Origin of the sequence: Streptomyces sp. NPDC101151 (assembly GCF_044768335.1) — a bacterium.
In the GTDB taxonomy this organism is placed as follows: domain Bacteria; phylum Actinomycetota; class Actinomycetes; order Streptomycetales; family Streptomycetaceae; genus Streptomyces.
On the sequence record NZ_JBIWPP010000017.1, the window covers coordinates 54,670 to 111,599 of the forward strand.

The 56,930-nt window shown below is 72.8% G+C and carries 48 protein-coding genes and 2 pseudogenes (2 of these 50 only partly in view); 27 read left to right on the forward strand and 23 right to left on the reverse strand.

Annotated features, from left to right (window positions below; translation table 11 throughout):
• Positions 1-5, reverse strand: partial view of a nuclear transport factor 2 family protein gene (locus tag ACIRU3_RS27675; protein ID WP_404061429.1) — the start only. 478 nt of this gene lie to the left of the window's left edge; the window shows 5 of its 483 coding nt (coding positions 1-5); its start codon is at positions 3-5; the stop codon falls past the left edge of the window.
• Between the two features lie 317 nt (positions 6-322).
• On the opposite strand from ACIRU3_RS27675, the gene ACIRU3_RS27680 reads away from it, so the two are divergent.
• Positions 323-967, forward strand: coding sequence for a hypothetical protein (locus ACIRU3_RS27680; RefSeq protein WP_404061432.1), 645 nt, complete (start codon positions 323-325; stop codon positions 965-967).
• A 137-nt stretch (positions 968-1,104) separates the two neighbouring features.
• Here ACIRU3_RS27680 and ACIRU3_RS27685 read toward each other — a convergent pair whose 3' ends face one another.
• On the reverse strand, positions 1,105-1,284 hold the full coding sequence (locus ACIRU3_RS27685; RefSeq protein WP_404061434.1) for a hypothetical protein: 180 nt from the start codon (positions 1,282-1,284) through the stop codon (positions 1,105-1,107).
• Positions 1,285-1,655: 371 nt separating this feature from the next.
• Positions 1,656-2,531 carry an undecaprenyl-diphosphate phosphatase gene (locus ACIRU3_RS27690; RefSeq protein WP_404061437.1) on the reverse strand — a complete coding sequence of 292 codons (876 nt, stop codon included), beginning with the start codon at positions 2,529-2,531 and terminating at the stop codon, positions 1,656-1,658.
• Between the two features lie 224 nt (positions 2,532-2,755).
• Here ACIRU3_RS27690 and ACIRU3_RS27695 point away from each other — a divergent pair.
• Positions 2,756-3,165 (forward strand): annotated as a pseudogene (locus ACIRU3_RS27695) (Gfo/Idh/MocA family protein); the annotation flags it as partial.
• Positions 3,166-3,484: 319 nt separating this feature from the next.
• On the opposite strand, the gene ACIRU3_RS27700 reads toward ACIRU3_RS27695, so the two are convergent.
• Positions 3,485-3,979 (reverse strand): winged helix-turn-helix transcriptional regulator, encoded by a 495-nt coding sequence (locus ACIRU3_RS27700; RefSeq protein ID WP_404061438.1) that lies wholly within the window; start codon positions 3,977-3,979, stop codon positions 3,485-3,487.
• Between the two features lie 107 nt (positions 3,980-4,086).
• Between ACIRU3_RS27700 and ACIRU3_RS27705 the strand changes: the two genes are divergently transcribed.
• On the forward strand, positions 4,087-5,256 hold the full coding sequence (locus ACIRU3_RS27705) for a thiolase family protein (RefSeq protein WP_404061441.1): 1,170 nt from the start codon (positions 4,087-4,089) through the stop codon (positions 5,254-5,256).
• 74 nt (positions 5,257-5,330) lie between these two features.
• Here the strand turns inward: ACIRU3_RS27705 and ACIRU3_RS27710 are convergent, their stop codons facing one another.
• The 3 genes from ACIRU3_RS27710 to ACIRU3_RS27720 all read right to left on the reverse strand — a co-directional run bounded on the left by ACIRU3_RS27710 (position 5,331) and on the right by ACIRU3_RS27720 (position 7,526).
• Positions 5,331-6,116 (reverse strand): TVP38/TMEM64 family protein, encoded by a 786-nt coding sequence (locus tag ACIRU3_RS27710; protein WP_404061443.1) that lies wholly within the window; start codon positions 6,114-6,116, stop codon positions 5,331-5,333.
• A gap of 56 nt (positions 6,117-6,172) precedes the next feature.
• Complete coding sequence (locus tag ACIRU3_RS27715) at positions 6,173-6,394, reverse strand: hypothetical protein (protein ID WP_404061445.1); 222 nt, start codon at positions 6,392-6,394, stop codon at positions 6,173-6,175.
• A 193-nt stretch (positions 6,395-6,587) separates the two neighbouring features.
• A complete protein-coding gene (locus tag ACIRU3_RS27720) occupies positions 6,588-7,526 on the reverse strand; it encodes an NAD-dependent epimerase/dehydratase family protein (protein WP_404061447.1) in 939 nt (312 codons plus the stop codon).
• A 167-nt stretch (positions 7,527-7,693) separates the two neighbouring features.
• Here ACIRU3_RS27720 and ACIRU3_RS27725 point away from each other — a divergent pair, with 167 nt between their 5' ends.
• The 3 genes from ACIRU3_RS27725 (at position 7,694) to ACIRU3_RS27735 (ending at position 10,780) form a co-directional block, all read left to right on the forward strand.
• Positions 7,694-8,416 (forward strand): DNA alkylation repair protein, encoded by a 723-nt coding sequence (locus ACIRU3_RS27725; protein ID WP_404061449.1) that lies wholly within the window; start codon positions 7,694-7,696, stop codon positions 8,414-8,416.
• 284 nt (positions 8,417-8,700) lie between these two features.
• The gene (gene tuf / locus ACIRU3_RS27730; RefSeq protein WP_404061452.1) at positions 8,701-9,873 is read left to right on the forward strand and encodes an elongation factor Tu; all 1,173 of its coding nucleotides are present in this window, start codon (positions 8,701-8,703) and stop codon (positions 9,871-9,873) included.
• A 61-nt stretch (positions 9,874-9,934) separates the two neighbouring features.
• Positions 9,935-10,780, forward strand: a complete 846-nt coding sequence (locus tag ACIRU3_RS27735; RefSeq protein ID WP_404061454.1) for a spermidine synthase — start codon at positions 9,935-9,937, stop codon at positions 10,778-10,780.
• On the opposite strand, the gene ACIRU3_RS27740 is transcribed toward ACIRU3_RS27735, so the two are convergent.
• The gene (locus tag ACIRU3_RS27740) at positions 10,742-12,037 is read right to left on the reverse strand and encodes an MFS transporter (protein WP_404061457.1); all 1,296 of its coding nucleotides are present in this window, start codon (positions 12,035-12,037) and stop codon (positions 10,742-10,744) included. The genes ACIRU3_RS27735 and ACIRU3_RS27740 overlap by 39 nt on opposite strands.
• Before the next feature lie 181 nt (positions 12,038-12,218).
• Between ACIRU3_RS27740 and ACIRU3_RS27745 the strand changes: the two genes are divergently transcribed.
• Positions 12,219-12,545: a hypothetical protein gene (locus ACIRU3_RS27745; protein ID WP_404061460.1), complete on the forward strand. Its 327-nt coding sequence runs from the start codon at positions 12,219-12,221 to the stop codon at positions 12,543-12,545.
• Positions 12,546-12,603: 58 nt separating this feature from the next.
• Here ACIRU3_RS27745 and ACIRU3_RS27750 read toward each other — a convergent pair whose 3' ends face one another.
• Positions 12,604-13,638: a hypothetical protein gene (locus ACIRU3_RS27750; RefSeq protein WP_404061463.1), complete on the reverse strand. Its 1,035-nt coding sequence runs from the start codon at positions 13,636-13,638 to the stop codon at positions 12,604-12,606.
• A 66-nt stretch (positions 13,639-13,704) separates the two neighbouring features.
• On the reverse strand, positions 13,705-14,703 hold the full coding sequence (locus tag ACIRU3_RS27755; RefSeq protein WP_404061465.1) for a hypothetical protein: 999 nt from the start codon (positions 14,701-14,703) through the stop codon (positions 13,705-13,707).
• A 70-nt stretch (positions 14,704-14,773) separates the two neighbouring features.
• Here ACIRU3_RS27755 and ACIRU3_RS27760 point away from each other — a divergent pair, with 70 nt between their 5' ends.
• Positions 14,774-15,226, forward strand: coding sequence for a DUF4442 domain-containing protein (locus ACIRU3_RS27760; protein ID WP_404061468.1), 453 nt, complete (start codon positions 14,774-14,776; stop codon positions 15,224-15,226).
• A gap of 64 nt (positions 15,227-15,290) precedes the next feature.
• Here ACIRU3_RS27760 and galU read toward each other — a convergent pair whose 3' ends face one another.
• Positions 15,291-16,244 (reverse strand): UTP--glucose-1-phosphate uridylyltransferase GalU, encoded by a 954-nt coding sequence (gene galU / locus ACIRU3_RS27765; RefSeq protein ID WP_404061471.1) that lies wholly within the window; start codon positions 16,242-16,244, stop codon positions 15,291-15,293.
• A gap of 393 nt (positions 16,245-16,637) precedes the next feature.
• Here galU and ACIRU3_RS27770 point away from each other — a divergent pair, with 393 nt between their 5' ends.
• The 7 genes from ACIRU3_RS27770 to ACIRU3_RS27800 all read left to right on the forward strand — a co-directional run bounded on the left by ACIRU3_RS27770 (position 16,638) and on the right by ACIRU3_RS27800 (position 34,456).
• Positions 16,638-18,467, forward strand: coding sequence for an RICIN domain-containing protein (locus ACIRU3_RS27770; protein WP_404061474.1), 1,830 nt, complete (start codon positions 16,638-16,640; stop codon positions 18,465-18,467).
• 430 nt (positions 18,468-18,897) lie between these two features.
• Positions 18,898-26,067, forward strand: a complete 7,170-nt coding sequence (locus ACIRU3_RS27775) for an SDR family oxidoreductase (RefSeq protein ID WP_404061476.1) — start codon at positions 18,898-18,900, stop codon at positions 26,065-26,067.
• Between the two features lies 1 nt (position 26,068).
• Positions 26,069-31,048, forward strand: coding sequence for a beta-ketoacyl synthase N-terminal-like domain-containing protein (locus tag ACIRU3_RS27780; RefSeq protein ID WP_404061478.1), 4,980 nt, complete (start codon positions 26,069-26,071; stop codon positions 31,046-31,048).
• The gene (locus tag ACIRU3_RS27785; protein ID WP_404061480.1) at positions 31,045-31,365 is read left to right on the forward strand and encodes an acyl carrier protein; all 321 of its coding nucleotides are present in this window, start codon (positions 31,045-31,047) and stop codon (positions 31,363-31,365) included. Before ACIRU3_RS27780 ends, ACIRU3_RS27785 begins: the two co-directional genes overlap by 4 nt.
• A gap of 3 nt (positions 31,366-31,368) precedes the next feature.
• On the forward strand, positions 31,369-32,181 hold the full coding sequence (locus ACIRU3_RS27790) for an alpha/beta fold hydrolase (RefSeq protein WP_404061483.1): 813 nt from the start codon (positions 31,369-31,371) through the stop codon (positions 32,179-32,181).
• Positions 32,178-33,362, forward strand: coding sequence for a glycosyltransferase (locus ACIRU3_RS27795; RefSeq protein WP_404061486.1), 1,185 nt, complete (start codon positions 32,178-32,180; stop codon positions 33,360-33,362). The genes ACIRU3_RS27790 and ACIRU3_RS27795 overlap by 4 nt, the downstream gene beginning before the upstream one ends.
• Before the next feature lie 26 nt (positions 33,363-33,388).
• The gene (locus tag ACIRU3_RS27800; RefSeq protein ID WP_404061488.1) at positions 33,389-34,456 is read left to right on the forward strand and encodes a class I SAM-dependent methyltransferase; all 1,068 of its coding nucleotides are present in this window, start codon (positions 33,389-33,391) and stop codon (positions 34,454-34,456) included.
• A 7-nt stretch (positions 34,457-34,463) separates the two neighbouring features.
• Here the strand turns inward: ACIRU3_RS27800 and ACIRU3_RS27805 are convergent, their stop codons facing one another.
• The gene (locus ACIRU3_RS27805) at positions 34,464-35,486 is read right to left on the reverse strand and encodes a YbhN family protein (RefSeq protein ID WP_404061786.1); all 1,023 of its coding nucleotides are present in this window, start codon (positions 35,484-35,486) and stop codon (positions 34,464-34,466) included.
• A 259-nt stretch (positions 35,487-35,745) separates the two neighbouring features.
• On the opposite strand from ACIRU3_RS27805, the gene ACIRU3_RS27810 reads away from it, so the two are divergent.
• A complete protein-coding gene (locus ACIRU3_RS27810) occupies positions 35,746-36,390 on the forward strand; it encodes a DedA family protein (protein ID WP_404061490.1) in 645 nt (214 codons plus the stop codon).
• Between the two features lie 96 nt (positions 36,391-36,486).
• Here the strand turns inward: ACIRU3_RS27810 and ACIRU3_RS27815 are convergent, their stop codons facing one another.
• Complete coding sequence (locus ACIRU3_RS27815) at positions 36,487-37,014, reverse strand: gamma carbonic anhydrase family protein (RefSeq protein WP_404061493.1); 528 nt, start codon at positions 37,012-37,014, stop codon at positions 36,487-36,489.
• A 107-nt stretch (positions 37,015-37,121) separates the two neighbouring features.
• On the opposite strand from ACIRU3_RS27815, the gene ACIRU3_RS27820 reads away from it, so the two are divergent.
• A complete protein-coding gene (locus tag ACIRU3_RS27820) occupies positions 37,122-37,886 on the forward strand; it encodes an acyltransferase (protein WP_404061495.1) in 765 nt (254 codons plus the stop codon).
• Between the two features lies 1 nt (position 37,887).
• Here the strand turns inward: ACIRU3_RS27820 and ACIRU3_RS27825 are convergent, their stop codons facing one another.
• Complete coding sequence (locus ACIRU3_RS27825) at positions 37,888-38,745, reverse strand: EamA family transporter (protein WP_404061498.1); 858 nt, start codon at positions 38,743-38,745, stop codon at positions 37,888-37,890.
• Between the two features lie 114 nt (positions 38,746-38,859).
• Here ACIRU3_RS27825 and ACIRU3_RS27830 point away from each other — a divergent pair, with 114 nt between their 5' ends.
• The gene (locus ACIRU3_RS27830; protein ID WP_404061788.1) at positions 38,860-39,432 is read left to right on the forward strand and encodes a helix-turn-helix domain-containing protein; all 573 of its coding nucleotides are present in this window, start codon (positions 38,860-38,862) and stop codon (positions 39,430-39,432) included.
• Between the two features lie 44 nt (positions 39,433-39,476).
• Positions 39,477-40,034, forward strand: a complete 558-nt coding sequence (locus tag ACIRU3_RS27835; RefSeq protein ID WP_404061501.1) for a YbaK/EbsC family protein — start codon at positions 39,477-39,479, stop codon at positions 40,032-40,034.
• Between the two features lie 2 nt (positions 40,035-40,036).
• Here ACIRU3_RS27835 and ACIRU3_RS27840 read toward each other — a convergent pair whose 3' ends face one another.
• A complete protein-coding gene (locus ACIRU3_RS27840) occupies positions 40,037-41,092 on the reverse strand; it encodes a cation diffusion facilitator family transporter (RefSeq protein WP_404061504.1) in 1,056 nt (351 codons plus the stop codon).
• Between the two features lie 61 nt (positions 41,093-41,153).
• Between ACIRU3_RS27840 and ACIRU3_RS27845 the strand changes: the two genes are divergently transcribed.
• A complete protein-coding gene (locus ACIRU3_RS27845) occupies positions 41,154-41,519 on the forward strand; it encodes an ArsR/SmtB family transcription factor (protein WP_404061506.1) in 366 nt (121 codons plus the stop codon).
• Between the two features lie 90 nt (positions 41,520-41,609).
• Here the strand turns inward: ACIRU3_RS27845 and ACIRU3_RS27850 are convergent, their stop codons facing one another.
• The 3 genes from ACIRU3_RS27850 to ACIRU3_RS27860 all read right to left on the reverse strand — a co-directional run bounded on the left by ACIRU3_RS27850 (position 41,610) and on the right by ACIRU3_RS27860 (position 45,156).
• Positions 41,610-42,833, reverse strand: a complete 1,224-nt coding sequence (locus ACIRU3_RS27850) for a 4-hydroxybenzoate 3-monooxygenase (RefSeq protein WP_404061509.1) — start codon at positions 42,831-42,833, stop codon at positions 41,610-41,612.
• Positions 42,834-42,908: 75 nt separating this feature from the next.
• Positions 42,909-44,546, reverse strand: a complete 1,638-nt coding sequence (locus ACIRU3_RS27855; protein WP_404061511.1) for an APC family permease — start codon at positions 44,544-44,546, stop codon at positions 42,909-42,911.
• Positions 44,547-44,748: 202 nt separating this feature from the next.
• Entirely contained in the window at positions 44,749-45,156 is a 408-nt protein-coding gene (locus tag ACIRU3_RS27860; RefSeq protein ID WP_404061513.1) for a CoA-binding protein, read from the reverse strand.
• Positions 45,157-45,299: 143 nt separating this feature from the next.
• Between ACIRU3_RS27860 and ACIRU3_RS27865 the strand changes: the two are divergent.
• The 5 genes and pseudogenes from ACIRU3_RS27865 to ACIRU3_RS27885 all read left to right on the forward strand — a co-directional run.
• Positions 45,300-45,659, forward strand: a pseudogene (locus ACIRU3_RS27865) (hypothetical protein); the annotation flags it as partial.
• A gap of 677 nt (positions 45,660-46,336) precedes the next feature.
• Positions 46,337-46,885 (forward strand): SixA phosphatase family protein, encoded by a 549-nt coding sequence (locus ACIRU3_RS27870; RefSeq protein WP_404061516.1) that lies wholly within the window; start codon positions 46,337-46,339, stop codon positions 46,883-46,885.
• A 64-nt stretch (positions 46,886-46,949) separates the two neighbouring features.
• Positions 46,950-47,576, forward strand: a complete 627-nt coding sequence (locus tag ACIRU3_RS27875) for a YigZ family protein (RefSeq protein WP_404061518.1) — start codon at positions 46,950-46,952, stop codon at positions 47,574-47,576.
• A gap of 347 nt (positions 47,577-47,923) precedes the next feature.
• Positions 47,924-49,087 carry an exonuclease SbcCD subunit D gene (locus ACIRU3_RS27880; RefSeq protein ID WP_404061520.1) on the forward strand — a complete coding sequence of 388 codons (1,164 nt, stop codon included), beginning with the start codon at positions 47,924-47,926 and terminating at the stop codon, positions 49,085-49,087.
• Positions 49,084-52,074, forward strand: a complete 2,991-nt coding sequence (locus tag ACIRU3_RS27885; RefSeq protein WP_404061523.1) for an AAA family ATPase — start codon at positions 49,084-49,086, stop codon at positions 52,072-52,074. The genes ACIRU3_RS27880 and ACIRU3_RS27885 overlap by 4 nt, the downstream gene beginning before the upstream one ends.
• 3 nt (positions 52,075-52,077) lie before the next feature.
• On the opposite strand, the gene ACIRU3_RS27890 is transcribed toward ACIRU3_RS27885, so the two are convergent.
• Positions 52,078-52,524 carry an Lrp/AsnC family transcriptional regulator gene (locus ACIRU3_RS27890; RefSeq protein ID WP_404061526.1) on the reverse strand — a complete coding sequence of 149 codons (447 nt, stop codon included), beginning with the start codon at positions 52,522-52,524 and terminating at the stop codon, positions 52,078-52,080.
• A gap of 94 nt (positions 52,525-52,618) precedes the next feature.
• Between ACIRU3_RS27890 and ACIRU3_RS27895 the strand changes: the two genes are divergently transcribed.
• Together ACIRU3_RS27895 and ACIRU3_RS27900 are read left to right on the forward strand one after the other, a co-directional pair.
• Positions 52,619-53,092, forward strand: a complete 474-nt coding sequence (locus tag ACIRU3_RS27895) for a rhodanese-like domain-containing protein (protein WP_404061529.1) — start codon at positions 52,619-52,621, stop codon at positions 53,090-53,092.
• A 46-nt stretch (positions 53,093-53,138) separates the two neighbouring features.
• Positions 53,139-53,654: an immunity 21 family protein gene (locus ACIRU3_RS27900; protein ID WP_404061532.1), complete on the forward strand. Its 516-nt coding sequence runs from the start codon at positions 53,139-53,141 to the stop codon at positions 53,652-53,654.
• Between the two features lie 21 nt (positions 53,655-53,675).
• On the opposite strand, the gene ACIRU3_RS27905 is transcribed toward ACIRU3_RS27900, so the two are convergent.
• The 4 genes from ACIRU3_RS27905 to ACIRU3_RS27920 all read right to left on the reverse strand — a co-directional run.
• Positions 53,676-54,905 (reverse strand): cytochrome P450, encoded by a 1,230-nt coding sequence (locus ACIRU3_RS27905; RefSeq protein WP_404061535.1) that lies wholly within the window; start codon positions 54,903-54,905, stop codon positions 53,676-53,678.
• Positions 54,906-54,939: 34 nt separating this feature from the next.
• Positions 54,940-56,331, reverse strand: a complete 1,392-nt coding sequence (locus ACIRU3_RS27910) for an NAD(P)/FAD-dependent oxidoreductase (protein ID WP_404061538.1) — start codon at positions 56,329-56,331, stop codon at positions 54,940-54,942.
• On the reverse strand, positions 56,321-56,566 hold the full coding sequence (locus tag ACIRU3_RS27915) for a ferredoxin (RefSeq protein ID WP_404061540.1): 246 nt from the start codon (positions 56,564-56,566) through the stop codon (positions 56,321-56,323). Before ACIRU3_RS27915 ends, ACIRU3_RS27910 begins: the two co-directional genes overlap by 11 nt.
• Before the next feature lie 179 nt (positions 56,567-56,745).
• Positions 56,746-56,930 carry the 3' end of a hypothetical protein gene (locus tag ACIRU3_RS27920; protein ID WP_404061542.1) on the reverse strand. It continues 493 nt past the right edge of the window, so only the last 185 of its 678 coding nucleotides appear in the window; its start codon lies beyond the right edge, outside the window; its stop codon occupies positions 56,746-56,748.

The following is a 56,930-nucleotide window of genomic DNA, read 5'->3' on the forward strand; positions in this document are numbered from 1 at the left end:
GTCATCGGCACAGTCTTGGTCACCGGGAGCGAGGTGCCAAGAGGCGTGCCGAACATTCGCTGGTGCGGGCCATGACAGACGGCCGAACCCGGCCACGTGAACGATCAGTCGGTCGAACAACCGGTTGGACCCGAGCCGAAGTTCCGTATCCGGAACCGCCACATGGAGTCCATCGTCCCCGCCCACCAGGCGTACCGCCGGGAGATCTGCGGCCCCGGCGACCCAGCACCGGCTGCTGTCATCTCTGTCCGTCCCGCTCGGGCACCGCCAAAGGCCGGCCGGCTGCACGGCACGGGGTCGCAGCGTGGATCATGGTGAGGTGATGAAGTGGACCGACAAGGCGGCGCCGGCCGAGCCGCCGGGGCACGAACCGGGGCTCTCCGCCTACCAACGCGCTCTGCGGGACCGGCTTCTCGCGGCCCCTGTGGTTTCCGCGCCCGAGCCCTGGCAGCCCGTCTTCGAGCACTGCGTCCCTGTCGGGGGACTTCTCGGGATCGGTTTCGCGACGCATCCCGGCAGCGGCCACGACCTGGTGATGGTCGTCTCGAACGATGGCCATGGCCTCTTCGACGCCGACACGGGGGAGAAGATCGCCCGGGACCGCGACCCCGACCCCGAGGACAGCACTCCTGACTCGGTCGCCGATCTGTCGTGCCCTGGGCTGGGACCGGTCGCCGGAAGCAGAGTGCGCATGGCCGGACTCTTCGGGGGAGGGCTTCACACGACCACCGCGGACGGCTGGACTCTGGAGGTCGTCAGCCCGGCCTGGCCCAACGAGCGTGTCCTGCTCTCCGCTGACGGCGGACTGCCCCATTCCGGTCCGCACGGAGAGCAGTGGTGGCACATCTTCCACTCCTCTTACTCTGAGCTCCGAGCCGTCGGTTTCTCGCCTTCCGGGCAGACCCTGGCCGTCGCGACGAGCAGCGATCTGTCCCTGTGGACGCGCGGGACGGGCCATGGGGCTTGACCGTCGGGTGTGTCAGCGCGGGATGCCGGAGGAGCGGCCGTATCCCGTGGCCGACGAGGTGCCGGCGCACCTGCGGGTGTGGTCGAGGAGCCCAGGAGTCGCGGAGCCGCGGGCCTTCCCGGTCCAGAACTCCGGGCTCAGGCCGCCTTGATGATTTTCCCGCGGATGGCCTTCGCCCACTCGACCACCAGCAGCTCGTACTCCGCGCGTTCCTGGGCCGACAGGGTGCCGCCCGCACGCAGCCACAGCGCCCGGATCTGCTCGTTCACCTCGGCGGCAGACCGCACGGAACCAGGGGGCATGGAATCGGGGGACATGCGGACAAGCCTAGGGGCAAGCACTGACACTGCGCTACCGAATGGCTACGCAGAACGTATGGGGTTGGTCACCGCCGATGCCGGCCGGGTCGTCGGTCGACCCGGACCAGGAGCCCGTATGCCCTGCTGGGCGGCCGCTCGGCAGAAGGCGCGGGTCGCGGTGAAGTTCCGGGCGGACGAGCCCGGATGTCCCCAGGGGAGCCGTCGAATCCGCAGGCCGCGGCCGCTTCGGAGGGGTCCGCGGGTAGTTCGGAGTGGTGCCGTCCGGACGGGCACCGTCCAGCGCGCGGGAGTTGTCCGAAACGACGGCGGAGGCCAGGAGCCGGGACGGGCCGTCGTGTTGATCACCCGCCCCAGCGGTGCGTTCGGGCTCAGCTCGCCGATTCCGCCGCGTGCGGGCTCAGGACGCCCGCCATCACCAGCGCGATGATGACGATGCCGAGGGCTATGCGGTACCAGACGAACGGCATGAAGCTCTTGTTGGAGATCCACTTCATGAACCACGCGATCACCGCGTATCCCGACGCGAACGCGATCACTGTCGCGAACAGGGTCGGGCCCCAGGCGACGTCACCGCTGCCCATGGAGTCCTTCACCTCGAACACCCCGGACGCCAGCACCGCCGGGATGGCCAGCAGGAAGGAGTAACGGGCCGCCGCCTCGCGCTTGTAGCCCATGAACAGGCCACCACTGATGGTGGCGCCGGAACGGGAGACACCGGGGATGAGAGCGCAGGCCTGGCATAGGCCGAAGATCAGGCCGTCCTTCACGCCGAGGTCCTCGAGCGCCTTGCGCTGCTTGGGTGCCCGGTGCCGGCCGCCGGTCTCGTCGCGGGCCGCGAGCCGGTCGGCGATGCCGATCACCAGGCCGACGACGATGAGCATCGTCGCGGTGATCCGCAGATCGCGGAACGGCCCCTCGATCTGGTCCTTGAGCGTCACGCCGAGCACGCCGATCGGGATCGAGCCGACGATCACCAGCCAGCCCATCTGGGCGTCGTGGTTCTGCCGCATCCCCTTGTCGAACAGGGATCGGAACCAGGCCGAGATGATCCGCCCGATGTCCTTGCGGAAGTAGATCAGGACCGCCGCCTCCGTACCGATCTGGGTGATCGCGGTGAAGGCGGCCCCGGGGTCCTTCCAGCCCGAGAATGCGGCGGTCAGCCGCAGATGAGCGCTGGAGGAGACGGGGAGGAACTCGGTCAGCCCCTGGACGAGTCCGAGGACGAGGGATTCAAACCAAGACATGAAGGTAGGGCGTCCAAGTGCTGGTGGGCTCAGTGGCGATCATGTGATGAGGGCAGCGTAGCGGGCCCCGCTGACAGACCGGTCACAGGGGTTGGGCAGTCGGCCGACCACCGGGTGTTGACCGGCCCCGGCGCCACCGCTTACGTTGCAGCGCAGGGAGAAAGCGCTTGCTGAATCCGCCGCGCCGCGCCCGCCGCCGTCCCCGGAGGAGTGCCGAACCGCCCATGTCCCACTCTTCCCGACCGCCCGCGCCCGGCTCGTCGCTCCCGCCCACACCCCCCTCTTCCCTCCCGCCCACGCCCGGCTTCCCTCGCTCGGCAGCCCCGTTCGCCGGCCGGCGCATCCGGGCCGCCGTCATCGGCACCGGGGCCATCGGGCGCGGATGCATCTGCCCGCGCTCGCCCGACTGGCCGAGGAGGGCGACACGGAGGTCGTGGCCGCCGTCGACATCGACAGGGGCGCCGTGGAAGCGTTCTGCGCCGAGGCCGGCATTCCGCGCGCGTACACCGACCTGGACCGGACGCTCGCCGAACAGCGGCCGGACCTGGTCACCATCTGCACCCCGCCGACACTGCACCGCGCGCAGACGGTCGCCGCGCTGCGGTCCGGAGCCTCTGTGCACGCTCAACGGCCTTCGGGGCACGGGAGGTTCGGCATGTGCGGTCGGCTGGACATGTATCTGCCGGAGACGTGAGGGCCGCGCGCGGCGTCCCCGGATCCGCGTTCCGCATCCCCTGAGGATCCTCCGGTCGTCCCGCCGTTTCCGCCCGCGCCACGAGGCGGGCAGCAGCGGGCGGACGAACTCCCCTTCTGTGTCGGACAGTTCATGGCGGCCTATCACCCGATCATGATCCACCGTTCAAGATCACAATGTGCCGACAGGTCCCGGGGCCGCACCAGGGGCGCAGGGCCGTCGGAGCGGGTTGAGGCGGGCCTTGAGCAGGCAGAACTCGTTATCGGGAATATGACGACAGCCCTTGGGCGGCCGTCGGTCCCGACACGGTCCACCCCGGGACCTTGGGATGGGCCGTCAGGTCCTCGTGCCGTACCGGGACGCCGCAGGCGCGGCAGGTGACCTGCGGAACCAGTTCGCTGCCGCAGCTGTGCTTGACGACCATGGGAAGGTCGGCACCGTTGCGGAGATGGCGGTCGCCCCAGTCCTTGAGGGTCATCAGGACCGGTTCCAGCTCCAGCCCCGCCTGGGTGGGCCGGTACTCGAAGCGCTGCGGGCGCTCGCTGTAGGCGTGCTTGACGAGGATCCCGGCGTCCACGAGCCGGCGCAGCCGGGTGGCCAGGACGTCGCGCGGGGCGCCGATGTTGCGCACCAGCTGGTCGAAGCGGCCGTTGCCCAGGCACACCTCGCGCAGAACGAGCAGGGAGTACTTCTCGCCGACCAGCGCGAGGGCGTCGGCGATGGAGCAGGGGCGCGGGTCTTTCGTGGCGGCCATGCCACTCAGTGTAGTAGAGGGTTTGATTTTCCAACTCACGGAGTTATGGTGAGTTCGGATTTCCTACTCACTAGTAATCGATCCGTTCGTCACGGGAGGCCAGCACCATGCGAGACGCAGTCATCGTCGAAGCCGTACGCACCCCCATCGGCAAGGGCAAGCCGAACGGCTCCCTCGCCCACGTCCACCCCGTGCAGCTCCTCGCCCACACCCTGCGCACCCTCGTCGAGCGCTCCGGCGTCGACCCGGCGCTCATCGACGACGTCATCGGCGGCACCGTCGACCAGGTCGGCGAGCAGGCCATGAACACCACCCGGTACGCCGTCCTCGCGGCCGGCCTGCCCGAGACGGTCCCGGCGACCACGGTGGACCGGCAGTGCGGCTCGTCCCAGCAGGCCGTGCACTTCGCCGCACAGGGCGTCATCTCCGGCGCGTACGACCTCGTCGTCGCCTGCGGTGTGGAGTCGATGAGCCGGGTGCCGATGTGGTCCAACGTGCCGGCCGGCAAGGACCCCTTCGGACCGGGCGTCGCAGAGCGCTATCCGGAGGGCCTGGTCCCGCAGGGCGTCAGCGCCGAACTCATCGCCGCCAAGTGGTCCCTCACGCGCGCGCGGATGGACGAGTTCGCGGTCTCCTCGCACCACAGGGCCGCCGCGGCATGGCAGGCCGGTCTGTTCGACGCCGAGGTCGCGCCACTGGACGGCGTCACCCGCGACGAGTGCGTACGGCCCGACAGCAACCCGGAGATCCTCGCCGGCCTCAAGCCCGCCTACTACGACCCCGGCTTCGCCGAGCGCTTCCCGCAGATCGAGTGGAACATCACCGCCGGCAACGCGAGCCCCATCAACGACGGGGCCTCCGCCGTGCTGATCACCTCCAGCGAGACCGCGGCCCGGCTCGGCCTGCGCCCGCTGGCCCGCCTGCACAGTTTCGCCGTCACCGGCTCCGACCCGCTTCTGATGCTCACCGGCGTCATCCCGGCCACCGAGAAGGTCCTCCGCCGGGCGGGGCTGACCCTCGACGACATCGACCTCGTCGAGATCAACGAGGCGTTCTCCAGCGTGGTCCTCGCCTGGCAGCAGGAGACCGGCACCGACCTCGCCAAGGTCAACGTCCACGGCGGCGCCATCGCCCTGGGGCACCCGCTGGGCGCCAGTGGCACCCGTCTGACCACCACCCTGGTCCACGCGATGCGCGAGCGCGGCACCCGTTACGCCCTGCAGACCATGTGCGAGGCGGGCGGCCTCGCCAACGCGATGATCCTGGAAGGCGTCTGACGCGTCCGCGGGCCGGCCCGGGCAGGGCCGGCGGATCCGTGCACGACCGGTCTCCGGATCAGCCGTTCCCCGGATCAGCGCCCGCGCAGGTGGTGGCGCTTGCGCCAGGCCACCACCGTGCCCACCAGCGCCGGCAGGGCGATACAGGCCATCGCTATCAGGAAGGCGGGCGAGGTCGGCGCCGAGGCACGGGCGCCGGCGACCGCGTACGCGGCCGTGTTCGGAATCGAGCCGAGCGCCGTGGCCAGCAGGAACGACAGCCACCCCATCCGGGAGACGGCGGCACAGTAGTTCGCCGCCCAGAACGGCACACCCGGGAACAGCCGCGCCGCCAGCATCGAACGGAACCCGTGCCGGCTGAGCTGTCCGTCGGCCGCCTTCAGCCAGCGGCCCCGCAGCAGCGGCCGCAGCGCGTCCTGCCCCAGCATCCGGCCGAGCCCGAAGGCCACCCCGGCCCCGAGCACCGTGCCCGCCAGCGCCGTCACCAGCCCGAGCTGGGAGCCGAACAGCGCGCCCGCCGCCAGGTTCAGCAGCGGACGCGGCACGAACGCCACCGTGCACAGCCCGTACGCCACCCCGAACACGACCGCCGCCGCGGCCCCGCCGAGCTGCGGCGGCCAGCCGTGCGTCAGCAGCCGCTGCGGCTCGAACAGCAGCACGCAGGCCGCCGCGCCCGCGAGCAGGGCGAGCAGCAAGGACAGCCGCGCGTACGGCGACAGCAGCGCGCGCGTACACCGGGCGGCGAACCCCGCACGCGGCAGGGGCGGCACGGGTACGGCCGCGGGAATGGTGAGCTCCGTGGCGGCGGCCCGGGGAGAGGCCGTGGCGGTGCCCCCAGAGCGGTTGGTGGCATCGAGCATCCGGTGACACTAACCGACGAGCGTGTGTGATTGCCGTCAGGTTCGTCTCATGACCGTCACAGGTACGGACGACGGATCTCGGGATCACCTGACGACGGGCCCGGAGCCGCCGGACGTACCGCCGTTCCGGCCGCGCCGTGGCCGGTGTCGTCGGGGGAGACGCTCGCGGGTGCGGTACGCGGGTCGGCGAACGCGGTGCTGCATTGGGAGACCCCGCCGACAGCCAGGGCCGTCGCAGCCACCAGGAGGATGATGCGCCGAATCCTTGTGATCGTCATGGGAGCGGGGTCCTTACGCGGCTCAGGGGGCGTGTGGCGGACTCGGCGAGCGAGCTGTCGGCCTCGCTGTGCCGTCGTCCGTGACTCCATTGAGCCCTCAGAGGAAACCAGGGTCACGCCACGGAAAATCGGGGCTTGACCGCTCCTCGAACGGCTCGGGCCGGGCGCAGTTCCTCGAACTCCTCGGTGCGCGTCACGCCAGTTCCTTCCTGAAACCCTGCCGCCAGGACGGGTGGCGCAGCTCCCAGCCGAGTTCCCGCTTGGCCTTGGCGTTGGAGAAGCCGCGCCCCTCGGTCATCATCACCACCGCCACCTCCCCGGCCAGCAGCCGGGCGAGCCATGTGGGGACCCGCATCGGCCGCTTCGCTCCCGCGCACGCCGCCAGATGCGGCAGCCACTCACTGGCCGGGGCCGGGTCGTCGTCGACGATGTTGAACACCCCGCCGGCCTTCTGCTCCACGGCCAGGACCGTGGCGCTCGCCGCGTCGTCCAGATGCACCCACGAGGCGTACCCGGTCCCGCGCCCGATCAGCGGGAACTGCCGCCTGCGCACCAGCTCGACCTGATCGTCGACGGCGTCCGGCCCATAGAAGGCGCCGTAGCGCAGGACCGCCCCACCGGCCCCGACCACCACGTCCTCGACGTGGCGCAGCGCCTTCATCGACGTGTGCGCCGCCGTTCCCTCGTGCAGGTCCAGCGGGTCGTTCTCGGTCTTCACCCAGCCGCCCTCGCGGATCCCGTTCCAGTTGGCGTAGCCCTGAGCGACGACATGGGACACGCCGGTCGCCTGGGCGGCCGCCAGCAGGTGGTCCGTCCCCTCGGTGCGCAGCCGGACGGTGGGGACGGCCCACCGGTCGAAGTGCTTCAGATCGGGCTTGCCTGCGTGCGCCACGGAAATCCCCGTCATCTGGTGCACGATCGTGTCCGGACGGGCCGAGGCCACCGCCTCGCCGACCGACACCGCATCCAGCCCGTCCATCACGACGCCCGCCGCGCCGAGCTGCTCCAGCAGCCCGAGCTTCGCCGCGCTCGTCGTGGTCGCGGTCACCTGATGGCCCCTGGCCACCAGCTGCGGCACCAGCCGCCGGCCCAGCACCCCGGTCCCACCCGCCACAAAAACCCGCATGATCATCACCTTCCCGGTCCCGACCGCGTCTCCATGACCCGAGACGAGACAGCCCGGCCGGCTGTGACACGGGCGGCGTGGATCTCGGGCCCGGCCGTACGAACCGACGGAGATCCACCCGGGCCGTACGCCGGCACGCCGGTACCCGGGGGCGACCGCCGTATCGTCCTCTCATGACAGTCACAGGTGCGGCCTCGCCGGAGGTGCCGCGCAGCGCTCTCGCCGACGCCGTGCTCGAACGGCTCACCGCCGGGTACTCGGCCGCGGCCGATCCGGGCAGGGCCGTTCCGATGCGGGCGTACATGAAGGACGTGGCGCCCTTCCTCGGCATCCCCACGCCGGCCCGCCGGAACCTCTCCCGCACCCTGCTGGCCGGCACGCCCCGACCCGACGAGGCCGACTGCACCGCGATCGCCCTGCGCTGCTGGCGGCTGCCCGAGCGCGAGTACCACTACTTCGCCGTGGACTACCTGCGCCGGCATGCGGCCCGCTGCTCCTCCGCGTTCCTGCCCGTCGCCCGGCACCTGCTCACCACCGTGCCCTGGTGGGACACCGTCGACCTGCTCGCCGCGCATGTCGTCGGCGCCCTGGTGACGGCCGACCCCGGGCTCACGGCCGACATGGACGCCTGGATCACGGACGCCGACCTCTGGGTGGCCCGTACGGCCCTGCTGCATCAGCTCCGCTACAAGGAACGCACCGACGCCGACCGGCTGTTCGCCTACTGCCTGCTCCAGTCCGGGCACCCCGACTTCTTCATCCGCAAGGCCATCGGCTGGGCCCTGCGCGAGTACTCCAAGACCGACCCCGAGGCCGTACGGGGCTTCCTGGCGCGGGAGCGGGGCCGGTTCGCCCCGCTGACGGTCCGTGAGGCGCTGAAGAACATCGGCACCTGACGGCCCTCGACTCCGACGGCCCTCGACTCGCGTACCGCGAAAAATCATTCGACGCCGGACAAACCGTCGGCGATGATCGTCCTCATGTTCCGGTACGCCTTCCTCCTCGCAGCATCCGCCGTCGCGGATGCCCCGAAGGCTGCCGTCCCGATCCTCGTGGCCGCTGCCGGCGGCGCCCGAAGCTGACCCTCTCCGGAACGTCCGGCGGACCCCGCAGGGGGAGGGTCGGCCAGTCCTCGGGGTCCCGCATCTTCCGTACGCCTGAGAGGCTTCGAGGAACCGCCATGTCCAAAACGGCATACGTGCGCACCAAGCCGCACCTGAACATCGGCACGATGGGTCACGTCGACCACGGCAAGACCACCCTGACCGCCGCCATCACCAAGGTCCTGGCCGAGCGCGGCACCGGCACCTTCGTCCCGTTCGACCGTATCGACCGCGCCCCGGAGGAGGCCGCCCGCGGCATCACCATCAACATCGCGCACGTCGAGTACGAGACCGACACCCGGCACTACGCGCACGTGGACATGCCGGGCCATGCCGACTACGTCAAGAACATGGTCACCGGCGCCGCGCAGCTCGACGGGGCGATCCTCGTCGTCTCCGCGCTGGACGGGATCATGCCGCAGACCGCCGAACACGTGCTGCTCGCCCGGCAGGTGGGCGTCGACCACATCGTCGTCGCCCTCAACAAGGCCGACGCCGGGGACGAGGAGCTGTCCGACCTGGTCGAGCTGGAGGTCCGTGACCTGCTCACCGCGCAGGGGTACGCGGGAGACGCCGTGCCCGTCGTACGGGTCTCCGGGCTGAAGGCCCTGGAGGGCGACCCACGCTGGACGGCGTCGATCGAGGCGCTGCTCGACGCGGTCGACACCTATGTGCCGATGCCCGAGCGATACCTGGACGCACCGTTCCTGCTGCCGGTGGAGAACGTGCTCACCATCACCGGGCGGGGCACGGTCGTCACGGGTGCCGTGGAGCGGGGCACGCTCCGCCTGGGGGACCGGGTCTCGGTGCTCGGCGCCGAGCTGGAGACCGTCGTCACGGGGCTGGAGACCTTCGGCAAGCCGATGGAGGAGGCGCAGGCGGGGGACAACGTGGCGGTGTTGCTGCGGGGTGTGCCGCGGGACGCCGTCCGGCGGGGGCACGTGGTGGCCGCGCCGGGCAGTGTCGTGCCCAGTCGCCGCTTCACCGCGCGGGTGTATGTGCTCTCCGGGCGCGAAGGCGGTCGTACGACTGCGGTGTCCACGGGGTACCGGCCGCAGTTCTACATCCGTACGGCGGATGTCGTGGGGGACGTCGACCTGGGGGAGGCGGCGGTCGCGCGCCCCGGGGAGACGGTCGACATGACTGTCGAGCTGGGGCGGGAGGTGCCGTTGGAGCCGGGGCTCGGGTTTGCCATCCGTGAGGGTGGCAGGACCGTGGGCGCCGGGACGGTCGTCTCCGTGGGTTCGTAGGGGCCGAGAGTCCGTCGGGGACTGCGGGGCCGTGGTGGCCGGTACCGGAGACAATGGGTTCGTGAGTGAAGCCATACCTGTGACCCGGGCCGTCGATCACGGCACCGCCAAGTTGATGCCGGACGTCGACCGGGAGCGGGCGTGGCTGCTCACCGTCGACGGGGCGCCCCAGTCGTACGTCGATCTGGACGAGCCGACGCATCTGGAGTTCGAGTACGCGCGGCGGCTCGGGTATGTGCTGGATGTCCTGGCCGAGGAGGGGCGGGCGCTGGACGTGGCGCACCTCGGCGGGGGTGCGCTGACGCTTCCGCGGTACGTCGCCGCCACCCGGCCGGGCTCCCGGCAGGACGTGGCCGAGGCCGACCGTGCACTGCTGGAGCTGGTCGTCGAGCATCTGCCGCTGCCCGAGGGCTCGGGTGTCGCGCTGCACACGGCCGACGCCCGGGCCTGGCTGGAGGCGGCGCCGGCCGACTCGGCCGACGTGCTGATCGCCGACGTCTTCGGCGGCTCACGTGTCCCGGCCCACCTCACCTCGCTCGCCTGTGCCCGCGAGGCCGAGCGTGTGCTGCGCGCCGACGGGGTCTATCTGGCCAACCTCGCCGACGCGGCTCCGTTCGGTTTCCTGCGCTCGCAACTGGCCAACCTCGCGGCCGTGTTCGAGGAGTTGGTGCTGATCGCCGAGCCGGGCGTACTGCGCGGCCGCCGGTTCGGCAACGCGGTGGTCGTGGCCTCGCACCGGACCGTCGACACGGCTGCCCTGGCTCGCCGCACCGCCGCCGACGCCTTCCCGGCCCGCGTCGAACACGGCCCGGCGGTGCGGGACTTCATCGGCGCCGCCCGGCCGGTCCACGACCCCGACGCCGTACCCTCACCCGAGCCCCCCGACGGGGCTTTCGGTATCGGCTGAGGGGAACTCGGCGGTGGTCGTCCGCCCGGTGCGGCGGGTCAGGGTGCGGACGTCGGGGACCAGCAGGACCAGGGCGGTGACCAGGACGACCAGGCCCGCGCAGCCCCACAGGGAGGCGGTGCGGCCGACGGCGGACTCGGCGGGGCCGGCCAGGGCGGTGGCGAGCGGCATGAGCGACACCGAGCCGAACCAGTCGTAGGCCGAGACCCGGGAGAGCTTCTCCTCGGGAATCTCCTGGTGCAGCGCGGTCATCCAGGAGACGCCGAACACCTCCACCGTCGTACCCGCGACGAACATGACCACGTAGAGGACCCCCACCGGAACCGGGACGGCCAGGGCGGCCGAGGGCAGGGCCAGCGGGAAGACGCACAGGGTGCCGGCGAGGAGCAGACGGCGGGGTCTCCAGCGGGTCATCAGCAGGGCACCGGTCACCGTGCCCGCGCCGAACGCGCCCAGCGCCAGACCCCAGGGGCCCGCCCCGCCCAGGCTGTCACGGGCCACGAGCGGGCCGTAGACGGCGTCGGCGGCGCCGACCACCGCGTTGGCGATCGAGAACTGGACGACGATGCCCCACAGCCAGGGCCGGCCGATGAACTCCCGCCAGCCCTCCCGGAGATCGGCCAGCATGCCCTCGCCCGGCTCACGGGGCGGGATGTGACCGACGTCGAGGAAGGAGCGCAGGGCGCCGGCGAGGGCGAAGGCCGCCGCGTCGATCGCGAGGACCCAGCCGGGGCCGAACGCCGCGACCAGCGCGCCGCCGAGCGCGGCTCCGCCGAGAGCCGCTCCCTGGGTGGCCATGCGGAAGAGGGCGAACGCCCGGCCCGCCTGTTCCCCCTCCACGGACGACATGAGCATGCCCTCGGCCGCCGGGCCGAAGAACGCCTGCCCGGTGCCGCCGAGCGCGGTGAGCAGCATCATCTGCCACAGCCGGGGCTCGCCGGACAGCACGAGCACCGCGAAGGCCGCCTGGGAGAGGCAGTTGAGCGTGTTCGCGGCCACCATGACCCGGTGCCGGGGCAGCCGGTCCGCCACCGCGCCGCCGATGAGCAGGAACACCACCAGCGGCAGGGTGCGGGAGGCGGCCACCAGTCCCACGTCGCCGCCGTCGCCGCCCGCGTCGAGCACGGCGAACGCGGCCGCGATCAGCGAGCCGTTGGCGCCGAGACCGGTCACGATGGCCGCCGCGGTCAGCAATGAGTAGTTGCGGCCGGCCCAGGCGGGTCTGTGGGGGCGGTGCGGGGTGGCGGGTGTCTTCACCGGCCGACTGTCGCCCGCCCGAGCTCCGGATTCAATCGAGTTGTCTGCGGCGTGCGACGCGCCGAAGTCGTCCTGCTTGACTGCTTCTTTGACGACAGTGGTGATGACTTTTAAGGTGATCTAGTCATGTTCATGACGAATTGAGAGCTGAGACCTCGTGGTCTTCAAGGAAAGGAGCGTCATGCGAAAGCATGTTGCAGCCGCATTCGGCACGGTCGTGCTCGTCGGGGCGGGTCTGCCCGCCGTGGCCGCGGCGCCTGCCTCGGCCGCCGCGTTCACCTGTCACCCCACCAGCCACACGTACATCGTGCACAACGAGAAGGTCCCCGTTCACGCCACGCCGAGCGGGCGTGGCCGGGTGATCAGCTACGTGTACAAGGACAACAAGGTGAGCTCCAAGCTCGAATGCAAGATGAGCGACGGCACCTGGGAGTGCATCGGTCAGTGCCACGACCCGGAGGAGACGCTCAACGGTCGTTGGGTCTACCGTAACTATCTGAGGGGCTGAGGCTTCACGGGGTTCCGGCCCGCCCCGTCGGGGCGGGCCGGAGCGCCTGTGAGATCAGTCACTCGGTCGGGGTCCCGTGCAGCCGCACCGAGCTGAGGATCTTCATGATCGTCGCGGTGTCGACCTCGTCGTTCACACCCTTGGCGCCGTAGAAGTCGAACGACACGATGTCGTCGGCCGAGTTCTTGAAGGCGAAGCTGAGGGCCTTGCCGTCGCTCGCGCACTTGCCCTTCTGCGGGCTGTTGACCGAACGCGCCCACGCGTAGGCGCCCTCGATGCCGGACGCGGTCTTGTAGGGCGTGGCCTTCTTGTCGAAGGTGATGCTCTTCTTGTCGGGCTGGGTGTAGCCGCCGTAGACGTACCAGGGCACCCGGGTGACCGCGGCGTCGGCAGGACTCTTCGCGCCGCTCTCGCCGCGCGTGCCGGCGACGGCCAGCGCGTTGTCCTCGCTCTTGCCGTCCTTGTTGCTGTCGGTCGTGCACCACTTCGACTTGTAGGACGCCGGGCGGGACACGGAGGTGATCAGCTTGTCGTTGTCGGCGTGGTCCTCCATGAAGTAGGACACGTCCGGGGACTGGACCTCCCAGTCCGCCGGCACGTCGAAGGCCGTGCCGAACTTGGGATTGACGACGACCTTCCAGCCCGCGACGGTCGGCTTCTCGGTGTCGCTGCCGCGCGGGTCGTCGTTCGTGGGCGACGAGGTCGCCGTCGGGTCCGTCGTCGGCGAGTGGCTCGTTTTCTGCTTGCCCTTCCCGTTGTCCGCCTCATCGTCCTTGGAGCCGCCGAGAACCAGGTACCCGGTCACGCCGGCCGCGACGACGACGGCCGTGGCCGCGATGATCGCGATCAGCTTGGTCCGGCCGCCACCGCCGCCACCGCCGCCACCGCCCTGCGGCGGCTGCGGCTGCGGGGCGCCGACGGGCGCCGGCGGCCCCCACTGCGGCTGCTGCCCGTACGGCTGCTGCGGGCTCTGCTGCGGGTACTGCTGGTAGCCGGGTTGCTGATACGGATTCGGCTGCTGGTAACCCGGCTGCTGGTACGGGTTGTTCTGCGGGTTCTGCGCGCCCCCTGGCGGCTGCTCTCCTGGCCACATGGCCAGTAACCCTAGTGCGCCCGGGGACACGATTCGGTCACTGCCCCTTGTCAGGGACGTACCGAATCAGGAGTGCGACGGTTCGGCGTAGAGCCGTACCGTGCTCATGATCTTGCGGATCGTCGCGTCCGGGACCTCTTCGGAGACGCCCGCGGCGCTGAAGAGGGACCACGACAGCAGGGCGCCGTCCGAGTCCTTGAAGGCGAACGTGGTCGCCTTGCCCTCGGAGTCGCACCTGTCCTGCTTCACGACTCCGGTGGACCGGGAGGTGGCGACGCTGCCCGTGATGCCGGACGCGGTGGTGTACGAGGTGACGGGACCGGTCCTGACCTTCTTGCGGTCCGGCTGGGTGTACCAGCCGTAGACCCAGTTCGCCGAGTCCTCACGGGCGATCTGGGCGGTGTTCTTCGCGTCCTTGTTGCCGCGCGTGCCCACGTTCGCCAGCGAGGTGTAGTCGGTCTTGCCGTCCCTGTCCTCGTCCGCGGCGCACCACTTCTCCTTGAGCACGGCGGGGGCCTTCATGCCGACCAGCACCTTGTCGTCGTCGGACTGCTCGGTGACGTAGGTGATCCAGCTCTTGGAGCGCACCTGCCAGGCCGCGGGGACGTCGAAGGCGATGCCTGTGACCGGGTTCACCACGACCTTCCAGCCGGCCACCGTCGGTTTCTCGCCGTCGGCCGAGCGCGGGTCGTCCGCGGCCGAGGAGGCGGAGGGGGAGGCCGCGGTGGGGGAGGAGGCGGTGGGGCCGGGGCGGGCCCCGTCGTCCTTCTTGCCGCCCAGCAGAAGGAATCCGGTCACGCCCGAGGCGACGACCACGGCCGCCGCCGCGAGGATCGCCACCAGTCTGGTGCGTCCGCCGCCCGGCTGCGGTGGCGGCGTCGTGACCGTGGGCTGGGCCCACGGGGCGGGCGGCTGCTGCCCGGCGTGGGGATGGTGCTGCGGGCCCGCGTAGGGATGGTGCTGTGGGCCGGCCGGCTGCTGGTAGGGGTTGGGCTGCCCGTTGCCGGGCTGCTGGTACGGGTTGTGCTGCTGGCCGCTTCCCGGCGGCTGTTCCCCTGGCCACATGGGCCGCAACGATACAGCGGTGATCAACGCGACACTGGCCAGCCCTGCTACTCATGAGTAACCTGGCGGCATGAGCGCAGACCAGATGTCGATCGGCGAGATGCTCGCCGCCACCGTGCCGATGGCCCGGACGCTGAACCTCCAGTTCCTGGAGACCTCTCCGGAGCAGGCCGTGGTGTCCCTGCCGGACCAGGGTGACTACCACAACCATGTGGGCGGGCCGCACGCCGGAGCGATGTTCACGCTCGGCGAGTCGGCCAGTGGCGCCATCGTGCTGGCCGCTTTCGGTGCCCAGCTCTCGCGTGCCGTACCGCTCGCCGTCCGGGCCGAGATCGCCTACAAGAAGCTGGCGATGGGCGCCGTCACCGCGACCGCGACGCTGGGCCGCCCGGCCGCCGATGTCGTGGCCGAACTGGACGCGGGACAGCGCCCCGAGTTCCCGGTGGCGATCGAGATCCGGCGCGCGGACGGAGCCGTGACGAGCGAGATGACCGTCGTGTGGACGCTGCGCCCCAACAACTAGATCGACCGCGGCTCGCGAGGGAGGGGTCCGACGGGCCCCTCCCTTCCTTTCCTTTCGAGCCGCTTCAGGTGACCCGGTGCCGCTCCGGTGGGACGGCCGTGCCGTCCTCCAGCCCCGCCACGAACTCCCTGAGCCAGCCACTGAATTCGGGGCCGAGGTCCGGGCGGGCGCAGGCCAGGCGGACCACCGTGCGCAGATAGTCGGCCTTGTCGCCGGTGTCGTAGCGCAGGCCGCCGAAGACGACTCCGTGCACGGTGCCCGTCGCGGCCAGGTCCTGGAGGGCGTCCGTCAGCTGGATCTCTCCGCCACGGCCCGGCCGGGTGCGTTCCAGCACATCGAAGACGGCGGGGTCGAGGACGTAGCGGCCGATGACCGCGTAGCGGCTCGGCGCCTGCCCGGGTGACGGCTTCTCGACCAGACCGGTGACGCGTACGACACCGTCCTCGCCGGTGGGTTCGACCGCCGCGCAGCCGTAGAGGTGGATCTGGGCCGGTTCGACCTCCATGAGCGCGACCACGGTGCCCGCGTACCGCTCGCGGACGTCCAGCATGCGGCTGAGCAGGGTCTCGCGCGGGTCGATCAGGTCGTCGCCGAGGAGGACGGCGAAGGGCTGGTCGCCGACGTGGTGGCGGGCGCACAGCACGGCGTGGCCGAGGCCGAGCGGGTCGCCCTGGCGGATGTGGTGGATGTCCGCGAGCCGCGCGGGATCGCGTACGGCGTCCAGGCGCATGGTGTCGCCCTTGGCCGCCAGTGCCTGCTCCAGCTCGAAGGCGTGGTCGAAGTGGTCCTCGATGGCCCGCTTGTGCCGGCCGGTGACCATCAGGATGTCGTCGAGGCCGGCCGCGGCGGCCTCCTCGACCACGTACTGGATGGCCGGCTTGTCGACGACCGGAAGCATCTCCTTCGGCGTCGCCTTGGTCGCGGGCAGGAACCGGGTGCCGAGCCCGGCGGCCGGGACGACCGCCTTGCGCACCGGACGGGGGGAGGCGGGGGTCGCTGGGGAGTGGGGGGCGATCATGCGGCCATGCTGGGGCACGCGGATGAGAGCGCGCCGAGAGAAACGTGGGAACCGGCTGTGGGTGGCCGCCGGAGACCCGGACCGGAAGTTGGAGATTTCGTGTGCCATCAGGCTTTCGGCGCACACAAGTTGACCGCCGCGCAACGGCCGCTTCGTGCACTCATGTGGATACCGCCGGTAACTCTTGGGAATTTCTCGGAATTTGAAGCCGAGTCATTCGAACTTCTTGTTTCCTGCGATGCGCGTGTGCGAAGGTGAGCCTCCCCATGAGAGGGCAAAGGCCGCAACCGAACGGCTGGGCCGGGCCCCTCAGGTATGCACCAATCAGGCACTGCTTTCCGACGGGACGCCATTCCGGATGCCGTCCTGCGGCTGGAAAGGAAATGGTGTTCCGTGCAGTCCCCCTACCCCCCACGCCCGCCGTTCCCGCCTCGCCCCGGCCCGACTCCGGGGGAGTCCGACCGTGATCTCGTCGCCCTCCTGGGCGGCCCGGCCGAGGGCCGCCACCACGCCGTCGCCCTGCTGCTGGCCCGCCACTGGCGGGCCACCCGTGACCACGCGATCGTCTGTCTGGCTGCTGCCGGGTCATCGGCGCAGCTGGTGGCCACCGCCGCCTTCCAGCAGGTGCTCGGCCGGCTGTCGGGCGGGGCGGTCGGCGGCGCTCTGCGCCCGCAGCTGCTGGTGGCCGTCCGTGAGACCGTCCGCGCCTGGGCCGGTGACGAGGCTGCGTGCGTGGTCGTGCCGGAATTGCGCAAACCCACCGGTGGTCGCGGTCTACGCGCGACGACGCCGGGCACCCCCGAGAGGCGGCAACTCGCCGAAAGGGCTTTCCAGGCCCTCCCCGGTGCCTCTCAATGCCTTCTGTGGCATACCGAGGTCGAAGCGGAGCCCATAAACATACCCGCTGGTCTGTTGGGAGTGGACACGGTCACCGCCCTGACCGCTCTGGAGCAGGCCCGTGAGCAATTCCGGGCCGGCTGCGTACGCGCCCACCGGGAACTCGCGCCCTCCAGGGAATGCCGCTTCTACAACCGCCTCCTGGATGTCCCCATTCGCCGCGGCGGCTCCCTGCTCCCGGATGTGCAGCAGCATCTGACGGTGTGCCGCCACTGTCGGCACGCCGCCGAACAGCTCGGCCATGTCGAGGGCGGCCTGGGAGTCCTGCTCGCCGAGACCGTGCTCGGCTGGGGCGCCCGCCGCTATCTCGACTCCCGCCCCGGCCGTGGCGCCCTGGAGGAGCCGCCGGCCGCACCTCGTGCGGTGGGCCCGGCGATGGGCGGCCGGCACCGTACGGCTCCCGAGGGCAGGCGCCGTACGGCCGTGGCGGTCGGCGTCGGACTCACCTCGCTCGCCCTGCTCGCCACCGTGCTCGTGGCCAAGGGCTGGTCCGATGACAACGGTGTCCCGGGATCCGGCGCCACGTGGGGTGCACCCCTAGGGAATCCCGACAACTCCCGTGCCACCGGCACGGACGCCGGGCGCCGTCCGGCCGCCTCCCCGTCCGCCGCCTCGGTCGGCGAGCCCGTGGAGGTCGCCCATGGCAGGCTGCGCGGCCTCGCCTCCGGCCGCTGTCTGGACGTCCGCGGGGGCAGGGTCGAGGCGGGTGCCGGCGTGCTGCTGGCGCTGTGTTCGTCCGCCGGATCGCAGCAGTGGTCGTACCAGGACGACGGACTGCTGCGCAGCGCCGCCGATCCCACCCTCTGCCTGGCCGCCGACCCCGGGACGCGGAACGTCGTGGTGTCCGGCTGTGTCGTGCACGCCGGAGAGGTGTCCTACGACCTCACGGTCCGCGGCGAACTCCTGCTCCGCAGGCCCGAGGGCCTCGCCCTCGCCCCGGGCTCCGGGGACTCCCCGACGAGCGTGGTGGTCGCGGCCCGCGACGGCTCGAACGGGCAGCGGTGGGTCCTGGAGTCGGGGACGGACGCACCGCCGCAGCGCTCCACCCCGCCGTACGCCTCGGACCCCGCGCGGCCCGAGCGCTCGAAGGAGGCCGCCGAACAGCCGCCCGGGCGGCCCGGCAAGAAGCCCCCGCACGAGAAGCCGGGACAGGAACACCGGCCGTCCGAGCCGGCGTACGACACCCGGATCGCCCAGGTCGGCACCCACGAGGATCCGCGGCCGGCGCAACCGGCCGGTCCCGGGGGCCTGATCGGCCGGGCCGTCTCCCCGGTCACCGACACCCTCGCCGCGGTGCCCACGGCCGTCGGCACGCTGCTCGGCTGACGTCCGGAGGGCCACCGGGACAGGTGGCCCTCGCCCGTTTTCCCCGGGCCCTGTCGGCCCCGGAAGGCTGTCTGCCGGGATCGAGCCACCGGGCGGAAGTCATCCGGAATTTACAGAAACCGATTCCGTGTCCCGGCATGTTGCCGCCGGACGAGTGTGCGGTGAATGCGCACGGCGCTTTGACGGGCTTGTGGGGGTGTGCCGAGACGGCAGGGGTGTCCGCGGATCCGTGCGGCTGAAGGGGATTGCTCGGATTTTCCATGCTTGCGGGGAATTCGGCGGGCTGGCCGAATCGATGCCACCGCCCATGAAACTGACGCGGCGTTATTGACCCGCGAGTAAGCACCTCGCTAGGTTCCGGTGGCCTCCGCACCAGAGCGTCTTGCCGCACACCCCCCACCGTGCTGTCTTGCCGATTTCTCGGAGCATCATGACCTCGCCCGTGCGCGCCCACGATCTGATCCTGTGCCTCACCCCCTTCGGAGAACCCGACGCCGGGCTCGCCGCGGCCGCCTGCGCTGCAGGCGCGCTCGGCATCCTCGACCTGGGCGACGGCGACCGAACAGCCCGCGAGGAGCTGACCCGGCTGAAACGGGCGGCACGAGCTCCGTTCGGCGTGCGTGTGACCGGCCGCTGCGCCCTGGAGCCCGGCGAACTGGCCGGTGCGCCCGACACGGTCGTTCTTGCCGCCGACGCATCCTGGAAGGCGGGCGAACTGACCGCACGGTACCGGGTGTTGGCCGAGGTCACGGATCTCGCGCAGGCACGGGAAGCCGTCGGTGCCGGGGCCCACGGGCTGATCGCCCGGGGTAGCGAGAGCGGTGGCCGGGTCGGCGGTTCGACCACCTTCGTCCTGCTGCAACTGCTCCTGGCCGACGGCGAATTGAAGGTTCCGGTCTGGGCCTGCGGAGGCATCGGACCGCGTACGGCGGCGGCCGCCGTGGCCGGCGGAGCGGCCGGTGTCGTCCTCGACAGCCAGCTGGCCCTCCTGGCCGAGTCGCGGCTGCCGGAGACGGTGCGGGCCGCGCTGCGGTCGCTGGACGGTTCCGAGACGACGGTCGTCGCCGGTCACCGGGTGCTGCGCCGGCGTGGACCGGACACCCCACCCGTGCCGGCCGACGACGCCGGCACCGTCGCGTCCCTGCTCGGCGCACGCGACCTGCGCCGCCAACTCCTGCCGGTGGGCCAGGACGGTTTCCTCGCCGCACGGTTCGCCGAGCGCTGGGGCGATGTGCGCGGGACGGTACGCGCGGTGAAGGCCGCGATCGGGGAGGTCGTCGGGACGGGGGACGGTGAGGCGCCCGCAGACAGCGGGCCGGGAGGACCGGCGGTCAGCGGCCCGCAGGCGCTGACCGGCGCCGGGGCGGAGGAGCCGACCGCCGACGGGTTCGGGGAGCCGACCGTCGACAGAGCCGGGGAGCCGGCCCTCGGCGGGTTCGGGGAGCCGACCCTCGACGGGTTCGGGGAGCGAGGTGGCGGCGGATTCGTGGAGCCGGTCGACGGCGCGTCCGTGGAGCCGGCCGACGCCGGTCCCGCCCGTGCCCTGCGCCCCGGCTCGCCCATGAGCCGTGCGCTCGGTACCCGGCTCCCGGTCGCTCAGGGGCCCATGACCCGGGTCAGTGACCAGGCGGCCTTCGCCGTCGCCGTCGCCGCGGACGGTGCGTTGCCCTTCCTCGCGCTGGCCCTCGCCGACGGCGAGCGCACCCGCACGATGCTGACCGAGGCACGTGCCGTGCTCGACGGACGGCCCTGGGGCGTGGGCGTCCTCGGCTTCGCGCCCGAGGACATCAGGAACGCCCAGCTGGAAGCCGTACGGGAACTGCGTCCCACGCACGCGATCATCGCGGGCGGGCGGCCCGCACAGGCCGAGGCACTGGAGCGGGCCGGGATCCGCACGTTCCTGCACGTGCCCTCGCCGGGGCTGCTGCGCCAGTTCCTGGAGGCCGGGGCGCGCAGGTTCGTGTTCGAGGGCTCCGAGTGCGGCGGCCACGTCGGGCCGCGTGCCTCCTTCCCGCTGTGGGAGGCCCAACTCGCCGTACTGGAAGACTTTCTGACCGATGCCGACGCGGAGACCGCACGGCAGCTGGAGGTGTTCTTCGCGGGCGGGATCCACGACGAGCGGTCCGCCGCGATGGCCGCCGCGCTTGCCGCGCCCCTCACCGCCCGGGGCGCGGCCGCGGGCGTCCTCATGGGCACCGCCTACCTGTTCACGGAGGAGGCCGTCGCGCACGGCGCGATCCAGCCGCTCTTCCAGCGGCAGGTCCTGACCGCCACCGCGACCGCCCTGCTGGAGACCGCTCCCGGCCACGCCACCCGCTGCGTCCCCAGCCCCTTCACCGCCGACTACCGGGACCACGAGGCACGGTTACGCGCGTCCGGCGTACCCGACCGTGAGGTGTGGGAGGCGCTGGAGCGGCTCAACGTCGGGCGGCTGCGCATGGCGAGCAAGGGCGTCGAGCGGTCGGCCCAGGGCGAACTGACCGGCATCGGTGAGGAACGGCAGCTCAGCGACGGGATGTTCATGGCCGGTGAGGTCGCCGTACTGCGCTCGGCGACCACCACCCTCGCGGAGCTGCACCACGCGGTCACCGACGGCGCCGCCGACCTCCTCACCGCCCGGGCCGCACGGCCGGCCGCCCGCCGGGCCCCCGAACCGTCGCCCCCCGTCCCGCTCGACATCGCCGTGGTCGGCATGGCCTGCATGTTCCCGCAGGCCCCCGACCTCGCCACTTTCTGGGCCAACGTCGTCGCCGGACACGACGCCGTCACCGAGGTCCCGCCCGATCGCTGGGACCCTGCCGTGCACCACACGGCAGGCAGCACGGCCTCCCGGTGGGGCGGCTTCCTGCCCCGCATCCCCTTCGACCCGCTGCGCTACGGCATCCCGCCCACCTCCCTCGGCAGTATCGAGCCGGTCCAGCTGCTGTCCCTCGAAGCCGCCCGCAGAGCCCTGGACGACGCCGGATACGGGGAGCGGGGCCGGGAGTTCGACCGCTCGCGGACCTCGGTCGTCTTCGGTGCGGAGGCGGGCAGCGACCTGTCCAACGCGGCCACCCTGCGCGCGGTCCTCCCGTCGTACTACGGCAAGGTCCCCGACGGCCTCGACGAACAGCTGCCCCGGCTGACCGAGGACTCCTTCCCCGGCATGCTCGCCAACGTCATCTCCGGCCGCATCGCCAACCGCCTGGACCTCGGCGGTGCCAACTACACCGTCGACGCCGCCTGCGCCTCCTCGCTCGCCGCACTCGACGTGGCCTGCAAGGAACTCGTCTCGGGCAGCAGCGACGTCGTGCTGTGCGGCGGAGCCGACCTGCACAACGGCATCAACGACTTCGTCCTGTTCTCCTCGGTGCACGCCCTCTCGCCGACCGGCCGGTCCCGCGCCTTCGACGGCTCCGCCGACGGCATCGCCCTCGGCGAAGGAGTGGCCTGTGTGGTCCTCAAGCGGCTCGCGGACGCCGAACGCGACGGTGACCGCGTCTACGGCGTGATCAAGGGCCTCGGCTCCGCCAGCGACGGCCGTTCTCTCGGCCTGACCGCGCCCCGCCCCGAAGGACAGCGGGCCGCGCTGCTGCGCGCCTACCGCAACGCCGGAGTCTCACCCGCCGAGGTCGGCCTGGTCGAGGCGCACGGCACCGGAACGGTCGTCGGGGACCGTACCGAACTCGCCGTGCTCAGCGACGTGTTCACCGAGGCGGGCGCCGGTGCCGGCACCTGTGCGCTCGGCTCGGTCAAGTCGCAGATCGGGCACACCAAGTGCGCCGCCGGACTCGCGGGCCTGATCAAGACCACCCTCGCCCTGTACACCGGTGTCAAGCCGCCCACCCTCCACCTGGACCGGCCCAACCCGGCCTGGTCGCAGGAGGACAGCCCGTTCGTCTTCCACACCGGCGCCCGGCCCTGGGCCGCCCCGGCCGCCGAACGTCTGGCCGGAGTCAGCGCGTTCGGCTTCGGCGGCACCAACTTCCATGTGGTGGTGGGCGCTCACGGCGACGCCGTGCCGCCGCAGCAGACCCTGGACGCCTGGCCGGCCGAGCTGTTCCTGTTCCGTGGGAAGGACACCGCGGCGGCCCACCGGGACGTCGAGGAGATCCTGTGCGCCGCCGAGTCCGACGGCCGCCCCTGGCGGCTGCGCGACCTCGCACTCGCCGCCGCCCGTCGCGCCGACACCTCCCACGCGCCGGTGCGGGCAGCGGTCGTGGCCCGCGATGTCGAGGACCTGATCGGACAGCTGAGGCGCGTACGCGCAGGGGAGCACGACCCGGCAGCCGGGATCCACCCGGGCGATCCCGTCTCCGGTGATGCCAAGGTCGCCTTCCTCTTCCCCGGCCAGGGCAGCCAGCGGCCCGGCATGCTCTCCGACCTGCTGGTCGCCCTGCCCGAGCTGCGGTACTACCTGCACCTCGGCCGCGCTCACGCCGACACCCTGTATCCGCCCGCCGCCTTCGACGAGGCAGCCCGCGACCGCCACCGGGCCGCCCTCACCGACACCCGGGCCGCCCAGCCCGCGCTCGGCATCACGGGCCTCACCGCCCACGCCTTCCTCACCGCCGCGGGCGTCCACCCGGACCTCGCGGCCGGACACAGCTACGGCGAACTGGTCGCCCTCAGCGCCGCCGGGGCCCTCGACCCGGAGACCCTGCTGGAGCTGAGCACCGAGCGCGCGGGCGCGATCCTTGCGGCCGCGGGCGAGGAACCCGGCACCATGGCCGCCGTAGGAGCCGGCGCCGAGGACGTCGTACGCGCACTGCGCGCCGCGGGAGCCCCCGAGTCGGTCGTCGTCGCCAATCACAACTCGCCGGAGCAGTCGGTGATCTCGGGCCCCATGCCCGAAGTCGACACCGCCGTCCGCCTGTTGCGAGAGGCGGGCCTCGGTGCCCGCCGCATACCGGTCGCCTGCGCCTTCCACAGCCCGGTGGTCGCCGCCGCCGGGAAGCGGTTCGCCGAGGTCCTCGCGGACACGGCGGTACGGGCCCCCGAGTTCCCCGTCTGGGCCAACCGCACCGCCGCCCCCTACCCGCACGACGCCGACGCCGTACGCGGCGAACTCGCCGCCCAGATCGGCGCGCCCGTCGCCTTCGCCGCCCAGATCGAGGCGATGTACGAGGCGGGAGCGCGGATCTTCGTGGAGGCTGGCCCCGGCGCCGTCCTCACCCGGCTCGTCGGCCAGATCCTCGGCGACCGCCCTCATCGCACCGTCGCCGGCGAGCCCCGCGCCGACGGCGGCCTGACCGGCTGGCTCGACGCCCTCGCCCGGCTGGCCGTCGCCGGGCTGCCGGTGCGCACCGCCTGGCTCCTCCGGGGCCGCGACGCCGTCGACGCGCTCCGCGCACCGGCGCCGCGACGGCCCGGCTGGACGGTCGACGGACACCTCGTCCGCACCGCCGACGGAGCACTTCTCCCCGGTGCCCTGGCACCGGCCCGACGAGTGGTGGAGACGACTGTGACGACCGACCCGCAGCACGGCGCCCCGGCCGACCGGGACGCGCTGATCTCCGAATTCCTGCGCACCAGCCGGGAGATGATCGCCGCCCAGCGCGACGTGCTGCTCACCTACTTCGGCGCGGCGCCCGGCGCGACCCCGGCGCCGCCGGCCGCCCCCGCACCGCTCCCGCAGGCCGTGCTCCGCGAGCCGGGCCGACTGCCCGCCGCGGAGCCGCCGTTGCCCGAGATCGCCGAGCCGGGGCAGGACGTCGAACGCGTCGTCCTGGAGATCATCAGCGAGCGCACCGGATACCCCGTCGACATGATCGAGCCCGACCTCGACCTGGAAGCGGATCTGAGCATCGACTCGATCAAACGGGCCGAGATAGCCGGTGAACTCGCCAGACGCCTGGGGATCGCGGGCGGGGCGGAGGTCCTGGACGACGCGGAACTGGAGGAACTGGCCAAGGCGCGCACGGCGGCGTCCGTGACGGCATGGCTGACGGCGCGGGTCGGCGGGGGAGCAGGCGCGGACGCCGACCGGGGGCCTGGCACGGGCGCCGATCCGGAACCTGTCGCAGAAGCCGGCCAGGGACCGCGCGCAGGGACCCCGGCCACCGGGCGCGAGCGAACAGTGCACCCCGACGAGCAGACACTCCACGCCGAAGAGCAGACACTCCACGCCGAACAGCAAACCCCCCTGGGCCGCGCCCCGAAACGCTGCGAGCTGCGCCCGGCACCCCTGGCGCACCCTCCGGCCGGCCCCGCCTCCACCCTCTCTGGCAACCGGTTCTTCCTCCTGGGCGACGGTGGGGGAGCGGCGGCCGAGATCGCGGCACGGCTGCGGGCACACGGCGCCGACGCGGTGACCGTAGGCCAGGCCCAGCTCCTCGGCGAGGCCGACGGCACGGTGGACGGCGTCGTATACCTGGGCGCGCTGCCCGGCCCGGAGCTTCCGGTGCTGCCCGAGGCCTTCCCCGTGCTCCAGGCGGCCCTGGCACGCGCCCCCCGCAGTCTGCTGGCCGTCCAGCCGGCCGACGGCGAGCAGGCGACCCGGGCGGCCGGTCTCCACGGCCTCTTCCGCACCGTGGCCCGGGAGTACCCCGACACCCTCGCCCGGATCGTCACCGTTCCCGACACCGCTCCCACCGCCGTCGCCGACGCCCTGCTCGCCGAACTGCTCACACCCGAGCCGGCTCCCGTGGTCCTGCGCACCGCCACCGGGCAGCGGCACGGACTCGAGCTGGTGCCCGCGCCCCTGGGCCCGCTCGGCAGCACCGGAGCGGGACCCGCCGGGGACGGTGCGGCCGAGGCCACCGCGCTCGGCCTCGACCGGGACTCCGTGGTGCTGCTGGTCGGGGGCGCCCGGGGCATCACGGCGAGGTTCGCCGCCACGCTGGCCGCGGCGAGCCGGTGCCGTGTCGAACTGCTCGGCCGCACGCCCGCCCCCACCGCGCCCGAGACTCCTCAGACCGCCGCCGCCCGCACCGCCGTGGAACTGCGGACCGTCCTCGCCGGGACCGGCTCGCAGAGGCCCGCCGAGGTCAACCGCGCCGCCGAACTGATCCTCGCCCAACGGGAGATCACCGCCACCCTCGCCGAACTCACCGCCCTCGGCAGCGAGGCCCGCTACCGCTCGGTCGACTTCCGCGAGCGGGACGCCGCACTCCAGGCGGTCAAGGAGATCCACGCCGAACACGGCCGCCTCGACGGAGTGGTGTTCGCCGCCGGAGTGATCGAGGACCGGCTCGTCGCCGAGAAGAGCCCCGAGTCCTTCCGGCGTGTGTACGGCACGAAGACGGCCGGGGCCGCCGCCCTGCTCGCGGCGCTGGAGGACCTGCCCGACGGGCCGGCCTTCACGGTGCTCTTCGGCAGCATCGCCGCCGTCCTCGGCAACCGCGGCCAGGCCGACTACGCCGCCGCCAACGACGCCCTGGAACGCCTCGGCACCGACTGGGCCGAGCGGACCGGGCACCGTGCGCTCACCGTCCACTGGGGTCCCTGGGCGCCGTCCGGTATCCACAGCGGCATGGTCGGCGACGAACTCGGCCGCGAGTACGCCCGCCGCGGGGTCGAGCTGATCGACCCGGACGAGGGCACCGCGGCCCTGCTCCGGGAACTGGCCTGGGGGGACCGCTCGGCCCGCGCCGTCGTCTACACCGCCTCGGGCTGGTGAGATGACGGAGCATCAGACTCCGGTCGCCGTCGTCGGGATGGCGGTGCTGCTGCCCGGTGCCGCCGGCCTCGACGCCTACTGGCGCAACCTGCGCGACGGCGTCGACGCGATCGGTGACGTCCCCGAAGGCCGGTGGGACACCGACTACTACCGCCCGGGCACGGCCACGGGGCCCGCCGTCGCCGACCGGATCTACTGCCGGCGCGGCGGGTTCGTGGACGGTCTGGCCGAGGTGGAGGTGAGCCGGCACGGCATCATGCCCGCCTCCGTACCGGGCACCGAGCCCGACCAGCTGATCGCCCTCGACGTGGCCGCCGCCGCGCTCGCCGACGCGGGCGGCACGGACCGGCTGCCCGAACGGGACCGCATCGGCGTGGCCCTGGGCCGCGGCGGCTACCTCACCCCGGGTCTGGTCCGACTCGACCAGCGTGTGCGCACCGCGGGCCAACTCGTCCGCACCCTGGGTGAGTTGCTGCCCGAGCTGTCGACCGCCCAACTGGACAGCGTGCGTGCGGCGTTCACCGAGCGACTCGGCCCGGACAGCCCCGAGTCCGCGATCGGACTGGTCCCGAACCTCGCCGCCTCCCGCATCGCCAACCGGCTCGACCTGCGCGGCCCCGCCTATACCGTGGACGCGGCGTGCGCCTCCTCACTGGTCGCGGTCGACCAGGCGGTCACCGAACTCACCACCGGCCGCTGCGACATGATGCTGGCCGGGGGAGTCCACCACTGCCACGACATCACCCTGTGGAGCGTCTTCTCACAGCTCCGTGCCCTCTCCCCGACCGAGCGAATCCGCCCCTTCCATCGCGCGGCCGACGGCATCCTCATCGGCGAGGGAACCGGTGTCGTCGTACTCAAACGGCTCGCGGACGCCGAACGCGACGGCGATCGCGTGTACGCGGTGATCCGTGGCACGGGCGTGGCCAGCGACGGCCGGACCGCCGGGCTCGTCAGCCCGGACCCGGGCGGCCAGGCCCGCGCGGTGCGCCAGGCCTGGCGGGCCGCCGGACTCGACCCCGCCGCACCGCACTCGGTCGGCCTGCTGGAGGCGCACGGCACCGCCACACCGGCCGGTGACACGGCCGAACTCGCCACACTGGCCGCGGTGTTCGGGCCGGGCGCGGGCCGCGACTACGAGCGTCCGGTGCTCGGCTCGGTGAAGTCGATGATCGGCCACACCATGCCGGCCGCCGGAGTCGCCGGCCTCGTCAAGGCCGCCCTGGCCCTGCACCACGGCACCCTGCTGCCCACCCTCCACTGCGACGACCCCCACCCCGCCCTCGCGGCCACGCGCTTCCGCACCCTGGAACGGGCGCGCCCCTGGGAGACCGGCCCGGACCGACCGGCCCGGCGGGCCGCCGTGAACGCCTTCGGATTCGGCGGGATCAACGCGCACGTGGTGCTGGAGGAGGCGCCGGGCGCACGCGTGCGCTCACCCGCCCGGCCCCGGCGCCCGGAGACGGCGGCGACCGAACCCGCACGCATCCTCCTGCTCGCGGCACGTGGCGTCGACGCGCTCTCCGCCCTCCTCGACGCCGACGACTCGGCGGTCCTCGCCTCCGGGCTCGACCCCGCGCAGCCGCACCCCGACGCCGGCCCCGTGCGCCTCGGCATCGTCGAGCCCACCGCCAAACGGCTGGCCCTGGCCCGCCGCGTCGTCGGCAAGGGCCGGGCCTGGCAGGGCCGCAGCGACGTCTGGTTCCGGCCCACCCCGCTGCTCGGCCCCGCCGGGGGCAAACTGGCCTTCGTCTTCCCCGGCCTCGAAGGCGACTTCGCGCCCCGCGCCGACGACATCGCCGCCCACTTCGCCCTGGCCCCGCTCGACACGACCGGCACCGACGTACAGGTCGGCGACGTCGGACGGCACGGGTTCGGGATCGTCGGCGTGGGCCGACTGCTCGACGCCGCGCTGCGCCGCATGGGAGTCGTGCCGGACGCGGTGGCCGGGCACAGCGTCGGGGAGTGGACGGCCATGGCGGCCGCCGGACTGTACTCGGCCGCCCAGGTCGACGCCTTCATGGCCGAGTTCGACCCGGACACGGTGACCGTGCCGGGCCTCGCCTTCGCCGCCGTCGGCGCCTCCGCCGGGCGGGTGCGCACGGCTCTCGCCGAGGCATGGGGCGGCTCCGGGATCGTGCTGTCCCACGACAACGCGCCCCGCCAGTCGATGGTCTGCGGGCCGGACGCGGCGGTCCAGGACTTCGTACGGTCCTTCCGCGCCCAAGGTGTCCTGTGCCAGGTGCTGCCGTTCCGCTCCGGCTTCCACACACCGATGCTCGAACCGTACCTGGCGCCCATCAAGGAGGCCGCCGACCGCTTCCGGCTCCATCCACCGGCCGTGCCGGTGTGGTCCGGGACGACCGCGGCGCCCTTCCCGCAGGAGGAGACGGCGGTACGACAGCTGTTCGTACGCCACCTGCTGGAGCCCGTGCGCTTCCGCGAGCTGATCGAGTCCCTGTACGCGGCGGGCCACCGCACCTTCGTCCAGACCGGCCCAGGCCAACTGGGCTCTCTCATCGACGACACCCTCACCGACCACGACCACCTCACCGTCACCGCCAACTCGCCCCATCGCACCGGCATGGCCCAACTGCGCCGCGTGGCGACGGCGTTGTGGACGGCGGGGGCACGCGTGACACCGGCACCACCGCGCACCGGGGACCCCGGCACGGCCACCCTCGCGCAGCCACCTGAGCGGATGGCGGGCGCTCGGGGGCCCGAGCCGGCGGCCCGGGTCGAGGAGTCCGGGCGGGTACTTCGCGCGCAAGAGCCTGCGCCGGCGTCCAGCGTCCAGGCGTCCGCGGCAGCAGCCGCCCGTCCGCCCGTCCGGCTCGATCTCGGTGGCGCGCTGGTGTCCCTGGCCGGACCGGGCCTCGACGCACTGCGGTCGGAGCTGCGGCCGAGCCGGGCGGCAGCGCGCCCGTCGGAGCTGCCCCAGGGCGGCACGTCCACCCTCGACGAACTCGCCACCCGCTTCCCGGCCGCCGCCGAGCTGACCGCCCTGCTGCGGGACACCGCGGACACGGCGGCGGAGCTGATCGTGGCGAACGGCCGCCGAGGCGAAGGCGCGCCCGGTACGCGCGGGACCACCGCTCAAGCCACCAGCCATGCCGCAGTCCCCTTCGCGGCGCACCCGGCCCCCGTGGGCGCCGAAGCTTCCCGCTCAGCGCCTCCGCCGCCCCAGCGCGCCGAAGCTTCCCGATCAGTGTCCCCGGCGACCCCGCCCGCCGAATTCCGCCGCTCAGCGCCCCCGGCCGCTCCCCGCACCGCAGCCCGCCCCACCGCGCCCCAAGCCCCGGCGCGCGGGGCCACTGCTTCCGCCCCTGCCCCCGTCGGTACCTCCCCCACGCCCGTCCGCTCCCCCTCCGCCACCACGACCGTCCACGTCTCCGCCCGCACCATGCCCCACCTCCTGGACCACTGCTTCTTTCCGCAGCGCGCCGACTGGCCGAGCGTGGAGGACCGTTGGCCGGTGGTCCCCGCCACCACGATCGTCCGGCACATGATGGACGCGGCGGAGCAGGCGGCCCCGGGGCTGCGCGCGGTCGCCGTGCACGGTGCCCGGTTCGACCGGTGGCTCACCGCCACGCCCCCCGTCGACGTATCCGTCACGGTCACCCCCGAGCCCGGCCGCCCGGACCGCGTCGCCGTCACCTTCGGCCCCACGGCCCGCGCGGTGGTCGAACTGGCCCCGCACCACCCGGCACCGCCCCCGCCGGGCCCGCGTCCGGGCGTCCCCGAACGCGTCCCCGAGCACACCGCGGGCCAGATCTACCGGGACCGCTGGATGTTCCACGGCCCGGCGTTCCAGGGCCTCACCGAGCTGACCGCCCTCGGCGACCGGCACATGCGCGGAGTGATCACCGCACCCGCGGCCCCGGGCGCGCTGCTGGACAACGTCGGCCAGCTCCTCGGCTACTGGATCATGGCGACCGGCACCGAGCGCACCGTCGTGTTCCCGGTGCAGATGCGGCACATGCGGTTCCACGGGCCCCACCCGGCTCCCGGGGCGCGGGTCGTCTGCCTGCTGCGGATCACCTCGCTCACCGACACGGTCCTGGAGGCGGACGCGGAGCTGACCGTCGACGGCCGGGTGTGGGCCGTGCTCACCGGCTGGCAGGACCGCCGCTTCGACAACGACCCGCAGACCCGGCCCGTGGAACGCTTCCCCGAGCGCCACACCCTCTCCGAGGCCCGCCCCGGCGGCTGGACGCTGGTGCACGAGCGCTGGCCGGATCTCGCTTCGCGCGAGCTGATCATGCGCAACTCGCTCGGCGGCGCGGAGCGCACGGAGTACGCCGCACGCCCGCCGCGCGGCCGCAGACAGTGGCTGCTGGGCCGGATCGCGGTCAAGGACGCCGTACGCCAGTGGCTGTGGCAGCACGGCGAAGGCCCCGTCTTCCCGGCGGAGATCAGGGTGCACAACGACGAACTCGGCCGCCCGTACGTCACCGGCGTGCACGGCCGCACCCTGCCCCCGCTGGACGTCTCGCTCGCCCACCGGGCCGAGGCGGGCGTGGCGATCGTACGGCCGCACACCTCCCACCCCGGCCCCGGCATCGACATCGAAGAGGTCACCGCACGCGACCCCGCCACCCTCGCCACCGCCCTGGGCCCGGACGAACTGCGGCTCCTGAGCGCCCGGTGCGCGCAGGGCGACGCGACGGAAGCCCTGTGGTTCACCCGTTTCTGGGCCGCCAAGGAGGCCGTCGCCAAGGCTGAGGGCATCGGATTCGACGGCCGCCCCAGGGACTTCGCCGTGCGCGAGGCCGCCCCGGACGGGAGCCGGCTGGTGGTCTCCGGCCGGCTGGAGCGCGCCTACACCGTGCACTGTGCGCAGGCGAGCAATCCGCCGGCCCTGGCCCGACGCGACTACGTCGTGGCCTGGACCACGGGCCCCGGGGGCGGCGAAGAACAGCACGACGGAGCATCCGACGACGGCCGACACCCCGAAGCAGCCGAGGAGTACGCCCGATGAACCCCATCCAGCCGGTGCCGGCGCAGCCCACCACCGACATCGTGCTCGCCGAGATCACCGGCATGCTCCGCACCCTTCTCGCGGAGTACGGCGAGGACGACGTGGAGATCGGCATGTCCACCACCTTCAACCGCGACCTGGAGCTGGAGAGCATCGACCTCGTCACCCTGGCCGGCCTGCTGGAGGAGCGGTACGGACGGCGGGTCAACCTCGCCGAGTTCCTGGCCGGCATGGAGTTCGACGAGATCATCGAACTGACCGTGGGCCGGCTCGTCGAGCACGTGGTGCGGAGCCTGCGGACCGCGGAGGCGGGCTGAGCCATGGCGATGATCGACGCCGGCGGAGTCCGGCTGCACGTCCAGCGCATGGGCCCCCCGGACGGCCGTACCCCGCACGCCACGGTCGTCCTTGTGCACGGACTCCTCACCGACAGCCTGGCCAGCTACTACTTCACCGTCGCCCCCGCCTTCGCGGCGGCCGGCCTGGACGTCGTCATGTACGACCTGCGCGGGCACGGCCGCAGCGAGCGCCCGCCGGACGGCTACACGCTCGACCACAACATCGGCGACCTGGAGGCGCTCCTCGGCCGGCTGGGCGTCACCGGGCCCGTGCACCTCGTCGGCAACTCCTACGGCGGCACCGTCGCCTTCGGTCTCGCGGCCCGCCACCCCGAACGCACGGCCAGCCTCACCCTGATCGAGTCCGAACCCGCCACCGCGGCCTGGGCCGTGAAACTGGGCGGCATCCTGCGCCGGGTGCTGACCGAACTCGCGCACAACGAGCCCGACGCCATCGCCTGGATCACCGCCAACCGCGGCCACAACACCGCCCGCCTCGCCAAGGGCGCGGCCCGGCTCGCCCGCGAGACCACCCTCGGCCGGGACATCCCCGCGAGCCGGGTGCTGACCGAGGAGCAGATCAGGGCCGTCCGCTGCCCGGTCCTCGGGGTGTACGGCGGTGACTCGGACCTGGTGGACCTGGTGCCGCTGAACGAGGCCCTGCTCACCGGCTTCCGGCCCGTCGTACTGCCCGGACACGAGCACTCGGTGCTGGTCGAGGCCGCCGCGACCGTCGGCGGGCACATCCTGGACCTGATCCACTCCGTCGGCGCCGCGCGGGCGGGGGTCCGGTGAGCGGGTTCCTGTTCGTCGTCCCGCCCCTGGTCGGGCACATCAACCCGGCCGTCGGCGTCGCCGCCCGGCTCACCGCGCGCGGACACCGGGTGGCCTGGGCGTGCGCCGAGCCGGCGCTGGTGCACCGGCTCGCGGGCGAGGACGCGCACGTCTTCGCGTGCGCGGGCCCGGTGCCGGGTGCCGACGGCGCCGTACGGCCGCCCGACCTGCGGGGCGCGGAGGCGCTGAAGTTCCTGTGGGAGTGGTACCTGGTGCCGCTCGCCGACGCGATGGCACCGGGCGTCCGCGCGGCCGTCTCGTCGTTCGGCCCCGATGTGGTCGTCGCCGACCAGCAGGCCTTCGCCGGCGCCCTGGTGGCCGAAGACCTCCGTCTGCCCTGGGCGACCTCGGCCACCACCTCGGCCGAGTTCACCGGCGCCTACGACGGACTGCCCAAGGTCGCCGAGTGGCTGCGCCGGCGCCTGACCGAGCTGCGCACCCGGATCGGCGACCCGGCCGGCACCGCCGACCCGCGCTGTTCGCCGCACCTCCTGCTCATCTTCAGCACACCGGAACTCATCGGCCCCCAGGCGCCGTTGGGGCAGCGGATCCACTATGTCGGCCCGTCCCTCGCCGACCGTCCGGCCGGGCCCGGCTTCCCCTGGGACCGGCTGGACCCCGGCCGGGCGAAGGTCCTGGTGACCCTGGGCACCGCCAACGCCGACGCCGGCGGCCGCTTCCTCGCCGAGTGCCGCACCGCAGTGCGCGAACGCGCCGACCGGGTGCAGGCGGTGCTCGTGGACCCGGGCGGCACCCTGCCCGCCGACCTCGCCGACAAGGACGTACTGATCCTGCCGTCCGTACCCCAACTCCCGTTGCTGGAACGGATGGACGCGGTCGTCTGCCACGCCGGACACAACACGGTGTGCGAGGCGCTCTGGCACGGTGTGCCGCTCGTCGTGGCGCCCATCCGCGACGATCAGCCCGTGGTGGCCGCCCAGGTCGTGGACGCGGGCGCCGGCGTCCGGGTCCGCTTCGGCCGGGTCACCGCACCCCGGCTGGGCGCCGCCCTCGACACCGTCCTGCACGACCGCGCCCTCCGGGCCGCCGCCACACGCGTCCGCACCGCGTTCCGAGCCGCGGGCGGCGCCCGCGCCGCCGCCGCCCACCTCGAACGACTGGCAGCACCCAGCAGCCGATGAGCCACGTCCGGAAGGACAACGAGCCGATGAGCGATCACAGCAAGAACAGCGAGCGCGTCGCCGCCCTGCGCCCGGCCTATCAGGCAGATCTCGCCGACGGCACGGAACGCTTCTTCGCGGCCCGCCGCACCACCTGCCCCTGGTGCACCTCGAGCCGACTGGCGACCCGCCTGCGGACGACCGACCTGCTCCAGCACAAGCCCGGCCACTTCACTCTCGACCGGTGCACGGACTGCGGCCACACCTTCCAGAACCCCCGGCTGACGGGCGAGGGACTGGAGTTCTACTACCGCGACTTCTACGACGGCCTGGGCGAACAGCGCATGGGCGGCACCTTCGGCGGTCGCACCGCGATGTACCGCAACCGCGCGGAGTCGATGGCACCGCACGACCCCACCCCGAAGAACTGGCTCGACGTCGGCACCGGCCACGGCCATTTCTGCGAGGCCGCCCGCAGCGTCCTGCCCGGCACCGCCTTCGACGGCCTGGACTTCACCGACGGCGTCGAACTCGCCGCCCGCGAGGGCCGCGTGGAGCACGCCTACCGCGGTGCCTTCCCGGACCTCGCACCCGACCTCACCGCCCGCTACGACGTGGTCAGCATGTTCCACTACCTGGAGCACAGCACCGACCCCGACCGCGAACTCCGCGCCGCCCATGAGGTCGTACGCCCCGGCGGCCATCTGCTCATCGAGGTGCCGGACCCGGAGAGCCGGTACGCCCGCCTGCTCGGCCGCTGGTGGCTGCCCTGGCTCCAGCCGCAGCACCTGCACTTCATGCCGGTCGCCAACCTGCGGCAGCGGCTGGCCGAACTCGGCTTCACGGTGATTGCCGAGCAGCACGCCGAGCCGCACGACCCGGTCGACCTCCTCGCGGCCGTCTGGCTGGCCCTCGACCACACCGCCCCGCGCGACGACGCACCCTGGCTGCCCGAGCCGCCCGGCGCCCGCAGGCGCACCCTGCGTGCCGCGCTCCTCCTCGCCGGCGTGCCCGCCCTGGTCACGGCCACGCTGCTCGACCGGTTCGCGGTACGCCCTCTGTCCCACCGCCTCGGCCTGTCCAACGCCTACCGGCTGGTCGCCCGCCGCGAGTGAGCGGTGCTCACAACACCTTGGCGCGGATCAGCGCCGACAGCACCAGGGCGCCCGGCAGCAGCGGCAGCCAGTCGGTGAGCACCCGGTAGCCGATCACGGTCGCGGTGGCCACCGCCGGTGAGGCGCCGAAGGCGACGAGCGTCCACACCAGCGCGGCGTCCACCGCGAGCCCACCGGGCGCCGGTACGGCACCGACGGCGGTGCCGGCCGCCAGATAGGCGAGGACCACCTGCTCCCAGGGCAGCCCGAGACCGAGCGAGGCCCCCACGCAGACCAGCGCACCGCCCTGCACCAGGGGCATCGCGGCCGCCCCGCCCCACAGGGCCAGCACCCGCCAGGGCCGGCGGTGCACCTCCCGCGCATCGGCGAGGGCGGACCGCACCAGCCCGGTCACCGGGCGCCGCAGCGGCCGTACGACCGTCAGCAGTACGCCCGTGACGGCGAGCGCACCGGCTACGAGGGCGGCGACGGGCACCAGGATCCGCTCACCCGGGACCAGGTCGCCGAGCCGCCGCCAGGCGGGCGAGGCGGCCAGGAACACCAGCAGCACCACGGTCTTCGCACCGGACTTGGCCAGCGAGTACAGGCCGATCGAGGCGGTCGCCCGGTCGAGGGGCACGCCTCGGGTGCGCAGGAAGCGCACCGTGACGGCATGGGCGCCGAGACCGGCGGGCAGCGCGTGGTTGGCGGCACCGGCGGCGAACTGCGAGGCCAGCAGGAGCCCGGGTGGCAGCCGGTCGGGCAGCGCGCCCTGCCGGACGCAGGAGGCGGTCACCCAGGTCAGACAGGTGAACCCGGCCCCGGCGAGCAGCCACCACGGGTCGGCCGTGAACAGCCGCGCGGCACCTTCGTAGGCCACGGGCCGGTTGGCGAGGCCCCAGCCCACGGCGAGCAGCAGGGGAGCCAGGACCAGGGCGAGCCGGACCGGCCGGGCGGCCATGGGGGAGACACGGCGCACCGGAGCCTCCGACCGGGGACAGGAGGGAGTGGTCGGCGGGGCGGGGGAGGCGGGCAGCGGGAGCGGGGACAGTGAGGACACGGGGACGTCGTCCTTCCGCAGAGGGCCCCCTGGCGGGGGACCTGGGGGGAGGCGGGGCGGCGCATCCGCGGGGAGCCTTCCCCACCCGCATGACACCGGGATGTCCGAAAACCGAAGGACCGAGGGCGGGACGGTGCCGCCGGGTGTGCGCGGGAGCCGTCGTTCACTGCCGACCAGGTAGCCTTCCCATGGGGCGTGCGGCGCAAGCCGCGCCCGGCAGACAAGGACGGCGACAGGGGAGGAACCGGCGGTGCACGTCCAGGAATGGCTCGACTCGGTGCCACCGGCCGCCGTCTACGCCGTGGTGGGACTGGTGATCGGTCTGGAGAGCCTGGGCATCCCGCTGCCGGGCGAGATCATCCTGATCTCGGCGGCGCTCATGTCCTCGCAGCACTCCGGGATCAACCCGATCGTCCTCGGCGTGTGCGCGACCGCCGGCGCCGTCATCGGCGACTCCATCGGCTATGCGATCGGCCGCAGGGGCGGTCGGCCACTGCTGGCCTGGCTGGGCAGGAAGTTCCCGAGACACTTCAGCGACGGCCATGTCCGCACCGCTGAGCGGTCCTTCGAGAAGTGGGGCATGTGGGCTGTCTTCTTCGGCCGCTTCGTCGCCCTCCTGCGCATCTTCGCGGGCCCCCTCGCGGGCGTGCTCCACATGCCGTACTGGAAGTTCCTGATCGCCAACGTCCTCGGCGGCATCTGCTGGGCGGGCGGAACCACGGCCGTCATCTACTACGTCGGCATCGTCGCCGAGGACTGGCTCAAGCGCTTCTCGTACCTGGGCCTGGCGGCAGCGGTCCTGATCGGCCTCGCATCGATGCTGATCATCAAGCGCCGTGCCAAGCAGGCCCAGCAGGACCAGCCAGAGGCTGAACCCGTGACCACCGGGGACTGACATCCCCGAGGGGCGCGGGCGGTGTCGCCATGCGGCTCCGCCGCGCGGGGATCAGCCCCCACACGCCCGCACCCACACCCACACCCGCGAACGGACCTACTGGTGCACGTCCCGGTGCGCCTTGGCCAGCTCCGCGTACATGGTGCCGTTGAGAGTGACCCCTTGCCGCTCCTCCTCGGAGAGCGCCCGCCGCACCTTGGCGGGCACCCCCGCAACCAGTGACCCGGGCGGCACCACCATCCCCTGCGGCACCAGCGCCTGAGCGGCGACGAGCGACCCGGCCCCGATCACGGCACCGTTCAACACGGTCGCCCCCATCCCGATGAGGCAGTCGTCCTCGACGGTCGCCCCGTGCACCACCGCATTGTGTCCGATGGAAACCCGCTCACCCACACTCACCGGAAACCCGGGATCGGCGTGCAGTGTGACGTTGTCCTGCACATTCGCCTGCGCACCCACGGTGATCCGCTCGACATCACCCCGCAGCACCGCCCCGTACCAGACACTCGCCCCGGCGTGCAGCGTGACATCCCCGATCACGGAGGCAGTGGGCGCCACGAACACCTCCGCATCGAGCTGGGGCTCTTTCCCGCCTATGCCCACGACCAGCGCCCTGTGCGTCATCACCGTCTCCTCATGTCAGTGGTACTCCGCACCGTACGTCAGGAGTGGGGCAAAGATCACAGCAGCCCGCCCTCATGCCAAAGGCCCCCGCTGAGTAACGTGACCTCGTGCCGAAGCGCAAGAACACGTTCTCATCCTGGAGACAGGGCCTCGCCCAGCGTGCCGTCCACGCGGCCTGGTCGTGGGCGCAGCGCAGGGGTTCCGTCACGGCCGAGCACCCGGCGAGGTTCCGCTTCGGCGCGATGGGAACAGGTACCCGGCTCGCCTTTCCGCTCGGCACGGTCTTCGGCGAGCCCTGGATCCACCTCGGCGCCTACTGCATCATCGGCGAGCAGGTCACACTGACCGCGGGCCTGATGCCGGACCTGGATCTCGGCCCCGACCCGATCCTGCGCATCGGTGACGGCGTCGTGCTGGGCCGCGGCAGCCATGTCATCGCCGACACCACGGTCACCATCGGCAGCGACTGCTACTTCGGGCCGTACGTCTACGTCACGTCCACGAACCACTCCTACGACGACCCGCACGAGCCCATCGGGAAGCAGTGGCCGCGCATGGAGCCGGTGGAGATCGGCCCGGGCTGCTGGATCGGCACCGGCGCGGTGATCCTGCCGGGGGCGCGGATCGGCCGGAACGTGGTCGTGGCGGCCGGCGCCGTGGTGCGGGGGACCGTACCCGACCACGCCGTGGTGGCGGGAGCGCCCGCCCGGGTCGTACGGCGCTGGACGCCCGACGACGGCTGGCAGCCGCCCCTCAGGACTCCGGCGCCGGTGCCGCTCCCGGACGGGATCACGCCGGAGCAGCTGCGCGCGCTGGCCGGCCTCGACGAGGAAGGCGTCGAGCGGCTGGCCCGGCTCGAGGCCGACGGCTGACTCAGCCGGTCGCCAGCAGCAGCGTCCCGAGCAGGGCGAGTCCCGCGCCCGCTGCCTGGATGGTGCGCAGCCGCTCACTGAGGAAGCCGCGCGCGGCCAGTGCCGTGACCACCGGGTAGAGCGAGGCGAGCACCGCCGCCACCGTGACCGGGCCGTGCTGGGCCGCGACCGCGTAGGTGCCGTTGGCCGCGACGTCCGCGAGGCCCACGAAGGCCAGCGCCGGCAGCGAGCCGTGCGGAAGGCCGCCCTCCGGCAGGGCGGGGGTGCCGCGCCGGACCGACGCGTACAGCGCCGCGCCGCCCGCCGCGACGCTCGTCACGCGCTGCACGAACAGGGACAGGAACAGGCCGGTGACAGTGGTCGACGCCTCCGTGATCAGCGCGAACACCGTGCCGAAGCCCAGCGCCGCGACCAGCGTGAGCAGGATCGTCCGCCGCTGCACCGGCGCGCCCCGCAGCTGTGGGCCGCCCGCGAGGACGACTCCGGTGACGGCCACCGCGATGCCCGCGACCTGCAGTGCCCCGGGTCGCTCGCCGAGGACCAGGCCCACGCCGACCGGGACGGCCACGCTGAGCGTGGCCAGCGGGGAGACCACGCCCATCGGGCCCAGCGCGAGGGCCTTGTAGAAGCAGAGCACGGCCAAGGGGCCGGCCAGGCCGGCCGCGACCGCGAACCACAGGCGCGGGCCTGCCTCGCTCCAGCCGCCGGTGGCGAGCACGACCGCGCCCAGCACGGCCGCCGCGATCGCCTGGGAGGCGACCACCACGGTCAGTGCGGGCGTGCGTCGTGTCAGCAGCCCGCCGCCGAAGTCGGCAAGGCCCCACAGGAGGCTGGTGGCGAGGGCGAACAACGCTGTCACAGGTGCCTCGCAGTACAGTTTGATGAACGAACGGGTGCATCCCACCGTAGTTCGTTCAACTGTACTCTGTCATCCAAGATATTCGACTCTCGCATCCATCACATGGGACGGAACGTGTCGGACCTCGAACTCCTTACCCAGTCCCTGGCGCGCAACGTCAAGCACTGGCGTGCGGTGCGCGGCTTCACCCTGGACGTGCTCGCGGCCCGGGCCGGCGTCAGCCGCGGCATGCTCATCCAGATCGAGCAGGCCCGCACCAACCCGAGCATCGGCACGGTCGTCAAGATCGGCGACGCGCTGGGCATCAGCGTCTCCACCCTCCTCGACTACGAGCAGGGTCCGAAGGTCCGCATCGTCCCCGCCGAACGGGCCGTACGGCTGTGGCACACCGAGGCCGGCAGCTACAACCGGCTTCTCGCCGGCACCGAGGCGCCCGGACCGCTGGAGATGTGGGACTGGCGGCTGATGCCGGGCGACCGCAGCCCGTCCGAACCGCATCCCGGCGGCACGGTCGAACTGGTCCATGTCACGGCGGGGGAGCTGACGCTCACCGTGGACGGCGAGGAGTACCGCGTCCCGGCCGGTGCGAGCGCCTCCTTCGAGGCCGACATCCAGCACGTGTACAGCAACACCGGCGAGGTGCCGATGGAGATGGTGATGGCGGTCTCGGTGCCGCCCGTGCCCTGAGACGCCGGGACGGAGGGCGGGCGGGCCTTGCTAGCGTGCGCCCCATGCGCGCACCCATCGGAGACTTCGACACCGCGATCCCCGCCCCCGACTGCCTGGACGAACTGACCGCCCCGGTCGCCGACGCCGTACGCCACTGGCGGGGCAGCGTCCCCGCCGACCGGATCGTCTACGTCGACACCGACCCGCGCTGGGCCGACACGGCCGTCTTCGTGGAGCACTACGGCCGCCAACTGCTGGAGCAGTCGGCGAACTGCGTGGTGGTCGCGGGCAAGCGGGGCGGCGAGACCACGCTCGCCGCATGCCTGGTGCTCTCCACCACCCGGGTCGACGTCAACGGCGTCGTCCGTCGCCAACTCGGCGCCCGCAAGGCCTCGTTCGCCGCGATGGACACGGCCACCGGCGAAACCGGCATGGAGTACGGCGGCATCACGCCGGTCGGACTGCCCGCCGACTGGCCGGTGCTGGTGGACGCGGCCCTGGCCGACCTGCCCTACGTCCTGGTCGGCAGCGGGCGCCGGCGCGGCAAACTGCTGGTGCCGGGCAAGGCGCTCGCGGAGCTGCCCGGCGCGGTGGTGCTCGAAGGTCTCGGGGTCGCCTGAGATCACGCCGTCGGATGATGGGCCAGCGCCAGATGCGGGTCCGTCTCGCCCGGCACCGGTGCCGGGTCGGCATGCACCAGGGCGGCGGTGAGCCTCGGTACGGCGTGCAGCAGGGCGTGTTCGGCCTCGACGGCGATCGCGTGTGCCTGGCGGACCGTCTCCTCGCCGTCCACCACGACCACCAGCTCGGCCCGCAGCCGGTGCCCGATCCACCTCAGCCGCAGCTCGCCCACCTCGCGCACGCCCGGCACCGCCCGCACCGCGCGCTCGGCCCGGTCCACCAGCGCCGGGTCGACGGCGTCCAGCACCCGCCGGAACACCTCCCGCGCCGCGTCCCGCAGCACCAGCGTGATCGCGGCGGTGATCGCCAGCCCCACGATCGGGTCGGCGAGCTGCCAGCCGAGCGCCGCGCCGCCGGCCCCCAGCAGCACGGCCAGTGAGGTGAATCCGTCCGTCCGGGCGTGCAGTCCGTCGGCGACCAGCGCGGCCGAGCCGATCTCCCGGCCCACCCGCATCCGGTACCGGGCCACCCACTCGTTGCCCACGAAACCGACCAGCGCGGCCACGGCGACCGCCGGCACATGCTCGACCGGACGCGGATCCAGGAGCCGTCCGACGGCGGCCCAGGCGGCGAACGCGGCGGAGGCGGCGATGGTCAGCACGATCGCGAGCCCCGCAAGATCCTCGGCGCGCCCGTAGCCGTAGGTGAACCGCCGGGTCGCCGCCCGCCGCCCGAGCACGAAGGCGATGCCCAGCGGTACGGCCGTCAGCGCGTCCGCCGCGTTGTGCACGGTGTCCCCGAGCAGCGCCACGGACCCGGAGAGAGCCACCACCACGGCCTGCGCGAGCGCGGTCGCCCCGAGCACGGTCAGCGACACCCACAGCGCACGCATGCCGCGCGCCGAGGACTCCAGGGCCGGGTCGAGCTTGTCGGCGGTCTCGTGCGAGTGCGGGGTGAGGAGGTGGGTGAGACGGTGGCGCAGGCCGGGGGAGGGATGGTGGGCATGGCCGTGATCATGGGGTTCCTGGCCATGGCGGTGCGTGTGCCGGTCGCTCACGAGAATCTCCTTCCGGTGGGCGGGAATGGACGCACGGCGCCCATGGAGACATTATGTGCGTATGAGCGCACGCTTGCACCTATCACCTGCGCATCATGCGCAGCCGCGCACCCCGGGCGACGAGCAGTTCACGGTCGCGGCCCAGCTCCTCGCCCTGCTCGGCGACCGCACCCGCCTCACCCTGCTGCACGTCCTGAGCGCCGGCGAGGCCGATGTCACCACGCTCACACAGGCGTGCGGTGCCGCCCGCCCCGCCGTCAGCCAGCACCTGGCCCGGCTGCGCCTCGCGGGCCTGGTGAGCACCCGCAAGGAGGGCCGCCGCGTGGTCTACCTCCTACGCGACGGCCATCTGCCCCGGCTGGTCGACGAGGCCCTGAAGGTGGCCGACCACCGCCTCGCCGAACGGATCACCGCAACAGAACGCTGAGCCGCTCCAGCAGGAGTTGCGTGCTCGGCCGCGCGGCGGCCACCGCCCTGACGGGGGTGGGGGCCACTGGGCCGGCCGGCCTCGGCGGGCTCAGAACACGGCGGCGGCGCCCAGGTACTGCTCGGCGAAGGCCGCCGCGGCAGCGGGGGAGGTGAACAGGCGGCGCAGCCGGGCGAGTGTGGTGCCCGCCCGGAACGGATCGCCCGAGGCGACTCCGTGGTAGATGTCCGACAGCCACTGCGAGAACTCCTGGTAGTCCCACACCCGGCGCAGGGCCGCCGCCGAGTAGCCGTCGAGGCCGCTGCCGTCGCCCCGGGTGACGGCAGCGGCGAGCGCGTCGCCGAGCAGGAAGGCGTCGTGCAGGGCGAGGTTCATGCCCTTCGCGGCGATCGGCGCCGTGAGGTGACCGGCGTCGCCGGCCAGCAACAGCCGTCCGTGGACGAGGGGTTCCACCACGTAGTGGTGCATGTCCAGCACCCGCTTCTCGATCAGCCGGCCCTCCGTCAGCCCCGGTGCACCGGCCACGCCGAGGCGGGTGCGCAACTCGGCCCAGACCCGTTCGTGCGGCCAGTTCTCCGGGTCGTCGCCGGGCGGGCACTGCAGGTAGTAGCGGGTGACCTCGGGGCTGCGGGCCATGTGCCCGGCGAAACCGTGTGGATGGACTCCGAACAGCACACAGTCGGAGGACGGCGGGGCCTCGGCGAGCAGGGCAAGCCAGCCGATGCCGTCGTCCTGCCGCGCGATCCGCGCCCGCTGCGGCGGGATCGCGTCCCGCGTCACCCCGCGCGCCCCGTCGCAGCCCGCGACGAAGTCGCAGCGCAGCAGCCGCCGTTCACCCGTGTCGGGACACTCGTACGACACCGCGGGCCGGTCCGAGTCCAGATCGTGCAGCCGGACATCGCGCACGCCGAAGCGGATGTCACCGCCGCGCACGTCGGCGTACTCCCGCACCAGGTCCGTCACGAGCAACGGCTGTGGGTAGACGTAGTGGTGATGGCCCGTCAGGTCACCGTAGGGGAACCGGTAGCGCTCGCCGCCGAAGCGGAACTCGCAGGCGTCGTGCACCTGGGCCCGCTCCAGCAGGTTCGCCGCCAGGCCGCGCCGCCCGAGTTCACGGACCGCCCATTCCTCGATGACACCGGCTCGTGGCCGGGTCTCGATGAACTGCCTGCTCTCGGTCTCCAGGACCACACAGTCGACGGAAGCCGCCCGCAGGACTGCGCCGACGGTGAGCCCGGCGGGCCCGGCGCCCACGACGACGACCGTACGGCGTTCGTCGGGCGCGGAGTTGGGGTGGGGGGAAGGGGAGATCACACCCGCATTATGACGGTGTCCCGTCAGCCACGGCGGAGTTGCCGCGGCCGACGGGACACCGTCACGGGTGCGGGGTCAGTGCGCCGGAGCGTCGGTGACCACGACCTCGTCGATGCTGCGCTCGATCGCCTCCGTCTTCGAGGCGGTGGCCTTGGCCCAGTAGTAGATGCCGAGGGAGAACGCCGACACGACCAGGATGTCCCACCACAGCGGGATGGTGCCGTTGCCGCCGAAGGTGCTCAGGTAGGAGATCACACCGAGGCCGGCCAGGTAGGGGGCCAGCCACTGCGCGGCCTTGAAGTCCAGCCGGGGCGCGTCGGGCAGGTCCTTGCGGATCGCGTACCAGGCATAGGAGCCGAGCAGCACGTAGCCGATCAGGATCGCAGCGCCGAGCCGCCACAGGGTGTCCCAGCCGGACCAGAAGATGATCAGGTTGGCGACCACGAAGGACAGCGGCGAGACGAACTTGCCGAAGGGCAGGCGGTACGGACGCTCGTGGTGCGGCAGCCGGTCGGCGAAGACGCCGTAAGCCAGCGGCGCGCCCGCGTACATCAGGACGCTCGCCGAGGTGATGAAGCTGACCAGCTCCTGCCAGCTGGGGAACGGCAGGAAGCAGATGATGCCGGTCACGAACGAGACGACGAGGCCGAACCACGGCACACCACGCGAGTCCGTCTTGGCGAACACCTTCGGCGCGTAGCCGTTCTTGGCCAGGCCGTAGGAGATGCGGGAGGTGGCGGTGGTGTAGATCAGGCCGGTGCCGCCGGGGGAGATGATCGCGTCGGCGTACAGGACGAAGCTCAGCCAGCCGAGGCCCACCAGCGTGGCCAGACCCGCCCAGGGGCCGCTGATGCCGGCGAAGTCGAGCTTCGCCCAGCCGTGCGCGAAGGAGGCGTGCGGCAGCGCGACGATGAACACGACCTGCAGCAGGATGTAGATCACCGAGCCGATCGCGACCGAACCGAGGGTCGCGCGGGGCAGGTCACGCTTCGGGTTGCGGCTCTCGCCGGCCAGCTGGATCGCCTGCTCGAAGCCGAGCAGCGCGAAGATGATGCCGCTGGAGCTGATCGCACCGAGGATGCCCTTGGCACCGAACGGCGCGAAGCCCTCGGAGGTGAAGTTGCCCGGGTGGAAGTTGCCGATGGCGATGACGAAGATCGCCGCGAGCGGGACGGCGATCTTCCACCAGGTGGCGGCGCTGTTGGTGTGTGCCAGGACGCGGACGCCGAGGAAGTTGACCGCGACGAAGACCGCCATCAGGGCGACCGCGACGATGATGCCGCTGAGCGTGAGCGTGCCGTCGGTGCGCTGCAGCCCGTCGGCCCACTGCCAGTGCTTGGCGTAGCCGATCATGGCCTCGACCTCGATCGGTGCCACGGTGGCCGCCTGGAGCCAGGAGAACCAGCCGAACGACATGCCGGCCAGGCCGCCGAAGGCGTAGTGCGGGTAGCGGGCCGTGCCACCGGCCACCGGGAACATACCGCCGAGTTCGGCGTGCACGAGCGCCAGCAGCACGATGGCCACCGCGCCGATCACCCACGAGATGATCGCCGCGGGGCCGGCCACCACGACCGCCTTCTCGGCGCCGAACAGCCAGCCGGAGCCGATGATGGAGCCCACGGAGGCCCACATCAGACCGATCAGGCCGACGTCCCTGCGCAGGCCTCCCTGGTCTTTCGTGGTTATCGGCGCGGCATGGTCGACTTTCACCATGTCAAGTGGCCTCTCAGATCGTAAACGCAGAATTAACGAACAACAGCGCCACACAGTAGGGACGCTTTCTGCGTTGACAGAAGAGTGTTGGTGAAGTCTTGACCTCGGATCTTGCCGCTCTTGGACACAGCCTTCGTACAGGTCAGGGCCTGAGTCGAATGTCAATATTCAGCGGAGAATTGTGAGAAGAAGGTGAGACAGGTCAGGCGAGGAGAGGAATTTCGATCGCCGGGCAGCGGTCCATCACCATGTCCAGCCCCGCGGCCCGGGTCCGCTCGTAGGCGGCCTCGTCCACGACATCGAGCTGGAACCAGACCGCGCCGGCCCCCTTCACCACGGCTTGCTCGGCGACCGCACCGGCCAGCTCGCTGTTGACGAAGACGTCGACGACGTCGACCTCGAAGGGAATGTCCGCGAGAGAGGGGTAACCCCGCTCGCCGTGCACCGTCTCCGCCTTGGGGTGCACCGGCACGATCCGCTTGCCGAACCGCTGCAGCACCTGCGCCACGCCGTACGCGGCCCGGTGCCGGTTCGTGGACAGGCCGACCACCGCCCAGGTGTCACCCAGCTCGGTCAGAATCCTGCGGATCGTCGCTTCGTCGCCGTACACGGCCGCCTCCTCGGGCTGCGCGGGGAACTGTCGTCGGGGCAACAGCGCCCACCGGGTGCTGATTCCCCCCGCTACCCCGCCACGGTGACCTGAATCGGCGCAAGGTACCTGCATACGGCCGCCGGCCCGCCTACGCTCGGGCCGTGCTGCGCATCCTGGACGCCCGAACCGGTGAGCCCGTCGCCGCCGCGCCCGCCCGGCGCGGTCTGACCCGCATCGAGGCCCATGCCTCCGGCCTCGACCTGCCGGCCCTGCGTGTGCTGCTCACGGCCGACGTCCTGGTCCGCGCACTGGAACTGGGCGGCACGCCCGTCTGGACCATCCTCACCGCACCCCACCAGCACGCCGAACTCCGCACGGCCGCGACCACCCTGTCCATCCGCCCTTTCGAGGACGGGCGGGACCTCGCGTCGGGACTGGGGGAGGCGCAGGCGATCCATGTGGTGGGGGAGGACACCCCGGTCACGCTCGGTGAGGGCCCGGTGGTGACCGTGGCGCCGGTGGCATGGAGGGTGGCGGGGCAGGGCGGCGGAGAGCGGCTCGGCCCTTCGGCCGCGGGACCGGTCGTGGCGCTGTCCGGCGAGTCGGGTCCGGGACCGGGCGCGGAGCCGCCGCGCCCCGAGGGCGCGGGCCCGGACGCGGGAGCATCCGGCGGTTCGCGCAGGGCAGCAGGCGCGCCACCCCACCCTGCCCCCGTCGCAGCCGCCGCCCCGGCCCCCGGCCCCGCGCCGCGCGACACCTCGGCGCCCGAGGTCCGGCCCGCGGGCGCCGCCGCCCCCGGAGAGGCACCCGTACCCCGCTCGCCGGGCGGCCCTCCGCCTCTCGGTCTTTCCGTGCTCCTGTCCGACCCCACCGCCCTGCGCCTCGCTCTGCTCTCCGTCCCACGGGACACGGCGGCACTGCTGGACACCGGCCGGCTCGACGAGGCCGCGCAGAATCTCGCGTACTGGCGGCGTGCCGTCGCCGGGTGGGCGCGGCGGCCCTCGCGGCCGGTGCCCGAGGAGATGCGGGCGCGGTTGCGGGCCGCGTGGGAGGACGATCTCGACCTGCCCGGGGTACTGGGTGTGCTGAAAGACGTGGAGAGCGCGCCGGGGCTGCCCGACGGGGCCCGGTTCGAGACGTATGTGTACGCGGACCGACTGCTCGCCCTCGATCTGGCCCGTGACCTCGGGAACGTCGCGTGATCGAGCGGGCGGGCGCGGGCCCGCTGCGCCGCCTGGTCGTGCTTCGGCACGCCAAGTCCGCCTGGCCCGCGGGGGTCGAGGACCACCGCCGTCCCCTCGCGCGGCGTGGCCTGCGGGACGCCCCCGCCGCCGGAAACGCGCTCGCCGAGGCCGACTGCCTGCCGGACCTCGCCCTGTGCTCGACCGCCGCACGCGCCCGGCGCACCTGGGAGCTGGCCTCCGCGCAGTGGGGCACCCCGCCCCCGGTGCGCTATGACCGCAGGCTGTACGCGGCGGACGTTTCGGACCTGCTGGAGGTCGTGCGTGAGGCGCCGCGCGAGGTGGAGACGCTGCTGCTGGTCGGGCACAATCCGGGGTTGGAGGAGCTGGTCCTGGAGCTGGCCGATGACGGGCTCGACGACACACTCGACCGGGTGCGTGTGAAGTTCCCGACCTCCGCGATCGCCGTGCTGGCCTGGCGCGGCACCGGCTGGCCGGCCCTCGCCCCGGGCACGGCCCTGCTGACCTCGTTCACCGTGCCCCGTGGAAAGAAGGAGAAGGCGTAGCCCCGCTCGACCATGATCCCGGCCTCGGCACGGGCGACCGCGCCGGTCCGCATAGGCTGACGGGATGCAGGACGAGTACCGCACAGTCGCCCGCGCGGGCGTGCACGAGATCGAGATCAACCGCTCCCGCTTTCTGTGCGCCCTCGCCCCGGCGGCCACCGAGCAGGAGGCCCAGCAGTTCATCGCGGCCGTCCGCAAGGAGCACGCCGACGCCACGCACAACTGCTGGGCGTACGTCATCGGTGCCGACGCCTCCGTGCAGAAGGCCAGCGACGACGGCGAACCGGGCGGCACGGCCGGCGTCCCGATGCTCCAGATGTTGCTGCGCCGCGACATGAGGTACGTCGTCGCCGTCGTCACGCGCTACTACGGCGGCGTCAAGCTCGGCGCCGGCGGACTCATCCGGGCCTACGGCGGTGCGGTCGGCGAGGCGCTGGACGCGCTCGGCACGCTCACCCGGCGCCGCTTCCGGCTGGCCACGGTGACCGTCGACCACCAGCGCGCGGGCAAGGTCCAGAACGATCTGCGGTCCACCGGCCGCGAGGTCCGGGACGTCCACTACGGCGAGGCCGTCACCATCGAGATCGGACTGCCGGACGCCGACGTGGACGCCTTCCGTTCCTGGCTGGCCGACGCGACGGCCGGCACGGCAGGGTTCGCACTGGGCGGCGAGGCCTACGGGGATGCGTGAGGTCCGGCCTCTGCGGACGCTGTGACGCAGGTCCGGGGTGTACGGACCCTTGCGGACGCGGTGACGTACGTGCGCGGTGGACGGACGTTGCAGGTCACCCACGTACGCCACTCAACGCATGCCGGGCCCGGCCCCGCTCGGGGCCCTGTTCCGTACAGCACATCGCATTCAGGTGGATAAGAGACATCTCTCAGCACTCCGGGCGCCGATATGTGGCGCGGATCGGGGTCTCCGGTGGATCAGGTGCGCAGAGGCACTAGCGTGGTGGGTGCTGTGCGCGAGCCTGTCCGGGTTCGTGCTGGTCCTTGAGGTGTGGATGGGGTGCACGTGCTGGCCGGAGCGGTTTCTTGAGAGTGCTGCACACGTCCGACTGGCATCTCGGCCGGGCCTTCCACCGGGTGAACATGCTCGGGGCCCAGGCCGAGTTCATCGGTCACCTCGTCACCACCGTACGCCGATACGCAGTGGACGCCGTTGTCGTGTCCGGGGACGTCTACGACCGGGCGGTGCCCCCGCTCGCCGCGGTGGAACTGTTCGACGACGCCCTGCACCGGCTCGCGGACCTCGGCGTGCCCACCGTGATGATCTCCGGCAACCACGACTCGGCCCGCCGCCTCGGCGTCGGCGCCGGACTCATCGACCGCGCCGGCATCCATCTGCGCACCGAGCCGTCCGCCGCCGGCACCCCGGTCGTGCTCACGGACGCCCACGGCGACGTGGCCTTCTACGGACTGCCGTACCTCGAACCAGCCCTGGTGAAGGGCGAGTTCGCGGTGGAGAAGGCCGGTCACGAGAGTGTGCTCGCGGCCGCCATGGACCGCGTCCGCGCCGACCTCGCCACGCGGGCAGCGGGCACCCGTTCCGTCGTCCTCGCCCACGCCTTCGTCACCGGCGGCCAGGCCAGCGACAGCGAACGGGACATCACCGTCGGCGGGGTCGCCGCCGTACCGGCCGGGGTCTTCGACGGCGTCGACTACGTGGCGCTCGGGCATCTGCACGGCTGCCAGACCCTCACCGGGCGCGTGCGCTACTCCGGCTCCCCGCTCGCCTACTCCTTCTCCGAGGCCGAGCACCGAAAGAGCATGTGGCTCGTCGACCTGGACGCCGACGGCTCGGTCACCGCCGAGCGCGTCGACTGCCCGGTGCCGCGCCCGCTGGCCCGCATCCGGGGCACCCTCGACGACCTCCTGGCCGACCCCGGGCTGGCCCGCCACGAGGGCGCCTGGATCGAGGCCACCCTCACCGACCAGGTCCGTCCGGCCGACCCCATGGCCCGGCTCACCGAGCGCTTCCCGCACACCCTCAGCCTGGTCTTCGACCCGGAACGGGCCCCGGACGACCCCGAGGTGTCCTACGCCCGGCGGCTGGCCGGCCGGAGCGACCAGCAGATCGCCCAGGACTTCGTGACCCATGTGCGCGGCGCCGGCCCCGACGAGCAGGAGACGGCCGTGCTGCGCGAGGCCTTCGACGCGGCGCGGGCCGACGACGCGCTGCGGGAGGTGGCGCGGTGAGGCTGCACCGGCTCGACATCACCGCCTTCGGCCCCTTCGGCGGCGCCCGGGGCGTCGACTTCGACGCCCTGTCCGCCGCCGGACTCTTCCTGCTGCACGGTCCCACCGGCGCGGGCAAGACCTCCGTCCTGGACGCCGTCTGCTACGCGCTCTACGGCTCCGTGCCCGGCGCCCGGCAGAGCGGCCAGGGCATGAATCTGCGCAGCGACCACGCCGAGCCGGGCACCCGCACCGAGGTCCGCCTCGAACTGACCGTCGCGGGACGCAGGTTGGAGATCACCCGGCAGCCGCCGTGGGAACGGCCCAAGCTGCGCGGAAAGGGCCTGACGATCGACAAGGCCCAGACCTGGCTGCGCGAGTACGACACCGCGACCCGCGCCTGGAAGGACCTCAGCCGCTCCCACCAGGAGATCGGCGAGGAGATCACCCAACTGCTCGGCATGAGCCGCGAACAGTTCTGCCAGGTCGTCCTGCTGCCCCAGGGCGACTTCGCCCGCTTCCTGCGCGCCGACGCCGAGGCCCGCGGCCGTCTCCTGGGCCGCCTCTTCGACACCCAGCGCTTCGCCGACGTCGAGAAGCGCCTCGCGGAGCGCCGGCGCGCGACCGAGGCCCGGGTACGGGAGGGCGACGCCGCGCTCCTCGCCGAAGCGCACCGCATGCAGCAGGAGGCGGGCGAGGCCATGGAGCTGCCCGAGCTGAGCCCGGGTGATCCGGGCCTGGCCGAGGCCGTCCTCGGCGCGGCCGCCGTGGCCCGCAGCACCGCGCGGGAGCGCCTCACCGTCGCCCACTGCCGGCTCACCGCCGCCGAGTCCGGCCGCGCGGCGGCGCAGCACACCCTGGACGAGGTACGCGAACTCGCCCGGCTGCAGGGCCGGTTCGGGGAGGCCCGGCAGCGGGCCGAACGCCTTCAGGAACGGGCCGGCGCCCACCGCGAGGCGCAGGAGCGCATGGCGCGCGCCCGCAAGGCGGAGGCGGTGGCACCCGCGCTGGAACTGCGGGAGGCCGCTGAGGCCGAGCACCGCCGGGCCGCGGCGGCCGAGGCACGCGCACGCGGAGCGCTCCCCGACTCCTACGCCGACGCCGGCCCGACGGGCCTCGCGGCCGCCGCACGCCGAGCCGCCGAGGAACTGGGCGGGCTGGAGTCGGCGCGGCGCGCGGAACAACGGCTCGCCGAACTGGTCGAGGAACGGACCGGGTTGGACCGGCAGGAGCGTGCCGACGAGGACGTCCTGCGCGAGGCCGACGCCTGGCTCGCCGACTGGGACACCACGCGCGCGGACCTGCAGTCCCGCATCGAGTCCGCCCAGGAGGCGGCCACCCGTGCCGAACAGCTCGCCGTCCAGCGCGAACCCGCACGGCGGCGCCTCGACGCGGCACGGACCCGGGACGAGCTGGCGGCGGACCTGCATGAGGCGCAGCGCCGGGCCCTGGCTTCCGGACAAGACGCCGTGGAGGCCCGCGCCCACTGGCTGGACCTCAAGGAACAGCGCCTGAGCGGCATCGCCGCGGAGCTGGCCGCGCACCTCACCGACGGCGAACCCTGCGCCGTCTGCGGAGCCACCGAGCACCCCGCTCCGGCCCGCAAGGCCGCGGGACACGTCGACCGCGAGGCCGAGGAACATGCCCTCGCCGCCCACCAGAGGGCCGACGAACAGCACACCGAGGACGAGCGGCGCCTCGGCGTCGTACGCGAGGCGCTGGCCGCCGCCACCGCCGAGGCCGGCGACACACCCACCGACCGGCTCGCCGCCGAGTCCGACGAGCTGGAACGGGAGTACGCGCGCGCCCGCCGCGACGCCTCCGCCCTGCACACCGCACACGAGGAGCTGCGGCGGGCCGAGCACGAGCGCGAACGACGCCAGGCCGACCGCCAGCAGGCCGCCGTGCGGACCGCCTCCCGGCTCACCCGCCGAGAGACCCTGGAGCGCGAACAGGCCGCCCTGGAAGGGGAGTTGACGCAGGCGCGCGGGTCCGCGTCCAGCGTCGCCGCGCGCGCCGCACAGCTGGAGCGGCGGGCGGCCCTGCTCACCGACGCCGCCGACGCCGTGCGCACCGCCGAGGACGCCGCCCAGCGACTCAAGGACGCCGACGCCCGCCTCGCCGACGCCGCCTATCGCGCCGGCTTCGACACCCCGCAGGCCGCGGCCGCCGCACTCCTGGACGACGCCGCCCACTACGACCTCCAACACCGCCTGGACGCCTGGCAGTCGGAGGAGTCGGCCGTACGCGCCGTACTGGCCGAGGCCGACACAGCTGCCGCCGCCCAGCGCCCGCCCGCCGACCAGGCCGCGGCGGAGCGGGCGGCGGCCGAGGCGGAACGGCGCCTTCGCGAGGCCGCCTCCGCACGCGACGCGGCGGCCCGCTGCCGCACCGAGCTGGACCGCCTCTCCGCCCGCGCCGCCGAGGGCGTGCGACGGCTCGGACCGCTGCGCGAGGAGTACGACCGGGTGGCCCGGCTGGCCGCCCTCACGGCGGGCACCTCCGCCGACAACGAACGCAGGATGCGCCTGGAGTCGTACGTCCTGGCGGCCCGCCTGGAGCAGGTCGCGGCCGCCGCGACCGTCCGGCTGCAGCGCATGTCGTCGGGCCGCTACACCCTGGTCCACTCGGACGACCGCACCGGACGCGGCCGCAGCGGGCTCGGCCTGCACGTCGTGGACGCCTGGACCGGCCGCGAACGGGACACGGCCACCCTGTCCGGCGGCGAGACCTTCTTCGCCTCCCTCGCCCTCGCCCTGGGCCTCGCGGATGTCGTCACGGACGAGGCCGGAGGCATCCGGCTGGACACCCTCTTCATCGACGAGGGCTTCGGCAGCCTCGACGACCAGACCCTCGACGAGGTCCTGGACGTCCTCGACTCCCTGCGCGAACGCGACCGCAGCGTCGGCATCGTCAGCCATGTCGCAGACCTGCGGCGGCGGATCCATGCGCAGCTGGAGGTCGTGAAGGGGCGGTCGGGGTCTTCGCTGCGGCAGCGGGGCGGCTGAGGGTCAGCGGCCGAGCGGGCGTCGGGGCAGGGGGGAGGAGTAGACCACGCTCGTGGTCACCGAACCGAGTGCGCCGATCCTGCCGGAGATCTCCTCCAGATGTGCCATCGAGCGTGCGGCGACCTTGATGACAAAGCAGTCGTCGCCGGTCACGTGGTGGGCTTCGAGGATCTCGGGGGTCGTGGCCACCAGGTCGTGGAAGGGCTTGTAGTTGCCGTTCGGGTAGCGCAGGCGGACGAACGCGAGGATCGGCAGGCCGAGGCGCTCGGGGTCGACGACCGCCGCGTACCCCTGGATGACGCCGGCCTCCTCCAGGCGCCGCACCCGTTCGGTGACCGCGCTCGGCGACATGGAGACGGCGCGGGCCAGCTCGGCGTAGCTGGCCCGGCCCTCGCGCTGCAGGACCTCGAGGATGCGCCAGTCGGTGGCGTCCGGGGAATACACGGTCATGTCCGAGGGATAGCAGGGAAATCCCCGGCCCATCAAGAGGAACCCCGGGGATCGTCACTTCAGGGCGCCGGCCGGCGGCCGTACATTTTCTGTCATGATCACCAACACCGCGAACCCCGTCCTGCGGGTCGCCCCCGCCGCCCCGGCCGAGGCCGCCGCCTACTTCCGGGCGAGCCTCGCCTTCCACGCCGACGTCTCCGACGTGGCCACCGCGGTCACGGCCGGCGGTGACCCCGGCTTCGTCGTGGTCGACTCCCGCTCCACCGAGTCCTGGGACCAGGGGCACGTCCCCGGCGCCGTCCACCTGCCCACCGCTCTGATCCCCGAGCAGGCCGAGCAGCTCCTCGACAAGTCCGTCCCGGTGGTGACGTACTGCTGGGGTCCCGGCTGCAACGGCGCCACCCGTGCCGCCCTCGCCCTGGCCGAACTCGGCTACCAGGTCAAGGAGATGCTCGGCGGCTTCGAGTACTGGGCCCGGGAAGGCTTCGCCTACGACACCTGGGAGGGCCCGGCGCGGCGCGACGCCGATCCGCTGACGGCGCCGGTCGGGGGCGAGTGCGGCTGCTGACGCCGGCACGCCCGTAGGCCCGCTGCCGTGCGTGTAGGTTCTGCCCATGGCTCGATATGCGGATCCAGGCGCGTTGGAGTGGGTGGAGTCGGGCGGCGGCCCGCTGATTGCCGTACCGGAGACGGTGCTGCCGTTCTGGGCGGGTGCCGACAGCGAGGAACTCGCCACGGACTACGACCGCGCCTGCGAGGTCGACGGCTACGTCGGCCTGCTCCCGGTCGGCGACAGCGCGGCCCTCGTGTTCGGCGACGAGCCCGCCTCCACCTCCTACCTGCCCGACCACGGCACCTTTGTGCGCTGGTCCGCCGCGAACTCCGAGAGCGAGCTGCTGGCCGGGATCCCCGCCGCGCTCGACGCGGCCGTGTGGGACCACGAGATCCGCTGGAACGTGCCCGGCCCGGTGGTGCTGTTCGACTCGGCCTGGCCCGGCGGCGCGGCGGAGGGCGAGGAGCATCTGCGCGTCCCGCTGGCACCGGGCCCGTACGCGGTGCGCGCCGCCTACGCCCAGCCGGGGCCGGAGACCTGGGTCGGCCTGGTCCAGCTCAGACGGCTCGCGGACTGACCCGGTCGCGGACGGGGGAGGTCACCGCAGGTCGTCGAAGGCGATGTTCAGATGGAGCGGGCCGCGGAGCACGGCGTTCGGGCGGTAGGGCGGCGGATCGTCGACGAGGCGGGGATTCTCCAGCCGCCGGGTCAGTTCGGTCAACGCGATCTGCGCCTCCAGCCGGGCCAGCGGAGCGCCGAAGCAGCTGTGGATGCCGCTGCCGAAGCCGAGGTGCTGGATGTCCCCCCGGTCCGGGTCGAAGCGCTCGGGGTCCTGGAACCGCTCCGGATCCCGGTTGCCCGCGGCGAGCACGAGCCAGATGCGGGAGCCCTTCGGGATGGTCACCCCGCGCACCTCGATGTCGGCGATGCAGGTGCGCTGGGGAACGAGCTGCACCGGCGGCTCGTAGCGCAGCAGTTCCTCGACGATCTTCACGGACAGGCCGGGGTCGTCGCGCAGCCGCTGGAGGTACTCCGGGTGGCGCAGCAGGGTGAGCATGCCGTTGGTGATCAGGTTGACGGTCGTCTCGTGACCGGCGATGAGCAGCAGCACCGCGGTGCTGAGCACTTCCATCGTGGTCATGCCGCCGTCCGGACCGTGACTGTTCACCAGGTCGGACAGCATGTCGGCGCGCGGTTCCTTGGCGCGCTGCTCCACCAGCCCGTTCAGGTACATGCCGAGCTGCAGCCGTGCCTCCTGCGCGGTCCGCTCGGCGTCGGCACTCGTACGGGTGTCCGGGTCCAGGCCGGCGACGATCGGATCGACCCAGGCTCGGAAGCGGGGCTCGTCCTCGCGCGGCACGCCGAGCAGCCGGCAGATCACGGTCACCGGGAAGGGGTATGCGAACTGGTCGACCACGTCGATCTGCCGCGCGTCCCCGAACCCGTCGATCAAGTCGGTGACGATCCGGACGAGTTCGCCGCGCATGGAGTCGATACGGGTGGGCTGGTGCGGGGGGCCGAAGGAGCTGTTGGCGATCCGCCGCAACCGGTCGTGCTCCGGCGGGTCGAGCCGGATGAAGCTCGGCGGCAGCCCCGTCGCCTCCGGCCCGGACAGCTCGTCGTCGCCCACGACCGTGAGGTTGGTGAAGTCGGAGCTGATCCGCGGGTCGTGGAGCAGGCTCTCGATGTCCCAGTACGAGCTGATGACGTACGGGCCGTCCTCCTCCTCGTGCAGTACCGGGGTCTTGCGGAGCTCCTCGTACAGCGGATACGGGTTGGCGCGATTGGCGAAGTCGGTGATCTGGCGCAAAAGCGAGGCTTGCGTCATGGCAGGTCCTTGGAACGTCGGGGCCGGACGGGCGTCAGTGGTGGGCCGGGGTGAAAACCAGTTGCTGGTCGGCCGGTGAGTAGCCGCTCAGGGTCACGGTGGGGCCGTGGGTCGGCAGGGCGGGGTCGGGGAAGTCGGCCGCGACCGGCTGCCGGCCCTCGGGACGCCGGTCCACCGTCGGGAACTCCACCGGGAAGGGTGCGCCCTGCTCGATCTGCCGCTGGTAGAACTCCAGCCACCGGGTGTTGTCGAAACTGACGGCGGCGATCATCCGGCCCTGGTAGCCGTAGACACCGACGAACCTGCGCTCGGCAAGGGATCCCTGCGTGATCATGATCTGGTCGCCCATGGGCGGCACGCCGACGGACTTGATGTTGACCCCGAACTGTGAGGACCAGAAGGCGGGCGTCCACAGGTGCGGGCGGCGGTCGGCGGCATGGCAGATCATGTTGTGCGCGGCGGTCTCCGCCTGGGCGACGGCATTGCCCCAGTGTTCGAGCGAGAGGAACTGATAGCCGAACAGCGCGTGCGGCGACCGTGCGACGTCACCCGCGACGAAGACGTCGTCGGTGACGATGCCGCGGAAGTCGAAGGCCCGGCAGCCCGCGTCGCAGGCGATGCCACGCGGGCCCGCGCCGAGCCCCGACCCGGTCAGCCACTCGGTGTTGCGCTGTGAACCCAGCGAGACCACCACGACGTTCGCCTCGACGACAGTCTCGTCGGACAGATGGACCGCCCGGACCCGGCCGACCGAGTCGCCCTCCAGCGAGGTCACCGTGACACGGGTGCGCAGATCCACGCCGTTCTCGGTCTGCAGGTCGGCGGCCACCGCACCGATGACCCCGCCGAGGGCGCCCACCAGCGGGGCGCCGGCGCGCTCGGCCATGGTGACCTGGATGCCCATCTCCCGGCAGGCCGAGGCGACCTCGCAGCCGGCGAACCCGGCGCCGATGATGAACACCCGGTGGGGCCCGGCCTTGAGCCTGTGGAGCAGCCCGGTCGCGTCGTCGCGGGTGCGCAGCACGAACACGCCGTCCAGCCGCGCCTCCCCCTCCTTCGGCCAGGGCCGTGCGCGGACACCGGTCGCGATGAGCAGCCGGTCGTACTCCACCTCGTCGCCGTCGGCGAGGCGGACCCGCTTGGCCGACAGGTCGAGCCCCGTCGCCGCGACGCCGAGCCGCCACTTCGCGTCGATCTCCCGGCGATGGGGCAGCTCGGTGTGGCGTGGTGACGCCTTGCCCAGCAGCACCGCCTTGGACAGCGGCGGCCGGTCGTACGGCTCGTACGGCTCGTCACCGATCAGGGTCAGTTCACCCGCGAAGCCCTCGGCGCGCAGGGTCTCGGCGGCCCGCAGGCCGGCCAGCGAGGCGCCCACGATCACGATCCGGCCCTCGCGCCTGAGCCGGTCCACGTAGTCAGCGGCCATCGGACGCCACCCGCTCCGATCCGGCCGTCTGCCCGTCCGTGCCGTCCAGACCGTCGGCCGTGATCGCCTGCACCGGGCAGGCGGCGACGGCGCGTGCCAGACGCTCTCGCTGCTCCTCTTCCGCCAGGGGGTTGTACACCAGCGACTCCTCGCCGTGCATGGCGAAGACGTCGGGCGCTAGGAACGCGCACTGCGCGTACCCCTGACACTTGTTGAGATCGACGACGAGCCTCATCGACGCTCCGCCCTTCCGGTGGCCAGGTCCGGTGCGCGCCACCACGTCTCGCGCGGGCATCTCCGGACGGCGGTCATGTCCCGCTCGTCAGCATGGGAGCCGCGACGGGGCGCTCGCGCGCGGGGGCACGCCGTTCGGGTGAAGGGCCGCGGGGCCCCTCCGCCGTGCGCCGGCCCTTCTCACGTCGACGCCGTGGTGCGCGCCCTGGCGCGTCCGCCCACCACGAGGATGTGGACACTCAGCACCAGCGACCAGGCGGGGAAGACCAGCTCCGTCCAGGGGATGTTCGAGGAGAGGAGCAGTAGCGTCAGGGCGGCGAGGAAGCCCAGCGCCGAGAGCCAGCGTGGCAGCACGCCGAGGCGGT

Excerpts from the sequence above, each read along its gene's own strand:
- ACIRU3_RS27680 (WP_404061432.1), top strand. The coding sequence starts at position 323 with ATGAAGTGGACCGACAAGGCGGCGCCGGCCGAGCCGCCGGGGCACGAA.
- ACIRU3_RS27685 (WP_404061434.1), bottom strand. The coding sequence starts at position 1,284 with ATGTCCCCCGATTCCATGCCCCCTGGTTCCGTGCGGTCTGCCGCCGAG.
- ACIRU3_RS27690 (WP_404061437.1), bottom strand. The coding sequence starts at position 2,531 with ATGTCTTGGTTTGAATCCCTCGTCCTCGGACTCGTCCAGGGGCTGACC.
- ACIRU3_RS27700 (WP_404061438.1), bottom strand. The coding sequence starts at position 3,979 with ATGGCCGCCACGAAAGACCCGCGCCCCTGCTCCATCGCCGACGCCCTC.
- ACIRU3_RS27705 (WP_404061441.1), top strand. The coding sequence starts at position 4,087 with ATGCGAGACGCAGTCATCGTCGAAGCCGTACGCACCCCCATCGGCAAG.
- ACIRU3_RS27710 (WP_404061443.1), bottom strand. The coding sequence starts at position 6,116 with ATGCTCGATGCCACCAACCGCTCTGGGGGCACCGCCACGGCCTCTCCC.
- ACIRU3_RS27715 (WP_404061445.1), bottom strand. The coding sequence starts at position 6,394 with ATGACGATCACAAGGATTCGGCGCATCATCCTCCTGGTGGCTGCGACG.
- ACIRU3_RS27720 (WP_404061447.1), bottom strand. The coding sequence starts at position 7,526 with ATGATCATGCGGGTTTTTGTGGCGGGTGGGACCGGGGTGCTGGGCCGG.
- ACIRU3_RS27725 (WP_404061449.1), top strand. The coding sequence starts at position 7,694 with ATGACAGTCACAGGTGCGGCCTCGCCGGAGGTGCCGCGCAGCGCTCTC.
- tuf (WP_404061452.1), top strand. The coding sequence starts at position 8,701 with ATGTCCAAAACGGCATACGTGCGCACCAAGCCGCACCTGAACATCGGC.
- ACIRU3_RS27745 (WP_404061460.1), top strand. The coding sequence starts at position 12,219 with ATGCGAAAGCATGTTGCAGCCGCATTCGGCACGGTCGTGCTCGTCGGG.
- ACIRU3_RS27750 (WP_404061463.1), bottom strand. The coding sequence starts at position 13,638 with ATGTGGCCAGGAGAGCAGCCGCCAGGGGGCGCGCAGAACCCGCAGAAC.
- ACIRU3_RS27755 (WP_404061465.1), bottom strand. The coding sequence starts at position 14,703 with ATGTGGCCAGGGGAACAGCCGCCGGGAAGCGGCCAGCAGCACAACCCG.
- ACIRU3_RS27760 (WP_404061468.1), top strand. The coding sequence starts at position 14,774 with ATGAGCGCAGACCAGATGTCGATCGGCGAGATGCTCGCCGCCACCGTG.
- galU (WP_404061471.1), bottom strand. The coding sequence starts at position 16,244 with ATGATCGCCCCCCACTCCCCAGCGACCCCCGCCTCCCCCCGTCCGGTG.
- ACIRU3_RS27775 (WP_404061476.1), top strand. The coding sequence starts at position 18,898 with ATGACCTCGCCCGTGCGCGCCCACGATCTGATCCTGTGCCTCACCCCC.
- ACIRU3_RS27780 (WP_404061478.1), top strand. The coding sequence starts at position 26,069 with ATGACGGAGCATCAGACTCCGGTCGCCGTCGTCGGGATGGCGGTGCTG.
- ACIRU3_RS27785 (WP_404061480.1), top strand. The coding sequence starts at position 31,045 with ATGAACCCCATCCAGCCGGTGCCGGCGCAGCCCACCACCGACATCGTG.
- ACIRU3_RS27790 (WP_404061483.1), top strand. The coding sequence starts at position 31,369 with ATGGCGATGATCGACGCCGGCGGAGTCCGGCTGCACGTCCAGCGCATG.
- ACIRU3_RS27800 (WP_404061488.1), top strand. The coding sequence starts at position 33,389 with ATGAGCGATCACAGCAAGAACAGCGAGCGCGTCGCCGCCCTGCGCCCG.
- ACIRU3_RS27815 (WP_404061493.1), bottom strand. The coding sequence starts at position 37,014 with ATGACGCACAGGGCGCTGGTCGTGGGCATAGGCGGGAAAGAGCCCCAG.
- ACIRU3_RS27835 (WP_404061501.1), top strand. The coding sequence starts at position 39,477 with ATGCGCGCACCCATCGGAGACTTCGACACCGCGATCCCCGCCCCCGAC.
- ACIRU3_RS27845 (WP_404061506.1), top strand. The coding sequence starts at position 41,154 with ATGAGCGCACGCTTGCACCTATCACCTGCGCATCATGCGCAGCCGCGC.
- ACIRU3_RS27855 (WP_404061511.1), bottom strand. The coding sequence starts at position 44,546 with ATGGTGAAAGTCGACCATGCCGCGCCGATAACCACGAAAGACCAGGGA.
- ACIRU3_RS27875 (WP_404061518.1), top strand. The coding sequence starts at position 46,950 with ATGCAGGACGAGTACCGCACAGTCGCCCGCGCGGGCGTGCACGAGATC.
- ACIRU3_RS27890 (WP_404061526.1), bottom strand. The coding sequence starts at position 52,524 with ATGACCGTGTATTCCCCGGACGCCACCGACTGGCGCATCCTCGAGGTC.
- ACIRU3_RS27895 (WP_404061529.1), top strand. The coding sequence starts at position 52,619 with ATGATCACCAACACCGCGAACCCCGTCCTGCGGGTCGCCCCCGCCGCC.
- ACIRU3_RS27900 (WP_404061532.1), top strand. The coding sequence starts at position 53,139 with ATGGCTCGATATGCGGATCCAGGCGCGTTGGAGTGGGTGGAGTCGGGC.
- ACIRU3_RS27905 (WP_404061535.1), bottom strand. The coding sequence starts at position 54,905 with ATGACGCAAGCCTCGCTTTTGCGCCAGATCACCGACTTCGCCAATCGC.
- ACIRU3_RS27910 (WP_404061538.1), bottom strand. The coding sequence starts at position 56,331 with ATGGCCGCTGACTACGTGGACCGGCTCAGGCGCGAGGGCCGGATCGTG.
- ACIRU3_RS27915 (WP_404061540.1), bottom strand. The coding sequence starts at position 56,566 with ATGAGGCTCGTCGTCGATCTCAACAAGTGTCAGGGGTACGCGCAGTGC.